Annotated in this window: 54 protein-coding genes, 1 other RNA gene, 1 pseudogene and 2 riboswitches (2 of these 58 running past the window's edge); of the genes and pseudogenes, 40 read left to right on the top strand and 16 right to left on the bottom strand. The window is 36.5% G+C overall.

All coding sequences use genetic code 11. The annotated features are described in order from the left end of the window. The 3 genes from IGL93_RS04100 to IGL93_RS04110 form a co-directional block, all read right to left on the bottom strand. Positions 1–51, bottom strand: partial view of a hypothetical protein gene (locus IGL93_RS04100; protein ID WP_002401593.1) — the start only. 210 nt of this gene lie to the left of the window's left edge; 51 of the gene's 261 nt are visible here — the first part of the coding sequence; the start codon lies at positions 49–51; its stop codon lies beyond the left edge, outside the window. 64 nt (positions 52–115) lie between these two features. Beyond that, a riboswitch (M-box (ykoK) riboswitch) is annotated at positions 116–283 on the bottom strand. 62 nt (positions 284–345) lie between these two features. Continuing rightward, positions 346–1,125: an ABC transporter ATP-binding protein gene (locus IGL93_RS04105; protein WP_002360638.1), complete on the bottom strand. Its 780-nt coding sequence runs from the start codon at positions 1,123–1,125 to the stop codon at positions 346–348. 88 nt (positions 1,126–1,213) lie between these two features. Next, positions 1,214–2,986 carry an ABC transporter permease subunit gene (locus IGL93_RS04110; protein ID WP_016617487.1) on the bottom strand — a complete coding sequence of 591 codons (1,773 nt, stop codon included), beginning with the start codon at positions 2,984–2,986 and terminating at the stop codon, positions 1,214–1,216. A 44-nt stretch (positions 2,987–3,030) separates the two neighbouring features. Next, positions 3,031–3,198: riboswitch (M-box (ykoK) riboswitch) on the bottom strand. Between the two features lie 314 nt (positions 3,199–3,512). Here IGL93_RS04110 and IGL93_RS04115 point away from each other — a divergent pair. From IGL93_RS04115 to IGL93_RS04125, 3 genes are all read left to right on the top strand, one after another. Beyond that, positions 3,513–4,028 (top strand): AAA family ATPase, encoded by a 516-nt coding sequence (locus IGL93_RS04115; protein WP_025192665.1) that lies wholly within the window; start codon positions 3,513–3,515, stop codon positions 4,026–4,028. 268 nt (positions 4,029–4,296) lie between these two features. Next, a complete protein-coding gene (locus tag IGL93_RS04120) occupies positions 4,297–5,895 on the top strand; it encodes an Nramp family divalent metal transporter (protein ID WP_002382010.1) in 1,599 nt (532 codons plus the stop codon). Next, positions 5,895–6,320: a universal stress protein gene (locus IGL93_RS04125; RefSeq protein ID WP_002358161.1), complete on the top strand. Its 426-nt coding sequence runs from the start codon at positions 5,895–5,897 to the stop codon at positions 6,318–6,320. The genes IGL93_RS04120 and IGL93_RS04125 overlap by 1 nt, the downstream gene beginning before the upstream one ends. Positions 6,321–6,374: 54 nt before the next feature. Here IGL93_RS04125 and IGL93_RS04130 read toward each other — a convergent pair whose 3' ends face one another. Continuing rightward, a complete protein-coding gene (locus tag IGL93_RS04130; protein WP_010775710.1) occupies positions 6,375–8,045 on the bottom strand; it encodes a PucR family transcriptional regulator in 1,671 nt (556 codons plus the stop codon). A gap of 380 nt (positions 8,046–8,425) precedes the next feature. On the opposite strand from IGL93_RS04130, the gene IGL93_RS04135 reads away from it, so the two are divergent. The 5 genes from IGL93_RS04135 (at position 8,426) to IGL93_RS04155 (ending at position 13,764) form a co-directional block, all read left to right on the top strand. Further along, positions 8,426–10,087, top strand: a complete 1,662-nt coding sequence (locus IGL93_RS04135) for a peptide ABC transporter substrate-binding protein (protein ID WP_010713552.1) — start codon at positions 8,426–8,428, stop codon at positions 10,085–10,087. Continuing rightward, complete coding sequence (locus IGL93_RS04140) at positions 10,088–11,338, top strand: amidohydrolase family protein (protein WP_016618214.1); 1,251 nt, start codon at positions 10,088–10,090, stop codon at positions 11,336–11,338. It begins immediately after the preceding gene. Further along, positions 11,335–12,552, top strand: coding sequence for an amidohydrolase (locus IGL93_RS04145; RefSeq protein WP_010775711.1), 1,218 nt, complete (start codon positions 11,335–11,337; stop codon positions 12,550–12,552). Before IGL93_RS04140 ends, IGL93_RS04145 begins: the two co-directional genes overlap by 4 nt. Positions 12,553–12,786: 234 nt before the next feature. Beyond that, positions 12,787–13,266: a GAF domain-containing protein gene (locus tag IGL93_RS04150; RefSeq protein WP_002365470.1), complete on the top strand. Its 480-nt coding sequence runs from the start codon at positions 12,787–12,789 to the stop codon at positions 13,264–13,266. A gap of 66 nt (positions 13,267–13,332) precedes the next feature. After that, positions 13,333–13,764 carry a VOC family protein gene (locus tag IGL93_RS04155; RefSeq protein ID WP_002382065.1) on the top strand — a complete coding sequence of 144 codons (432 nt, stop codon included), beginning with the start codon at positions 13,333–13,335 and terminating at the stop codon, positions 13,762–13,764. A gap of 45 nt (positions 13,765–13,809) precedes the next feature. Here IGL93_RS04155 and IGL93_RS04160 read toward each other — a convergent pair whose 3' ends face one another. The 3 genes from IGL93_RS04160 to galM form a co-directional block, all read right to left on the bottom strand. Continuing rightward, complete coding sequence (locus IGL93_RS04160; RefSeq protein WP_010775712.1) at positions 13,810–14,448, bottom strand: sugar O-acetyltransferase; 639 nt, start codon at positions 14,446–14,448, stop codon at positions 13,810–13,812. A 120-nt stretch (positions 14,449–14,568) separates the two neighbouring features. Continuing rightward, complete coding sequence (locus IGL93_RS04165; protein ID WP_002384758.1) at positions 14,569–14,715, bottom strand: hypothetical protein; 147 nt, start codon at positions 14,713–14,715, stop codon at positions 14,569–14,571. Between the two features lie 130 nt (positions 14,716–14,845). After that, positions 14,846–15,850 (bottom strand): galactose-1-epimerase, encoded by a 1,005-nt coding sequence (galM, locus tag IGL93_RS04170; RefSeq protein WP_025192666.1) that lies wholly within the window; start codon positions 15,848–15,850, stop codon positions 14,846–14,848. Between the two features lie 252 nt (positions 15,851–16,102). Here galM and IGL93_RS04175 point away from each other — a divergent pair, with 252 nt between their 5' ends. From IGL93_RS04175 to IGL93_RS04260, 18 genes are all read left to right on the top strand, one after another. Further along, positions 16,103–17,266: a galactokinase gene (locus IGL93_RS04175; protein ID WP_010775714.1), complete on the top strand. Its 1,164-nt coding sequence runs from the start codon at positions 16,103–16,105 to the stop codon at positions 17,264–17,266. Between the two features lie 15 nt (positions 17,267–17,281). Continuing rightward, the gene (galE, locus tag IGL93_RS04180; protein ID WP_002361578.1) at positions 17,282–18,271 is read left to right on the top strand and encodes a UDP-glucose 4-epimerase GalE; all 990 of its coding nucleotides are present in this window, start codon (positions 17,282–17,284) and stop codon (positions 18,269–18,271) included. A 14-nt stretch (positions 18,272–18,285) separates the two neighbouring features. Then, positions 18,286–19,776, top strand: a complete 1,491-nt coding sequence (galT, locus tag IGL93_RS04185) for a UDP-glucose--hexose-1-phosphate uridylyltransferase (protein ID WP_025192667.1) — start codon at positions 18,286–18,288, stop codon at positions 19,774–19,776. A gap of 6 nt (positions 19,777–19,782) precedes the next feature. Continuing rightward, the gene (locus tag IGL93_RS04190; RefSeq protein WP_010713545.1) at positions 19,783–20,787 is read left to right on the top strand and encodes a LacI family DNA-binding transcriptional regulator; all 1,005 of its coding nucleotides are present in this window, start codon (positions 19,783–19,785) and stop codon (positions 20,785–20,787) included. A 9-nt stretch (positions 20,788–20,796) separates the two neighbouring features. After that, positions 20,797–21,363 carry a kinase gene (locus IGL93_RS04195; protein WP_025192668.1) on the top strand — a complete coding sequence of 189 codons (567 nt, stop codon included), beginning with the start codon at positions 20,797–20,799 and terminating at the stop codon, positions 21,361–21,363. A 27-nt stretch (positions 21,364–21,390) separates the two neighbouring features. Continuing rightward, positions 21,391–21,690: a hypothetical protein gene (locus IGL93_RS04200; RefSeq protein WP_025186579.1), complete on the top strand. Its 300-nt coding sequence runs from the start codon at positions 21,391–21,393 to the stop codon at positions 21,688–21,690. Positions 21,691–21,756: 66 nt separating this feature from the next. Beyond that, positions 21,757–22,269 (top strand): GNAT family N-acetyltransferase, encoded by a 513-nt coding sequence (locus IGL93_RS04205; protein ID WP_002384748.1) that lies wholly within the window; start codon positions 21,757–21,759, stop codon positions 22,267–22,269. 48 nt (positions 22,270–22,317) lie between these two features. After that, complete coding sequence (locus IGL93_RS04210) at positions 22,318–22,758, top strand: GNAT family N-acetyltransferase (protein ID WP_002388826.1); 441 nt, start codon at positions 22,318–22,320, stop codon at positions 22,756–22,758. A gap of 192 nt (positions 22,759–22,950) precedes the next feature. Then, on the top strand, positions 22,951–24,105 hold the full coding sequence (emeA, locus tag IGL93_RS04215; protein ID WP_002358140.1) for a multidrug efflux MFS transporter EmeA: 1,155 nt from the start codon (positions 22,951–22,953) through the stop codon (positions 24,103–24,105). Between the two features lie 146 nt (positions 24,106–24,251). Continuing rightward, positions 24,252–25,574 carry a Y-family DNA polymerase gene (locus IGL93_RS04220; RefSeq protein WP_002386016.1) on the top strand — a complete coding sequence of 441 codons (1,323 nt, stop codon included), beginning with the start codon at positions 24,252–24,254 and terminating at the stop codon, positions 25,572–25,574. 4 nt (positions 25,575–25,578) lie between these two features. Further along, positions 25,579–25,968, top strand: coding sequence for a hypothetical protein (locus tag IGL93_RS04225; RefSeq protein ID WP_010775718.1), 390 nt, complete (start codon positions 25,579–25,581; stop codon positions 25,966–25,968). A gap of 71 nt (positions 25,969–26,039) precedes the next feature. Continuing rightward, complete coding sequence (locus IGL93_RS04230; protein WP_002375234.1) at positions 26,040–26,237, top strand: hypothetical protein; 198 nt, start codon at positions 26,040–26,042, stop codon at positions 26,235–26,237. Between the two features lie 17 nt (positions 26,238–26,254). Beyond that, complete coding sequence (locus tag IGL93_RS04235; protein ID WP_002358136.1) at positions 26,255–26,560, top strand: hypothetical protein; 306 nt, start codon at positions 26,255–26,257, stop codon at positions 26,558–26,560. A 52-nt stretch (positions 26,561–26,612) separates the two neighbouring features. Next, the gene (locus IGL93_RS04240) at positions 26,613–27,044 is read left to right on the top strand and encodes a universal stress protein (RefSeq protein WP_002391595.1); all 432 of its coding nucleotides are present in this window, start codon (positions 26,613–26,615) and stop codon (positions 27,042–27,044) included. A gap of 69 nt (positions 27,045–27,113) precedes the next feature. After that, positions 27,114–27,356: a hypothetical protein gene (locus IGL93_RS04245; protein WP_002358134.1), complete on the top strand. Its 243-nt coding sequence runs from the start codon at positions 27,114–27,116 to the stop codon at positions 27,354–27,356. Positions 27,357–27,725: 369 nt separating this feature from the next. Beyond that, positions 27,726–28,172, top strand: coding sequence for a GNAT family N-acetyltransferase (locus tag IGL93_RS04250; protein ID WP_010713539.1), 447 nt, complete (start codon positions 27,726–27,728; stop codon positions 28,170–28,172). 139 nt (positions 28,173–28,311) lie between these two features. After that, positions 28,312–29,025: a DsbA family oxidoreductase gene (locus IGL93_RS04255; protein ID WP_002375225.1), complete on the top strand. Its 714-nt coding sequence runs from the start codon at positions 28,312–28,314 to the stop codon at positions 29,023–29,025. A gap of 70 nt (positions 29,026–29,095) precedes the next feature. After that, positions 29,096–29,491 (top strand): DUF805 domain-containing protein, encoded by a 396-nt coding sequence (locus IGL93_RS04260; RefSeq protein WP_002358131.1) that lies wholly within the window; start codon positions 29,096–29,098, stop codon positions 29,489–29,491. A 185-nt stretch (positions 29,492–29,676) separates the two neighbouring features. Here the strand turns inward: IGL93_RS04260 and IGL93_RS04265 are convergent, their stop codons facing one another. After that, entirely contained in the window at positions 29,677–31,098 is a 1,422-nt protein-coding gene (locus tag IGL93_RS04265) for a helix-turn-helix domain-containing protein (RefSeq protein WP_002382000.1), read from the bottom strand. 174 nt (positions 31,099–31,272) lie between these two features. Here IGL93_RS04265 and ebpA point away from each other — a divergent pair, with 174 nt between their 5' ends. The 4 genes from ebpA (at position 31,273) to srtC (ending at position 39,002) form a co-directional block, all read left to right on the top strand. Further along, positions 31,273–34,737: an endocarditis and biofilm-associated pilus tip protein EbpA gene (ebpA, locus tag IGL93_RS04270; RefSeq protein ID WP_148376489.1), complete on the top strand. Its 3,465-nt coding sequence runs from the start codon at positions 31,273–31,275 to the stop codon at positions 34,735–34,737. A 3-nt stretch (positions 34,738–34,740) separates the two neighbouring features. After that, a complete protein-coding gene (ebpB, locus tag IGL93_RS04275; RefSeq protein ID WP_010775720.1) occupies positions 34,741–36,171 on the top strand; it encodes an endocarditis and biofilm-associated pilus minor subunit EbpB in 1,431 nt (476 codons plus the stop codon). Then, positions 36,168–38,051 (top strand): endocarditis and biofilm-associated pilus major subunit EbpC, encoded by a 1,884-nt coding sequence (gene ebpC / locus IGL93_RS04280; RefSeq protein ID WP_010775721.1) that lies wholly within the window; start codon positions 36,168–36,170, stop codon positions 38,049–38,051. The genes ebpB and ebpC overlap by 4 nt, the downstream gene beginning before the upstream one ends. Positions 38,052–38,144: 93 nt before the next feature. Continuing rightward, positions 38,145–39,002, top strand: coding sequence for an Ebp pilus assembly class C sortase (gene srtC / locus IGL93_RS04285; RefSeq protein WP_002360607.1), 858 nt, complete (start codon positions 38,145–38,147; stop codon positions 39,000–39,002). Between the two features lie 312 nt (positions 39,003–39,314). On the opposite strand, the gene IGL93_RS04290 is transcribed toward srtC, so the two are convergent. Continuing rightward, positions 39,315–39,608: a hypothetical protein gene (locus IGL93_RS04290; protein WP_002358125.1), complete on the bottom strand. Its 294-nt coding sequence runs from the start codon at positions 39,606–39,608 to the stop codon at positions 39,315–39,317. Positions 39,609–39,802: 194 nt separating this feature from the next. Between IGL93_RS04290 and IGL93_RS04295 the strand changes: the two genes are divergently transcribed. Together IGL93_RS04295 and tnpA are read left to right on the top strand one after the other, a co-directional pair. Further along, a complete protein-coding gene (locus IGL93_RS04295) occupies positions 39,803–40,006 on the top strand; it encodes a DUF378 domain-containing protein (RefSeq protein WP_002381996.1) in 204 nt (67 codons plus the stop codon). A gap of 187 nt (positions 40,007–40,193) precedes the next feature. Then, positions 40,194–40,487: pseudogene (tnpA, locus tag IGL93_RS04300) on the top strand (IS200/IS605 family transposase). A 155-nt stretch (positions 40,488–40,642) separates the two neighbouring features. Here tnpA and IGL93_RS04305 read toward each other — a convergent pair. The 3 genes from IGL93_RS04305 to IGL93_RS04315 form a co-directional block, all read right to left on the bottom strand. After that, the gene (locus IGL93_RS04305) at positions 40,643–42,409 is read right to left on the bottom strand and encodes a collagen binding domain-containing protein (RefSeq protein WP_010713533.1); all 1,767 of its coding nucleotides are present in this window, start codon (positions 42,407–42,409) and stop codon (positions 40,643–40,645) included. Positions 42,410–43,113: 704 nt separating this feature from the next. Continuing rightward, positions 43,114–43,480: a transfer-messenger RNA gene (ssrA, locus tag IGL93_RS04310) on the bottom strand. Positions 43,481–43,618: 138 nt separating this feature from the next. Beyond that, entirely contained in the window at positions 43,619–43,924 is a 306-nt protein-coding gene (locus IGL93_RS04315; RefSeq protein WP_010713532.1) for a DUF898 family protein, read from the bottom strand. 334 nt (positions 43,925–44,258) lie between these two features. Here IGL93_RS04315 and ace point away from each other — a divergent pair, with 334 nt between their 5' ends. From ace to IGL93_RS04330, 3 genes are all read left to right on the top strand, one after another. Beyond that, positions 44,259–46,283: a collagen-binding MSCRAMM adhesin Ace gene (gene ace / locus IGL93_RS04320; RefSeq protein ID WP_024041720.1), complete on the top strand. Its 2,025-nt coding sequence runs from the start codon at positions 44,259–44,261 to the stop codon at positions 46,281–46,283. Between the two features lie 124 nt (positions 46,284–46,407). Next, complete coding sequence (locus tag IGL93_RS04325; protein ID WP_010775724.1) at positions 46,408–48,003, top strand: ATP-binding cassette domain-containing protein; 1,596 nt, start codon at positions 46,408–46,410, stop codon at positions 48,001–48,003. A 69-nt stretch (positions 48,004–48,072) separates the two neighbouring features. After that, positions 48,073–48,807 carry a class I SAM-dependent methyltransferase gene (locus tag IGL93_RS04330; RefSeq protein ID WP_002391601.1) on the top strand — a complete coding sequence of 245 codons (735 nt, stop codon included), beginning with the start codon at positions 48,073–48,075 and terminating at the stop codon, positions 48,805–48,807. Here the strand turns inward: IGL93_RS04330 and IGL93_RS04335 are convergent. The 4 genes from IGL93_RS04335 to IGL93_RS04350 form a co-directional block, all read right to left on the bottom strand. Then, positions 48,804–49,205 (bottom strand): YxeA family protein, encoded by a 402-nt coding sequence (locus IGL93_RS04335; RefSeq protein ID WP_430600023.1) that lies wholly within the window; start codon positions 49,203–49,205, stop codon positions 48,804–48,806. The genes IGL93_RS04330 and IGL93_RS04335 overlap by 4 nt on opposite strands. Before the next feature lie 109 nt (positions 49,206–49,314). Beyond that, positions 49,315–50,667, bottom strand: a complete 1,353-nt coding sequence (locus tag IGL93_RS04340; protein ID WP_010775725.1) for an amino acid permease — start codon at positions 50,665–50,667, stop codon at positions 49,315–49,317. A 170-nt stretch (positions 50,668–50,837) separates the two neighbouring features. Next, positions 50,838–51,023 carry a hypothetical protein gene (locus tag IGL93_RS04345; RefSeq protein ID WP_002358046.1) on the bottom strand — a complete coding sequence of 62 codons (186 nt, stop codon included), beginning with the start codon at positions 51,021–51,023 and terminating at the stop codon, positions 50,838–50,840. Positions 51,024–51,203: 180 nt separating this feature from the next. Further along, on the bottom strand, positions 51,204–51,491 hold the full coding sequence (locus tag IGL93_RS04350) for a hypothetical protein (RefSeq protein WP_002390077.1): 288 nt from the start codon (positions 51,489–51,491) through the stop codon (positions 51,204–51,206). Positions 51,492–51,860: 369 nt separating this feature from the next. On the opposite strand from IGL93_RS04350, the gene IGL93_RS04355 reads away from it, so the two are divergent. From IGL93_RS04355 to IGL93_RS04375, 5 genes are all read left to right on the top strand, one after another. Next, positions 51,861–52,622: a (Fe-S)-binding protein gene (locus IGL93_RS04355; RefSeq protein WP_002365495.1), complete on the top strand. Its 762-nt coding sequence runs from the start codon at positions 51,861–51,863 to the stop codon at positions 52,620–52,622. Positions 52,623–52,634: 12 nt separating this feature from the next. After that, entirely contained in the window at positions 52,635–54,107 is a 1,473-nt protein-coding gene (locus tag IGL93_RS04360) for a LutB/LldF family L-lactate oxidation iron-sulfur protein (RefSeq protein ID WP_002365496.1), read from the top strand. Beyond that, positions 54,100–54,819 carry a LutC/YkgG family protein gene (locus IGL93_RS04365; RefSeq protein WP_010775726.1) on the top strand — a complete coding sequence of 240 codons (720 nt, stop codon included), beginning with the start codon at positions 54,100–54,102 and terminating at the stop codon, positions 54,817–54,819. The genes IGL93_RS04360 and IGL93_RS04365 overlap by 8 nt, the downstream gene beginning before the upstream one ends. A gap of 220 nt (positions 54,820–55,039) precedes the next feature. Beyond that, entirely contained in the window at positions 55,040–55,588 is a 549-nt protein-coding gene (gene lepB / locus IGL93_RS04370) for a signal peptidase I (protein ID WP_002358039.1), read from the top strand. Between the two features lie 110 nt (positions 55,589–55,698). Then, positions 55,699–57,671, top strand: partial view of a PD-(D/E)XK nuclease family protein gene (locus IGL93_RS04375; protein WP_010775727.1) — the 5' portion only. It continues 1,618 nt past the right edge of the window; the window shows 1,973 of its 3,591 coding nt (coding positions 1–1,973); the start codon lies at positions 55,699–55,701; its stop codon lies beyond the right edge, outside the window.

Raw genomic sequence — 57,671 nt, forward strand, 5'->3', positions numbered from 1 at the left:
TTGAACTGTGATGATTGCAACAGTTCCAATGATTGCTAACATAGTAGTCATACTTTCACTCCTCTCTTAATTTTAAATAAAAGTACTTAACTGATTAACTAGAGACTAAAAAGATACATCAACATGAACGTTGAGCTTTAGCACTATACAACGTAAAGATCACTCTTAGCTATTTTGAGAAAAGCCTTCTCCTCGACCAGTCTTGTTCTACTCATTGGTGTCTCTCGACATTTCTGAGCAATAGCCTATGTTTGTATAGGAGCCTCACCTAACTTATTACAAAGAAATAATAGTCTTTTAAGTAACTCTTTGTCAAGACATAAGCAGAAGTCAAAACAGTTCTATTTACAAATGAATGCGACGAACCATTTCTTCTGTTATTTGTTCTACAATATCAATGGTTGTTTTTGGCGAACGTTGATTTCTGGGGATATCGATTGAGTAAATTTTGGCAATACGACCAGGATTTGCATCCATTAATACAACCCGATCAGAAAGTTGGACTGCTTGTTGAACGTCATGCGTGATCATTACAATTGATTTAGTCGCAATTTGATTGTTTAGCCAAATTTCTAATAAATCGTTAGATAATTGGCTGGCTGTAATGATATCTAAAGCTGAAAAAGGTTCGTCTAAGAGCAATAAGCTAGGTTCGATGGCTAAAGCACGAGCAAAGCCTACACGCTGTTTCATTCCACCAGATAACTCTCTGGGATATGCTTTTTCAAAACCAGTTAAACCAATCATTTCAATGAGATTACTGACTCTTTTATTTATTTGTTCACGGGAAATTTCTTTACGGTTTTCTAAGCCAAAGCTGATATTTTTTTCAACTGTCAACCAAGGAAAAAGGGCAAAATGTTGAAAAACCATGCCGATATTGGCATCAGGCTCATTAATGATTTTATCTTCAAAAGTAATTTCACCTCTAGTTGTACGAAGAAGTCCAGCGATACTTCTGAGCAACGTTGATTTTCCTGTTCCTGATTGTCCGATAATACTTAAAAATTCATTCGTTTTAACCGTTAAATCAATATTTTCAAGGACTTTTAAATGTTCTGAATGTCCTTCAATTTCAAATTCTTTATATACTGATTTTATGCTTAATAATTCTTTATTTTCCATCGTCTTATTAGATAGGCAAAGGGAAATCACCTATCGTTCTCCTCTCTAGTTTATCTTAAAAATTTAGTCGAGTTGAGTCGTCCAGCTATTAATAGTGAAATTTTTGTTTTGCTGCTCGATATAAAGGCTGCCAAACAAAGGCGATACATAAACCAACAACGAAACACATCGCTAAGGTTCCTAAGGCAGATTTATCTTTTACGCCATCGTTTGCCGCAATATATTGTCCTAGGCCAGTAACATCTATTGATTTTTTTCCCCATTGAATGCTTTCTGCTGCGATATCAGCGTTCCAAGCAGCACCAGCAGCGTTAATAATTGCTGTAATGAGGTAAGGTAAAATAGAAGGGATCAAAAATTTTGTCCACCATTGCCATTTAGATAATTTAAAAAGTTTGGTTACGTCACGAATATCATCAGGGATGGCTAAGTAGCCAGCAATTACATTAAAGAAAAAATACCATTGGCAACCAACCATGATGAGTGGTAGAATCCACCATTCTAATTTGTTGAAGCCCATACTAATAATCAACACAATGAATGGAGTATAAACATTTGACGGAATGGAGCCTAAAATTTGTCCAATCGGTTGAACGATACTTAAGCGCCGATTATCATTCGCAACCCAGATTGCTAAGGGAGTAAAGATAATGCCAGCAACGACCATGGCCAAGGTAACCCGTAGTGTAGTATAAAGGGTTAATCTAGGAATCATGCTGAAATCTTGATGGGGCAAGAAATGATAGAGCTTAATAGAACAATAAACCCCAATAATGGTTAAGCTGACATACCATAATGTTTTGAAGAAATGGCGTAATTTTGCTAGTAATCGATAGAGATAGTCTAGCTTGAAAAAGTACCAAACTTTTGGTAAATCGTAAATCCAAAAATGACTGAATTTCACAAAAGCTTTTGAAAAGTATTTCGTTAAAGTTGCTTTTTTTAATAAATGATAAATGATGGATTTAGGTGGCGTCGTACTTTCGACATCTGTTTCATATTTAAAATAATAAGTGGCTCGAACTAAAGGTTGAAAAACTAAAAAGTTTAAAATCACCACATTGATTAATAAGGCAAAAACAGCCCATAAACAGGATTTAAAGTCGGCTCGATTTAATGCTACTTGGATATAAGAACCAATTCCTGGTAAATAAAGGTTGGTTTCTTTAGGAAAGGCAACAGAAGCTTGCTCGCTGGCCACCAAGGCAAACCAAGCCGCAGTTTGAGAAATAATAACGTTCCAAAGTAAGCCAGGAATTGAGTAAACAAATTCAAGACGCCAAAATTTTTCCCAAGCATTGTACTTAAACTGATCGGTCACATTGACTAGATCTGAAGGAATAACTTCCATTATTTGATAAAGAGTCAACATGATGTTCCAAGCTTGACCTGTGAAGATGGCAAAAATAGCAACCGCTTCTGCGCCCATCACATTTCCTGGAAATAAACCAAGTAACCAAGCAGTTGTAAAGGTCAAAAAGCCTAGTAATGGAACGGATTCAAGGAAATTAACTAATGGTAAAATGACTCTTCGTGCCGTTTTATATTTTACGGCTAAAATACCAAAAACAAAGGAAAACAGGAAGGACCAAGCCATCCCCACAATCATTCGAAACATGGTTCGAATTGAAAAGTAAAAAAGATTTGATGGAGATAAGAAATCATCTGTTTTACTTGGTTTTGCGAGGAATTCTTCTGAGGGAAGGGTGTGAAGAGGGCGATTCATTTTTAGCCAAGAGAAGACGATGATAAAAATGAAAATGCCTAAAATGATGAGCAAGGTAAGATTCCCGATACTTTTAGCAAGTAGGGTATTTTTCTTAGATGATGCAGTGACAGCTTTCAATTTAAAAACCTCCAATTAATCATATTAAAGAGGTCGCCGAATAAAAGAAGAAGATTATAGGGTAATCACAATAATTGAGCTTTGGCTTTCTGAGACGTAAGAAAAAAATTCTAGTTATCTTAGGAAAGCCTTAATTCGACAATCCCTGCTTTACTCGTTACTGTCTCTCGACATTTCCGAGCGATAACCTGTGTTCTTCAGAGTAACCTCACCTAATATGATTCTATTTGATTTACATGCTTATCATACTCGTGACTAAAAATAAAACAATTTCTAGCTGGTTATACCTGAATTACTGTTTGTTGTTATTCTATTCAATGATTCTTAAAAAGATTGCCCACATTCTGTTTTTTTAGGGAGAAATTATCAGATGAGTATGTTATGTAACCCGAGGTTAATAGCGTAGGATGTTGTATTTTTAGTTTGTCTCGTTTACTGTTAAAGATGTAAGTAGTAACTATAAGTGAATGGCTAAAAAAATTAAAAGTAATCTAGCACCTAAATTAAACAACAAAGAAATTTGTTCAGAAGAAAGGAAATTATGATGATTATTTGGTTAAACGGTGCGTTTGGAGCCGGAAAAACGACCATTGCACATGAGTTACAACAAAAACTTCCCAATGCAATCATTTATGATCCAGAAATTATTGGTAGTGCATTGATGGAGCTAGTTCCCGAAGAAATGAAAGAAAATGATTTTCAAGAGTATCAGGAATGGCGTTGCTGGAATGCTCATTTATTAAAACGAATGTCCAAAGAGTCTGGACGGCCGATTATTGTTCCAATGACCCTTTATAAAAATGAATATGAAGAAGAGCTGATTGGATATCTGAGACGAGCAGGCATTGACGTTTATCATTTTTTGTTAGCGGTCGAGAAAGAAGAAATTTTACAGAGATTATTGAAAAGAAATGATGGAACTTTTGAATGGGGGAAAAATAAGTTGCCCGAAGTACTTGAAGGTTTTCGTCAGATTCAGTTTACCGAGATTTTTAGAAATCATTCAGCTGACACGACAGAAATTGTAGCAACCATTCTTAATATAATAACCGAATAAAAATAAAATAAGGGACCTAAGCCGAAATGACTTAGGTCTCTTATTTTCTACTTCTTAAGATAATCAACTACCAGCTACCCTGATTTCTTCAAACTTTAAGACCGCACATTTACGACAATCTATTTTTACACTGTCAAAATTTTCTTTCAAGTCTTGCATTTTGTTATTTTTAGCAGTATATTTTAGGTGTACCTAAAATATATTAGAGGTTAACCATCTAATGGGAAGGGCCTTTTAAAATTATTGCAAAACGAAAGAAGGAATTGAATTGAAAAATTCAGAAGAACATGAACCAAAGCAAAGACATCATTTGATTGAATATGCAAATGGTCCTTCGCTTGAAGAAATTAATGGCACCATCGACGTGCCTAAAAATATGAGTTTTTGGAAAACGTTATTTGCTTACTCAGGTCCAGGAGCATTGGTAGCAGTGGGGTATATGGATCCAGGAAACTGGTCTACTTCAATTACTGGGGGACAAAATTTTCAATATTTATTGATGTCGATTATTTTAATTTCCAGTTTGATTGCAATGTTGCTCCAATATATGGCTGCTAAATTAGGCATTGTTTCACAGATGGATTTAGCACAAGCGATTCGTGCTAGAACTAGTAAGACGTTAGGTATTGTATTATGGATTTTAACAGAGTTAGCAATTATGGCTACAGATATCGCTGAAGTTATCGGGGGCGCAATTGCCTTATATTTATTATTTCATATTCCTTTAGGTCTGGCTGTCTTCATTACGGTATTTGATGTTTTACTCTTGTTGTTATTGACAAAAATTGGTTTTAGAAAAATTGAAGCTATTGTTGTTGCTTTAATTGTTGTTATTTTTGTGATTTTTGCTTATCAAGTGGCATTGTCAAATCCAGTATGGGGAGATGTAATTAAAGGGCTGGTTCCTAGCGCAGAAGCTTTTTCTACATCACATGCGGTGAATGGGCAAACGCCACTGACAGGTGCATTGGGGATTATTGGTGCAACAGTGATGCCTCATAATTTGTATTTACATTCTTCTGTTGTACAAAGTCGTAAAATTGATCGTAAAGATAAAACCGATATTCAACGCGCTTTACGCTTTTCAACTTGGGATTCTAATATTCAATTAACGATGGCATTTTTTGTTAACTCTTTGTTATTGATTATGGGTGTGGCCGTTTTTAAATCCGGCAGTGTCAAAGATCCTTCATTCTTTGGTTTGTTTGATGCTTTATCAAATCCAGCGGTTATGAGTAATTCTATTTTAGCGCATATTGCAGGTTCTGGAATTTTATCAATTTTATTTGCGGTAGCCTTATTGGCATCAGGACAAAATTCAACAATTACAGGAACCTTAACTGGTCAAATTATTATGGAAGGGTTTATTCATATGCGCGTACCAATTTGGTTACGTCGGATGGTCACACGTTTGTTATCTGTTATTCCTGTCTTAATCTGTGTTTTAATGACCAGCGGGAAAAGTACAGTGGAAGAGCATATCGCGATTAATAATTTAATGAACAATTCACAAGTTTTTCTAGCATTTGCTTTGCCATTTTCGATGTTGCCTTTACTGATGTTTACAGATAGCCGTGTTGAAATGGGTGAACATTTTAAAAACTCGTGGTTAATTAAATTGTTAGGCTGGGTTTCTGTCATTGGCTTAATTTACCTCAATATGAAAGGCTTACCTGATCAAATTGAAGGATTTTTCGGTGATAATCCGACAGCGAGTCAAATTACGTTAGCCGATAATATTGCCTATGTCATCATAGCACTCGTCATCCTCTTGTTAGTTTGGACGGTTGTGGAATTATATAAAGGCGATAAACGATACGCACAGCAGCTTGCAGCTATGGAGCAACAAGTAGAGGAGGTTAAATAATGAAATTTTCAAAAATTATGGTTGGTGTTGAAGAGTCGCCAGATGCGTTAAAAGCATTTCATTATGCTATCCAAAAAGCAAAAGAAGAACAAGCTGAATTGGTTATTGTTTCGATTTTAGAAGAGAAAGAGATTAATGTTTACCAATCGTTAGATAAAAATTATTGGCAAGAACAGTTGGCGAAATTAGAGAAACAAACGGAAAAATATCAACAAGAAGCGTTAGCGAATGGCATCGATAAAGTAAGTGTAATTGTCAATGAAGGAAATCCAGGGGAATTAATTATTAATAAGCTTATTCCTTTGAATAAACCAGATTTGTTAATTATTGGCTCCAAGTCAACTAGCAAATTAAAAAGCTTTTTTGGTAGCCAAGCAGCTTATATGGCTCGATATGCCCCAATTTCTGTAATGATTATTCGCTAACAAAATTGAAACAGTTAAAAAAGCCGCCACGATTTACTATTCGTGGTGGCCTTTTTATAGTAATTTTTGTTTATATAAATAAACAGCCAAACTTAGTTGTAGCGAACTATCAGGAAATTCTAAAGTTAAGTGAAGAATCTCTTCTATTTTTTTTAAGCGGTAAATAATTGTATTACGATGTACATACATATTTGTGGCAGTCAACGAAATATTTTTATTCGATTGAAAGTAGGTGTTGATGGTTTCTAGTAGGGAACTTTCATGTTTTTGATCTTCTTTTTCTAATGGTTCAATCAATCGTTGATATATTTTTTGTTTGGCTTGTTTGGTCAGGGTTTCGATCATTAAACGATAAAAAAAGAGGTCGTCATAATTCAAAATAGTTCGTTGTTGTAATTCTTGACTTGCTTGTGCTAAGTGGAATGTTTCTTGTGCTAATTTATAAGAATCACACAGATTGGTGATTTTCTTGACAGTTGGACCAATCGCTAATTTAAATGATAATTTTGGATTCAGTTTCATTAGTTGCTCTAGTAAATTCTTGGCAAGATGAGTGGTTTGTGCAAGGTAGGTGGCCTCCTCTTGTGCTGGATTTTCTAGTAATAAAATAAAGCCAGTTTGTGTAGGAAAGGCAGTAATTTTTTGTCGATATCCTTCTAAAATATGATTCAATTGATGGCCAATGCTATTCATTTGAATAGTCGGATTAAACAGTTGTTCCAATTGTTCAATGGCTACAAGCAAGAGACTAAATGTGTCTTTATCATTTAATTGCAGATAATTACTAAATTCTTGCCAAGCTTGAGGATTGGTATTTTTTTCTTGGATAAGGTCTTGAAACAGCGCCCCAATCTTTTGCCTCGTTGTTAAATTTTCCGAAGATTCTAATTGAAGTTGTGGTAAAAGGTAGTGAGCACAGACCTCTACAGATAATAAATCAATCGTCTGTAATTTTTTGGTAGTTTGCCAAATCACTAAGTAAGATAAGCTGAGATTTTTCTTTTTGATGGGTAAAATTCGCAAAGATAACTGATGGTTCGCTAAGGAAAATTCAACAGTCAATGGTTCTTTATAAAATAATAGGAGCTCATTGTTCTGGGCTTTTAAAGCTGTCTCAAACTGTTTTTTGAGAGTCGCGTTGTTTAAAATACTTGTGATTCTTGTTGGCGCATCAGGTAAATCAAAATGATTCATAATCTGAAAACGCTCGTCTAAAAGCATTACAGGCGCTTGAATCGCGGCACTTAATACTTCTAGTAATTGGGTACTTTTTCCGCCAGCTTTGATAATTGTATAAAATTTATTATGCATATGAACAGAATGTTGGCTAATCGTTTCGTCAGGTTGATTGACTCGGCGATTGACCAATGAAATAATTTGAGAAAAGTTGTAATTATAAGGGATTGAGAGAATTGGTAATCCGACGTCATTCGCTAATTGGATCATCTCTTGTGGAACTTCATTGAAATAGCGTTGGACTTTAAAGCCTAGAGCAGCGCAGTTCATATTTGCTAGTTCTTGAATAAGACGTTTTTGCAAGCAAGGCTGATCTTTGAAAATATAGCCGGTAGTTAATAAAATTTCTCCTGGCGTTAACCAGTCAAAAGCATCAGGATTTTCTAAAATATTTGCTTGTAGAATTGGCGCATCTAAATTGGTCTCGTGCGTCAATAAGGTTAAACCAGGTAGTTCTTCTGCATGGAGTAGATCATTGACCGTCATCATTAGCAAGGCCTCCTTTTGTATGAATTATCTAAAAATTAAGTGTATTTATTGTAAGATGTTACAAAACTATTTTAGGGAAAATAAGGTATCCTTATACTAATAGAAAAAAGTTCCAAGTCATCACGTGATTGGTAGTCACAAGTGACCAAATAAGAACAATCAGCGCTTACAACCTATAGAAACGCATTGTTTAAAGATATAGCAATAGTATACTTAATTTTTAATGCTTTTACTATTGTTTCAGCTACTTTAAATTTCTCAAGTATTTCTATAATCTGTAAGTTTTTTGAGACTCTTATCAGATATGCTTCTTTTTCTATATTTTATCAGAAAATTCTGGTAACTTTGAAGGTTATAGTTTGTAAAATGGAGGGATCGGTATGAAGAAATTAAAAATGTTAGGATGCGTCGGTTTGCTTTTAGCTTTAACTGCTTGTCAGACGGGAACGGGAAACTCGGCTGATAGTAACAAAGCAGCGGAACAAAAAATTGCAATTAGTTCTGAAGCGGCTATTTCGACAATGGAACCACACACAGCGGGGGATACGACCTCGACTTTAGTCATGAATCAAGTTTATGAAGGACTCTATGTTTTAGGTAAAGAAGATGAATTAGAGTTGGGGGTCGCTGCCGAAGAACCAGCGATTTCTGAAGATGAAACCGTTTATACATTTAAGATTAGAGAAGATGCCAAATGGTCGAATGATGATCCAGTAACAGCAAATGACTTTGTTTATGCATGGCAACAAGTTGCTTCCCCTAAATCAGGATCGATTCATCAAGCTTTATTTTTTGATGTCATTAAAAATGCTAAGGAAATTGCTTTAGAAGGCGCAGATGTGAATACTCTTGGGGTTAAGGCGCTAGATGATAAAACGTTAGAAATAACTTTAGAACGGCCCACCCCTTATTTGAAATCTTTGCTTTCGTTTCCTGTTTTGTTTCCACAAAATGAAAAATATATCAAAGAACAAGGGGATAAATATGCCACTGATGCAGAACATTTGATTTATAATGGTCCTTTTAAATTGAAAGAATGGGATAATGCCTCTTCCGATGACTGGACCTACGAAAAAAATGATACGTATTGGGATGCTGAAAAAGTTAAATTAACAGAAGCGAAAGTTTCAGTAATTAAGAGCCCAACGACAGCGGTGAATTTGTTTGACTCGAATGAATTGGATGTAGTGAATAAGCTAAGTGGTGAATTTATTCCTGGTTATGTTGATAATCCAGCCTTTCTTTCAATTCCTCAATTCGTCACATACTTTTTAAAAATGAACAGCGTTCGTGATGGAAAAGAAAATCCGGCTTTAGCGAACAACAATATTCGTAAAGCGTTGGCACAAGCTTTTGATAAAGAAAGTTTTGTAAAAGAAGTCTTGCAAGATCAATCAACGGCTACAGATCAAGTAATTCCTCCGGGACAAACGATTGCGCCAGATGGAACAGATTTCACAAAACTAGCTGCTAAGAAAAATAACTACTTAACCTACGATACAGCGAAAGCAAAAGAATTCTGGGAAAAAGGGAAAAAAGAAATTGGGCTGGATAAAATCAAATTAGAATTTTTAACAGATGATACAGACAGCGCCAAAAAAGCTGCTGAGTTTTTCCAATTTCAATTGGAAGAAAATCTAGATGGATTAGAAGTGAATGTTACTCAAGTTCCTTTTACTATTCGTGTTGATCGTGATCAAACGAGAGACTATGATTTAGAATTATCTGGTTGGGGAACCGATTATCGTGATCCATTAACAGTTATGCGCATCTTTACTTCGGATAGTACCTTGGGCGGCGTAACGTTCAAGAGTGATACGTATGATCAATTAATTCAAGAAACTAGAACAACACATGCGGCTGATCAAGAGGCTCGTTTAAATGACTTTGCTCAAGCACAAGATATTTTGGTGAATCAGGAAACGGTTTTAGCACCAATCTACAATCGAAGCATTTCTGTATTAGCTAATCAAAAAATCAAGGATCTGTATTGGCATTCATTTGGACCTACGTACAGTTTAAAATGGGCTTATGTTAACTAATTGAATGAAGGTAGGAAGGGGTTTGTCATGCTTTTAAAAAACTGTAAATTAGAAACAGGATTTTCTACTGTGAATCAGCGAATTGTTGCGACAGAAACAGCTAGCTATGATATTCGAATTGAAAACGAGGTCTGTACTGCGGTCGCACCGCAGTTAAGGCCTTTAGAGAGCGAAACAGTTATCGATGTGAATCAGCAACTCGTTTTACCTGCTCTAAGAGAAATGCATATTCATATTGATAAAACGTATTTTGGGGGACCTTGGAAGGCCTGTCGTCCACTAACGAAAGGAATTTTAACACGTATTGAAGAAGAAACTTGGCTGTTACCTGAACAATTACCAACTAGTTTAGAACGTGCTTGCCAAGTTATTGAGCAGTATATTCAACAAGGCCATTATCATATTCGCAGTCATTGTAATGTAGATCCATCTATTGGAACGAAACATATTGAAATCACTAAAGAAGCATTTAGTCGATATGAACAATACATTACTCATGAAATTGTGGCTTTTCCTCAACACGGATTACTCCGCTCACAAGTCGAACCTTTGATGCGCGAAGCCTTACGCATGGGGGCAACTCATGTCGGCGGCGTTGATCCAGCCCTTGTGGATCGTCATGTGGATCATTCAATCGCAAAAATATTTGAACTAGCTACCACATTTAATAAAAAAATTGATGTTCATTTACACGCCCGTGATACTTTGGGACTTTATGAATTTAATAAATTTGTTGATTATACAGAACAAGCAAAGATGTTTGGCAAAGTTACTTTAAGTCATGCTTTAGCTTTGGGGAGCTTAGAAGAAGCAGCAATTAGAGACATTGCGCAAAAATTCATCGAAACAGGGATTGATTTGACTTCGACTGTACCGATTGGAATGCCTACCATGCCGATTCCAACCTTGGTTGAACAAGGTGTTAAGATCTCCGTGGCTCATGACAGTTTGACGGATCATTGGTCGCCTTTTGGCAGTGGCAATACAATAGAAAAATTAAATACAGCCGCTCAAAGATTTAAAATTAGCGATGAGTATCGCTTGAATCGTTTATGGGGCTTAGCGAGTAATTTTGTAACGCCTCTTGATCCTAACGGGCAGCGAGTTTGGCCTAACGTCGGCGATTCTGCAGATTTCCTACTATTTAATGCTGAGAGCACTGCTCACGTGATTGCACGCCAACAGCCAATCCAACAACTGATACTAAAAGGACAACTGGTTGAAGCCGTTCAAAAGGGGGAAAGAGAATGACAGCATCCATTGTTTATTTGAATAATGTTCGTTTAGAAACTGGTTTTGCTAAAGACCACCACGAATTAACGTATACTAAAACCGCACGCTATACTTTAGCGATTCAAGAAGGCAAAATCCAAGCGATTATTCCGCAAAATCAAGTCACTGAAAAGCAACAAGGCACTGATTTAAACGGACAACTGGCTATTCCCGCTTTTCAAGAGAGCCATAATCACTTAGATAAAACCTACCTTTCATTAGGCTGGCGTGCTAGCCAACCTGTTAAGAATTTAAAAGAGCGTTTAGCAGACGAAGCCAGTGAACTTAAATTGTTAGCGCCGTCAACAGAACAACGAGCGACGGCCATGATTGAAAAATTGATTGGGTATGGAACCTCTTATATTCGGACACATGTCAACATTGATCCTTATGTAGAACTAGAAAACTTCTGGGGCGTCAAAAGAGCCTTAGAAAAATATGCGCATGTGATTGATTATGATATTGTTGTCTTTCCACAGCATGGATTATTAAAAAATCCCCAAACGGTTTTACTCATGAGAGAAGCCCTAAAAAATGGTGGAACAATGGTTGGTGGTTTAGATCCTGCAGGCATTGATTATGCAATTGAAGAATCTTTAGAAACTATTTTCGATCTGGCAGAAGAATTTCAAGTAGGAATCGATATCCACTTGCATGATACGGGGGAAGTTGGCGTTTATACAATTGATAAATTTTTAGACATTTTGGAAGAACGAAAATTTACTCAGCGAACCGCTATCAGTCACGCCTTTGCGCTGCTAGATGTACGACCAGCAGAAAAAGAAAAACTATACCAACGCTTGGCAACGCATCAAACGGCGATTATGTCTACAATTCCCTATGATCCTCGTTATTTATTGCCACCAATTGATGTGTTACGCCAAGCTGGTGTATCGGTTCATTTAGGTAGTGATGGCTTTTTTGACTCTTGGAGTTCTAATGTTTCAGGTGATTTATTTGAAAAATTACGTAATTTTTGTGAAATGACAGGAAAGATTACAGAAGAGCAACTTACTCAAGCTTACGTCCATGGCTGTGGCAAAGAAGCACCTTTTTCATTTGAAGAAGAACGTCTTTGGTTTACAGAAGGCGACGAAGCAAACTTTATCTTTACAGAAGCAGCTTCTACAGCAGAAGTGATTGCTAGAAAACCACAGAAACGCCAGATTATGTTGAAAGGACAATGGGTTTAACTTGCTTTAAAATTAGGTAGAAATAGAATGCTAAAAAGCCAAACAGAGGAAACAGGGTTCAGCTCTGAGCAACGCATAGTGTCAGTCCTGCGGTTACTCGTCACAGTTTAATGCGTATAAAGTGCTTCTGCTCACAACGTGGATCAGCGTTTCAAGTTTGTTTGACTCACTTTAACATAGCACTTTTGCGTATCTTCCTTTATAATAAGACAAAATGAAGGAGATGAACCAAGCATGACTGAACAAACGAGAGAAAACAAAAAAGCAGCCTACGAATTGTGCTTACAACAATTGAGCGGTTTGTTAGAAATAGAAACGGATGCTATTGCAAATTTAGCAAACTCGTCCGCGTTACTTGCACAAACGTTACCAGACACCGTTTTTGCTGGGTATTATTTATATAAAAATGAAGAATTAGTTTTGGGGCCTTTTCAAGGGAAAGTCTCTTGTACCAGAATTAAAATGGGCAAAGGTGTTTGTGGTGAGTCCGCGGAAAAACAAGCTACATTGATTGTTGATAACGTGAAGACACACGCCAATTATATTTCTTGTGACTCAGCTGCGATGTCTGAAATCGTTGTACCGATGGTAAAAAATCATCAATTGGTCGGTGTTTTAGATATTGATAGTGGTGTAACAAATAGCTATGATGCGGTTGACCAACTGTATTTGGAAAAATTTGTTACCTTGTTACTAGAAAAATCAGATTTTTAAGCAGACTATTTTTGCTTTCTGACAAATCATGAGAAAATAAAGTATAAAATTTGATCATGAAAGAAGGTGAGTCATTTGTTAGAGCTGTATATAAATTTTAAAGGTGAAGCAAAAGAAGCAATTGCGTTCTATGAAGATGTTTTTGATACAAAATGTCAAAATTTAATGACTTTTGGCGAAGCACCTGAAGATCCTGAGCATCCTATAAACGACGAGATAAAGGATTTAGTGATGAACGCAAGTATCATTATTGAAGGAACCTATGTAATGATTTCAGATGTTCCTGATATGTTTGGTTTTGAAGTTACGGAAGGAAATAACCTTTCGCTCGTGGTTAGCACAGATGATGATGAAAAAATTGATCGCTTATTTAAACGATTATCTGAAGGTGGCACTGTTACAATGCCATTATCTGAAACTTTTTGGTCCAAAAAGTATGGTTCCCTAAAAGATCAGTTTGGCATCCATTGGATGTTTAATTATTATGAAGAAGATTAAAATAAAAAATCCCCAATCCGTTATTTTCATTGGATTGGGGATTTTTTATTCATGAAAGAATTGCTTCTTAGCGATTTGATACTGCCGTTGCTTTTCTGTCCAAAATTGCTGATCGTTTTCATCAATTTTGCGAATGACTTTTGCTGGATTACCCCCAACAATCGTGTTGGCAGGAACGTCTTTTGTAACCACAGCACCAGCAGCGACAATAGCATTTTTTCCAATTGTAACGCCAGGTAAAATGGTGGCACTTCCGCCAATCCACACGTTATCTTCAACAATAATTGGCGTCCCGAATTCTAATTCTGTAGTTCGAATCGTTGGATCAATTGGATGGCCGGCAGTATAAAAACTAGCACGAGGGCCAACCATGACATTATCACCGAAGATGATTTTGTTTACATCTAAAAAAATGCAATCCATATTTGCATAAAAATTTTCTCCTACCTCAATATGGCGACCGTAATCTACATAGAGGGGTGGGGTGATATATAACTCATTGCCAGTTTTTCCTAATAATTCTTTTTCTAGGGCCACAATTTCTTTCACGTTATCGATAGGAAGTTGATTGATTTTTTGAGCTAACACCTTGCCTTTTGTTGATTTATTTTCGGGTAAAATGGTGGGGGCGTAATATAATTCACCTTTTAACATTTGCATATAATCAAAGTCATTTTGTTTCATGTAAGCGCTCCTTTAGGCTTTTTCTCTATTGTATCAAATCAACACAATAAGTCGAGGAATATGTAAAATAAAAAAGGATAGATAGCAAAATAGCCTTGCTTATCTATCCTTTACCTAAGGTTATCCAATTTTTTTAACTCTCCCGCCAATTTTATCTGCTAATTTTTGTGCTTCTTTTTCAGAGTGGTAAACTAAACAACCTGATTTATCTCGCGTACGTTTACCATCTGCAGTTAAATAGCCATGAAAAAATTTGATTGCATACATAGACATCACCGCCTTTCTAATTGAAAATAGTGTAAATGGAGCGATTAAAAATGTCAAATAATAGAAGTGCTCTTAACCATTCTTATCTTTTTTAGTTCGAAGATAAGCTTGGTTAAGAGCACCATTTCACTTAATAAATTAGTTTGAAACGGGTCGTTGAGTGAAATTCCTGTTCAGGTGAGAGGGTGATAGAACCGAACAACGGAAATCTTTCAGCACCAGGACAGACTTGGGTTTCAAATGTGAGCGCTCCGTGATTGACTAATTTTTGCCCTTGAATATCGGGACCGTTATCAGCAAAATTTGCTGAAAAAATAACAACTGAAGGTTGATCAGTGAACATCTCTAAGGTGATATCTTTAGTAGGACTTTTTAAGATAACATCTGGGTTAATTAAATCATGATTGGTTAAGATGAAAGGGTGATCGAAGCCGTTCATCTTTTGAATTTGTTCATCGGTACTTGAAAAAACCTCAGCTAATTTTTTAGGTTTTTGTAAATCAAAAGCTGTCTGGTCGACGGAAGCTAATTCTCCAAGCGGTAAAACTCTTTCATCAAGCGGGACAAACTTTTGGGCATTTATTTGTAACTCATGCGCATCAATGGGGATTGCAGGATTTCCAGTTAAATTAAAGTAGACATGATTGGTTGGATTAAAAAGTGTTTGTTCATCTGTAGTTGCCTGATACTCAATTTGCCATTCATTTTCTTCAGTCAATGTATACGTGACTGAAACAGTGAGATTTCCAGGAAAACCATTTTCACCAGCAGGACTCTCTAGCCAAAATTTCACAGAAGGATTCGCTTGTGCCTCTTGGATTTCGCTGTGCCATTTTTTACTTTCAAACCCAGGTGTGCCACCGTGAAGTGTTGTTTGAGTAGGAGTATTAATCATCGTTTGATACGTTTTACCCGCTAGTTCAAAGGAGCCATCGGCAATTCGGCCAGCTGTTCGACCAATTGTTGCACCAAAATATAAGTCTTTAGACAAATATTCATCTGCTGAGGGAAAGCCTAGCACGAGTGATCGGGATTCATTTTTTGTAAGAGGAACGTCGAGCGCAACAATTCGCGCACCAAAATCTGTTGCTTTTAAAGTCACACCATTTTTATTCGTCAGTGTGTAAAGAAGCATTCCTTGTCCAAATGATTCAGTTGAAATAGTCAAAATAATCAATCCTTCCTTTAAGTAAATATTTAGTAAATTTAACTTTGTTGTTTAGATTATTTAAATAGTCAAAAAGAAACGCTAAGAAAATAAATCTTTATTTAATTGTATTGTACACGTTTTCAATCAAAATGACAATCAAGAAAATGTTAAGTAAATATTTGCAAAAGTTTAGTAAATATTATACAATTTGTTTACTAGTGAAAGGAGCGATTAGTGATGGAAGAACTGTTAATGAATCGATTTGTAGAAATATTTGGTGAGAAAGGGACAGCCTGTTATTTTGCCCCTGGAAGAATTAATTTGATTGGTGAACATACAGATTACAATGGCGGTCATGTTTTCCCAGCGGCTATTACTTTAGGGACATTTGGTGTGGCAAGAAAAAGAGACGACCAAAAAATTCGAATGTTTTCTGATAATTTTAAAGAGGTTGGTCTCATCGAATTTTCATTAGAAGATTTAACCTATTCAGATTCAGATGATTGGGCAAATTATCCGAAAGGCGTTTTAAATTACTTGATTGAAAGCGGACACAATATTGATTCTGGCTTAGATGTGCTCTTCTACGGTACGATTCCTAATGGTGCTGGCTTGTCTTCTTCTGCTTCTATTGAACTTTTAATGGGGACGATCTGTAATGATTTATATGCTTTACACTGTCCAATGCTTGAGTTGGTGCAAATCGGTAAAAAAGTGGAGAATGAATTTATTGGCGTTAATTCGGGAATTATGGACCAATTTGCCGTAGGAATGGGAGAAAAAGATCAAGCTATTCTACTAGATACCAATAATATGCACTATGAAATGGTTCCCGCCAAATTAGGTGAGTATACGATTGTCATTATGAATACTAACAAACGCCGTGAATTAGCAGATTCAAAATATAATGAACGTCGTGCAGAATGCGAAGAAGCCGTTCGTTTGCTTCAAAAAGAGTTATCTATTGAATTTTTAGGTGAATTAGACAGCGAGACATTTGACCAATATCAAGCATTGATTGGAGATCCAACGTTGATTAAACGAGCGCGTCATGCCGTCACAGAAAATGAACGAACTTTATTGGCAAAACAAGCGCTAACTGAAGGGGATTTGGAAGAATTTGGCTTATTATTAAATGCCTCACATCGTTCGCTAAAAGAAGATTACGAAGTAACTGGCATTGAGTTGGATACCTTAGTGGCTTGTGCGCAAGAACAACCAGGCGTTTTGGGCGCACGGATGACTGGTGCAGGGTTTGGCGGTTGTAGTATTGCTTTGGTACCAAAGCAAAATATAGATGCATTTATTGAAGCTGTTGGCCAGAGTTATCAAGATAAAATTGGCTATGCTGCTGATTTTTATCCTGCATCAATTGATGACGGTGCCAGAAAGTTATTTTAGAAAGGAAGGCTTTAAATGTCTATTTTAGTATTAGGTGGCGCAGGCTACATCGGCTCACATGCCGTCGATCAATTAATTTCAAAAGGATATGCCGTTGTGGTTGTTGATAATTTATTAACGGGGCATCGTTCAGCAGTTCATGAACAAGCGACTTTCTATGAAGGCGATATTCGTGATAAAGCTTTTTTACGTAGTGTCTTTGAAAAGGAATCAATTGAAGGGGTGTTGCACTTTGCGGCCAATTCTTTAGTAGGAGAATCCGTGGAGAAACCGTTAATGTATTTCAATAACAATGTTCACGGCACTCAAATTGCCTTGGAAGTCATGCAAGAATTCGGAGTGAAACACATTGTTTTTTCTTCCACAGCGGCCACTTATGGCGAACCAAAAGCAATGCCTATTACAGAAGAAACCCCAACGAATCCTAAAAATCCGTATGGGGAAAGTAAATTAATGATGGAAAAAATCATGAAATGGTGCGACAACGCTTATGGAATGAAATATGTTGCTTTGCGTTATTTTAATGTTGCAGGAGCAAAAAAAGATGCCTCAATTGGTGAGGATCACACGCCAGAAACGCATATTGTGCCAATTATTTTACAAGTGGCATTGGGCCAACGAGCAGAGCTAAGTATTTTTGGGGATGATTATGATACACCAGATGGCACGTGCATTCGAGATTATGTTTATATTGAAGACTTGATTGCAGCACATATTTTGGCTTTAGAATATTTGAAAAATGGCGGCGAAAGTGACGTCTTTAACTTGGGAAGCAACAACGGCTATTCTGTTAAAGAAATGTTAGATGCTGCTCGCGAAGTGACAGGTCAAGAAATTCCTGCGACAATCGCGCCACGCCGAGCAGGGGATCCTAGTACGTTAATTGCTTCTAGTGAAAAAGCCAAACGAGTTTTAGGCTGGCAACCAGAAGTAACTGAGGTCAAGGACATTATCGCCACCGCTTGGCAATGGCATGTGAAACATCCTCAAGGCTATAATGAATAGGAGAACATCAGATGATGAAAGAAAGTAGTAAATGGATTGCTGCATTTGTAGAGATAATCATAGAAAATGGCGATTGGACGGAAACAGACCGCTATTATTTGACGAATCGGATTGCCAAACTAGTTGGCTGTGATTTTTTTGAACAACCAGAAGCGGTTGCTTGTGAGCAAGAACCGTTGCGTGTGGTGGAACATCTTTTAAACATTGCACAAGCCAATCACCGAATCGATGACTCAATCACGGAAGCAGAACAACTAGAAGCGGAGTTAATGGATTTTATTACGCCGACCCCAACCATCATTAATCGGAAGTTTATGGATTATTATCAAGAGTCTCCACGAAAAGCAACGGATTATTTTTATCAGTTATGTAAAACGAATAACTACATTAAAACGAAAGCAATCGCCAAAAATATTATTTTCCCAATGGACTCACCCTATGGTAAACTAGAAATTACCATTAACTTATCGAAGCCAGAAAAGGATGCTCGAAAAATTTTGGCTGAAAAGAAAATGAGTCAAAAAAAATATCCAGCGTGTATGTTATGTATGGAGAATGAAGGCTATTATGGCCGTGTGAATTATCCAGCACGGACAAACCATCGGATTATCCGACTAAATTTAGAGGACGAAGCTTGGGGCTTTCAATATTCGCCATATGCTTACTATAATGAGCATGCGATTTTCTTGGACCAACAACATCGAGAAATGAAAATCGAGAAAAAAACGTTCCAGCGGCTCCTTAAAATTACGGAGTTATTCCCTGAATATTTTGTGGGCTCTAATGCAGATTTGCCAATTGTTGGTGGTTCTATTTTATCTCATGATCATTACCAAGCAGGACGTCATACATTTCCAATGGATTTAGCACCAATGGAAAAAAGATTTTCTTTGAAAAAATATCCTGAGATAACTGCGGGTATTTTAAAATGGCCGATGTCTGTGATTCGTCTTCAAAGTGATCGTCAAGAGGAACTAGTTGAGGCGGCCGAATTAATTTTGACCAAATGGCGCAATTATTCTGATGAACGAGTCTCAGTTCGGGCCTATTCAGAAGATGGTACACCGCATCATACGATTACGCCAATTGCTCGACGCAAAGGGTCATTATTTGAATTGGATTTAGTTTTACGAGATAATAATGTTTCGGAGGAATTTCCAGATGGCATTTTTCATCCACATCCAGAAGTACAACATATTAAGAAAGAAAATATTGGCTTAATTGAAGTAATGGGACTAGCTATTTTGCCACCAAGGCTGGCACAAGAATTAAAAGAAGTCGAAAAGTATTTATTAAAGCAACCCAATCAAATTGCTGAAAGTCATCGAGCTTGGGCGGATGAACTCAGTCAGCAAACCATCACTGAAGCCAATGTCAAAGAAGTGATCCAACAAGGAATTGGGACAATTTTTGTTCAAATTTTAACAGATGCCGGCGTCTTTAAACGTGATGAAGAAGGCCGTCGTGCTTTTGAACGATTTATTCAATGTATAGAAAATGATTAGTTTGAGGTGAGGAACATCGTAACCATTAAAGATATAGCAGAGCAAGTCGGTGTTTCTTCAGCGACAGTTTCGAGAGTTTTGAACTATGATGAAACATTATCAGTTAGTGATGAAACGAAGAAGAAAATATTTGAAACAGCAGAAACGTTAAATTATAAAAAGCGAGCCAGAAAAAAACAAGCAGGCAAAAAGAAAATTCGGTTTGTCCAATGGTTCAGTGATCCAGAAGAACTGGATGATATTTACTATTTATCGATTCGTTTAGGTGTTGAAAAGCGGGCAGAGGAATTGGGTTTTCTTTTAGTCAAAGAATCTCTGACAAACCTGTCTCAAAAAAGATTTGATGGGACAATTGCCCTAGGAAAATTTGATGAAAAGCAAGTGGCGGCCTTAGCCGCCTTAGGCGCACCTCTTCTATTTGTAGACTTTGATGCAATGGTTTTTGGCCAAAACTCCATTGTTGTTGATTTTACTGGAAGTGTTAAAACAATTGTGCAAGAATTTTTGGCGCAAGGGCATCAGAAAATTGGTATGCTTTCTGGGCAAGAATATACGAAAGAGTCCCACGTGGCATTGGTTGATCCACGTTTTGTCGCTTTTAAAGAAACCTTAAAAGATCTGGACCTTTATCATCAAGAATGGGTTGTCGAAGCAGCTTTTTCTGTTGAAGAAGGCTATCAAGCGATGAAAGACTTTATTGAAGAAGCGGACACTCGTCCAACCGCTTTTTTCGCTGCAAGTGATACATTGGCGATTGGTGCAATGCGGGCGTTACAAGAAGCAGCCATTCGTGTGCCAGAAGATATTTCTATCATTGGTTTTAATGATATTAGTGTCGCAAAATATGTTTCACCAACATTAACAACAGTTAAAGTTCATACTGAATGGATGGGTGAGCTAGCCGTTGAGACAATGAAAGAGTTATGCTTGAATACCCCACCAGTTCCTAGAAAAATTATTGTCGGAACGGAATTCATTCAGCGAGATTCAACGAAACATTCATCAAAATAACAGCAAAACTTGGAGAGTTTTTTCCAAGTTTTTTGCTCTTTTCTGCTGGTTTTCAACAATCAAGAAAATGGAGGGAAACAGATGCAACCGAAATTAATTATTTTACGTGGTAATTCTGGTAGTGGTAAAACAACGATAGCTAAAGCGCTTCATCAGTGTCTTAAAGAACAATCGTTATTGATTTCTCAAGATGTGGTGCGCAGAGAAATGCTTCGTGTTAAAGATGAAACAGGTAATCTAAGTATTGCTTTGTTAAAACAGTTGGTAGCTTTTGGTTATCAAGAATGCCAGTATGTGATTGTTGAAGGGATTTTTCAAAAAGCCATTTATCATTCCTTTTTCCAGGAAATAATCCATCTCTTTGAAGGAAATGTTCAGGTTTATTATTTTGATCTTTCTTTTGAAGAAACGGTGAAAAGACATAGCCAGAGAAACAAGAATCAAGAATTTGGTGTCGTGGAAATGAAACGTTGGTGGCTACCAGAAGATTATTTAGGGCTTGCGGGAGAACAGCGGTTATCTGAACAACTGTCTGAAAAGCAGATTATCAGGCAAATTTTAGCAGATATTCAGTAGTAAGTGCTGCGCTTTTTAGAGAAATGGATGTTGTGGTATGATAAAAAAGAAGGAGTGGTTTCAATGGATTACCAAGAACGATTAAAAAATTTACCACCTGAAGTCATGACAGCTTTTTCAGAATCATTTATTTTTTTAATCAGTAACGATAAAGTTCAACATTTTCCTGCACGAGACTTAACGCAAGCTGAAATGATTCAACGAGTGAAAGAGAAATTAGGTGAAACGGTGACGTGGTCCTTATGGCAAGGGTTCGTTATTGCTGTTAATTCAGAAGAAACATGTGTTGCTGTTTTGCCCAAATATCATCAACTCGATGGTTTTTGAAAATGAATAAGGGAGCGAAGAATTATTCGCTTCGTTTTATAAAATGAAAACGCTTTTCGGGAGGAAATGCTAATGTCTGAGCTAGTAGTTATTAGAGAAATGCAAGAGAAAGATATCTTAGCGCTGGATACTCAATTTGTCCAACAAGGTTGGCCAAGTCGCCAAGAGATTTTAATGAACTATTTAGAAGAACAATTAGTCAAGCAACGAACGGTTTTTGTAGCGGAGAAAAAGGCAACGCTGTTAGGGTATGTGACGTTACTGCCATTAGCTAAGGAAGGACCTTTTAAAAATTTATATCCTGAAATAGCTGATTTCAATGTATTCTTGCCATTTCAAAAACAAGGAGTGGGGCGGTTATTATTAAATCGTGCAGAAAATGTTGCCAAAAGTTATGCAGATACTGTTTCTTTGGGAGTAGGCCTGCATCCTGGTTATGGTGCAGCGCAAAGATTATATATCAAACAAGGATATGTGCCAGATGGTTCAGGAGTCTGGTTTCAAAATAAGCAGCTGAAACCAAACGAACGGTGTGTTAATGATGATGAGTTAGTTCTTTATTTATCGAAAAAACTATAGAGTAGCTAAAGTAATACTCTATAAATATCATTTAGGAGGTTGTTACCCTTGATTAGAAAAATGAAGCCAACAGATGCAGCGGCGTTAACTATCATTAATAAAGAACAATTGGGCTATGAAGTTCCCGTTGACGTGACCTGTAAACAGATTGAGAAATTACTACTAGCCAGTGACAGAGAGTTTTTATATGTTTATGAAGAAACGAAGACAGGCAAGATTTTAGGCTATGTGCATGCGCAACTGTATGAAACAATTTATTCCCAAACGTTATTGAACGTTCTGGGATTAGCAGTGGCAAAAGAAGCAGAAGGCCGTGGAATTGGCAAACAATTAATGATGAAACTAGAAACGGAAGCTAAAAAGTATAACTTGTCTGCGATTCGCTTAAATTCAGGGGAACAGCGTACAGCAGCACATCAATTTTATGAACACATTGGCTATGTTTCTGATAAAAAACAAAAGCGATTCATTAAATACTTGGATACTTAAGTTATGTCTTTAAAAAATAACAATTTCCTTTAAAAAAATAAGTAAAAACTAGTGAAATTTTCAGCGAATTAGTGTAAAATGTATCTCAATGACTCAACGAGTGTTTCAGCCGAAACACTGTCAAAGAAAGTACATACAAAGAAACAGAAATAGCCATTTTTGATGGCTGTTTTTTTATGGAGGAGGCAAATTATGACGAAAAAAAATAGTATGATGTACTTAGCAATTTCTAACTTATTTCTTGTTTTTCTAGGCGTAGGCCTAGTCATTCCCGTAATTCCCCAATTAAAAGAAGAAATGCATTTTTCTGGTACCACAATGGGAATGATGATTTCTATTTTTGCGATTGCCCAATTAATCACATCGCCAATCGCAGGTGTCCTTTCGGATAAAATTGGTCGGAAAAAAATGATTGCAACGGGCATGTTGGTGTTTTCAATTTCTGAGTTATTATTTGGTTTAGCCCAAGCGAAAAGCGGTTTTTATATTTCTCGTGGTTTAGGTGGGATTGCCGCCGCTTTATTAATGCCGTCAGTGACAGCCTTTGTGGCAGATATGACCACGATTTCTGAACGTCCGAAAGCGATGGGACTTGTGTCAGCTGCAATTAGTGGTGGTTTTATTATCGGACCAGGAGTTGGTGGTTTTATTGCTTATTTAGGTATTCGCGCCCCGTTTTTTGCGGCCGCATTTTTAGCGTTTATTGGTTTTATTTTGACATTAACTGTTTTGAAGGAGCCAGAGAAACGAATTTTAGCCGCTGTTGAAGCGAAAAAAGGTTCATTTATGGATATTTTAAGAAATCCAATGTTTACCTCATTATTTGTGATTATCTTAATTTCCTCTTTTGGCCTGCAAGCGTTCGAATCTATTTATAGTATTATGGCGACCATTAATTTTGGCTTTACCACAAGTGAAATAGCAATCGTGATTACGGTTAGTGGTATTTTAGCGTTGATTTGTCAGTTGTTTTTCTTTGATGCAATCGTCCAAAAAATAGGTGAAATGGGTTTAATCCAATTAACCTTTTTTGCAAGTGCCATTTTTATTGCCGTGATTGCCTTTACAAAAAATAATTTAGTTGTTGTATTTTCAACGTTTATTGTCTTTTTAGCGTTTGACTTGTTTAGACCAGCAGTAACTACTTATTTATCCAAACATGCTGGAGATCAACAAGGAACCATCAACGGACTAAATTCGACATTTACAAGTTTTGGTAATATTTTAGGACCAATGGCAGCAGGAGCTTTATTTGATATCAATCACTTTTTCCCTTATTATGTTTCAGCAGTAATTCTGTTAGGAACGGGCTTTTTATCGTTATTTTTAAATCGAAATAAGATGTAAAAGAAAAAATAAGTATTTGGAATATAAAAATTCCGAATACTTATTTTTTTTGATCACCGACCGTTCTTGAAAAAAACAAAAAAAATAAACAGTGTTCGCTTGATTAATCGAACGTTTGTTCGTATAATGATTTTGCAAGTGAGGTGATGTTTGTGAAATTTGATTATGAAAAAGAACCTAGTCGCGATATTCTTTGTATTGATTGCAAAAGTTTTTACGCTAGTGTAGAATGCGCAGAACGTGGGTTAGATCCGTTGAAAACGATGTTAGTAGTGATGAGTAATGCCGAAAATGCGGGGGGATTAGTTTTATCAGCATCGCCAATGGCAAAAAAAGTTTTAGGTGTTTCAAATGTTACGCGTAAAAATCAAGTGCCCGCTCATCCTGATTTATATGTGGTTCCGCCACGAATGAATTTGTACATGAAAAAAAATCAAGAAATCAATAATTTATATAAAAAGTTTGTCGCAGATGAAGATCACTCTGTGTTTAGTGTAGATGAATCATTTCTTGATGTAACTGCTTCTTTAAGTTATTTTCATTGTGAAACCGCCTATAAGATGGCTCGGATTATCCAAAGAGTCGTTTATAATCATGTGGGTATTTATGTGACCGTTGGGATAGGGGACAATCCGTTACTGGCTAAATTGGCGTTGGACAATGGCGCCAAACATTCGCCAGATTTTATTGCAGAATGGCGGTATGATCGTGTACCAGATACTGTCTGGCAGTTGCCTTCTTTGACAGATTTTTGTGGGATTGGTCGCAGAATGGCTAAACGACTGAATCGTTTAGGAATTGATTCTGTATATGAGTTAGCGCAAGCGAATCCGCATCTTTTACAAGAAACATTTGGCGTGATGGGGCTTCAATTGTATGCTCATTCATGGGGGATTGATCGTACCTTTTTAGGAAAAAAAGCACCACATAAAGCTGAAAAATCATTTGGGAATAGTCAGATTTTACCGAGAGATTATGCGCGAAGAGATCAGATTGAACTAGTCTTAAAGGAACTGACAGAACAAGTGGCTGCTCGTTTAAGAAAAGCGCATTGTCAAACGGAATGTATCACAGTCTACGTTGGTTATTCCAAAGGACAAATTGACCGTGAAGGACGAACTGGTTGGCGAAAACAACAAACGATTCCTGCAACAAACAATACAAAAGTTTTGATTACCTATGTATTAGCCCTTTTTAGAGAACATTATCTAGCGGGAACCGATGTCCGGCAATTAGGGCTTTCTTATGGAAAATTAGTTTGGAATGAATCTTTACAATTAGATTTATTTTCGGAACCAGAAGAGCAAATTAGTGAAATGGAGTTAAACTATCTGATTGATAAAATCCGACAAAAATTTGGCTTTCAAGCTTTAATCCACGCCTCTTCTTTGTTGGAAGGCGCGACGGCAATTCATCGTTCAGGATTAGTCGGTGGACATGCTGGAGGAAATGTCGGTTTAGGAGGATAACATCATGAAACGAACAAAAAAAGAATTTACACCTTATAATGAGTACCATGATCGGCCCTTTGAACTGAAATGGGCGACCGCTTTTGCATTGGGGGAGTTACAAGAAGGAATCGAAGCTTCTGACGAATATTCTAAGAGAGCGTTTGAACGCTTACCGCAACAGACAACAGAAGAAATTGAAGAATACTTAGAGCAGTCTTTAAAAAATAACCAGGTTTTAGAAATCCAATTGAATACTTTGGATGATTTTGGCCGTGTTCAACCGCCAATTGTTGGTGTTTTTGAAGGGATGAGTTCAATGGAGTATGCAAAAGTTGGAAATACACATATTTTATTTGAAGATATTCGTCATATTAAAAGTCATGAGTTTACAAAGTGGTCGAGCCTTGATTAAAAAACTATTGTTATACGTGCGTTTTGTGAAAACATATGAGATAATGTTCATAGGTAATAGAAATAAAAATTATGGAGGTGGCTAGGATGGGACATCATTTAAAAGGACACCATGGCAAAAAAACAAACGCAAGTGGCGGCTTTTTAACAAAGTTATTGGCTGGTGGTGCCTTAGTGGGCGTAGGAAAAAAGTTATACGACAATCGTGAAAAAATTAAAGAGCTGTTAAGTGACGACAAAGAAAAAAGCAACGATACTGAAAACAAATAAAGGACTGGATTGACGGAATGGTAAAAGATGCAGCGTATATTATTGAAGAGATTACCACGATTTTAGAAGGAACCTATTTTGTGATAACCAAGAAAGCGAATAAGCGCCGCATGTGTTTACATGTTTCAGATACCGCGAAAGAATTTTTACGTTGTCGACTGGAGTATGAAACATTCTTAGAGCAACAGTTTGATTATGCCACAATGTTTTTAGAAACATGTACGGAAGATGTTTCTGTTGAAATTCAAACAGGACTACTTGAAGAAACAAATTATCAAGCATTAACCGTGGAAAAATTACAACAGATAGCCACTAAAATGTAACACAGCTGTTGTGTTAGTTTTGATTCTTAATTTGGTTAAGGAGGCGGATAAAATGTCAGTATATCAACATATTTTGGTTGCTCTTGATGGCTCAGATCAATCTGAAAAAGCTTTTCATGAAGCTGTCAGGATTGCCAAAGAGGAACAAGCTACTCTTTATTTAGCTACAATTATTAATGATGCTGAATTTACGACGAGTCCATTTTCTTTTGAAGAATTGTATGATTTAGAAAAACACAAGTCAGAAGAGATGCTCACTGAAAAGGCAAAACAAGCGAGTGAAATTGGTGTAAAAACAGTCAAAAAAATTGTTGAGCTTGGGAGCCCAAAACGTTATCTTGCCAACACGATTTCTGAAAATTATGCCATAGATTTAATTGTGCTAGGTGCCACGGGAAGAGGTGCTATTCAACGAACCTTGATTGGTTCTACTACAGATTATGTGGTTAACCATGCTTTGTGCAATGTCTTAGTCGTTCGCTAATTGTGAGTAATTAATCAAGGAAACAATGTTTTATCGGGACGTTTTTTAAATTAAACGAGAGGTGAGTTTATGAAAACAAAAATCGGAAAAACAGTTATCTTGTCAGCGTTTTTATTCACAAGTTTCCTTTTACTGAGTGGTTGTACCTCGGCTGGCGAAGAGATGGAAAAAACAATTGATCGACAGAAAGAAAAAGTCGATAAAACGGTCGATAAGCAGAAACATAAAAATGAAAATTCCATGGAAAGTTACGACGAAAAAGTTGACCGTTCTTTAGATAGTCAAGAAGACAAAATCGATACTACTGAGTAACGGGAAAGCTTTCAACTATCGGCTAGTAAATAAATAATATACAAAAGGGAGCATCCACTGCAGTTATTTCTCACAGCGGATCCTCTCTTTTGTGGTTAAAAAGAAAAAGTTAACTGCTCCCCAACAGTTAACTTTTAATCATGTTGCACATAGTTAAAACACTCTATATATCATTTATATCATTTGAAACGGGCAGTGTAAAAAGAAATCTCTTGAAAAGAGTCTCCATTTATAGGGAAGATTTCCCATAAAAAAGAGAAACGTATAATCACAGAGAGTTAGAGAAAGCAAAGGGAAATAAGTATGTTAAAATAAGAAGCAAGAAAGAAGACAAGTATGCAGAAAATAACAACTAATTAGGTGAAAACAATGGAAATACATTTTGAAAAAGTAACAAACGATAATCGTAAAGCAGTGGAAAACCTACAAGTTTTCGCTGAACAACAAACCTTCATTGAATCAATGGCAGAAAATCTAAAAGAATCGGACCAATTTCCAGAATGGGAATCGGCAGGTATTTATGACGGCAATCAATTAATCGGCTATGCCATGTATGGACGTTGGCAAGATGGGCGCGTTTGGTTAGACCGCTTTTTAATTGATCAACGGTTCCAAGGACAAGGTTATGGGAAAGCAGCCTGTCGACTTTTAATGTTAATGCTAATAGAAAAATACCAAACAAACAAGCTATACTTGAGTGTTTATGATACGAACAGCTCAGCAATTCGGTTGTATCAACAACTTGGTTTTGTATTTAATGGTGAATTAGATACGAATGGTGAGCGGGTAATGGAATGGACACATCAGAATAAGTAGATAGAACAGGTGAGACAAAAGCCATAGCGCATTTTGTTTCATCTTTTTCTTTTAATTGGCTTCATTTGTTTACTTTTAGTAAGTAAAATGGTAAATTTAGTTCAATCTGTTTTGAAAAAAGAGTTACTGGAGGGTAAGGATGAAAATAGAATTTTTCCATGATGTTATTTGTAGTTTTTGTTTTCCAATGTCTGACCGCATGCATGAGATTCAACAAGAATTTCCTGAAATTGAATTGATTCATCGGTCGTTTGCGTTGGGGTGGTCCGCAAACGATTTTGAAACAATGTTTGGCTCACGAGCAGCAGTAAAAGAAGAAGTTTTGACGCATTGGGTGCATGCCAATCAAAACGATTCAAAGCATCGTTTTAATATTGAAGGGATGAGGAAGCAACGATTTGATTTTCCAACATCAAAGAATGCATTATTAGCAGCAAAAGCAGCTGGATACATTGGCAACCAAGACACTTATTGGGTACTGTTTGATAAGTTACAAGAAGGTTTATTTATGAGAAGTTTAAATATTGAAGAGCCAGAAGTAATTGAGGAGCTAGTAAAAGAGACAACGATTGATTTTGCTTTATGGAAAGAAGCTGTTGCTTCCGAGGCTGTTTGGACGGCGGTTCAAGAAGATTTTGCGCTAGCTTCTGCTTATGGTTTACAAGGAGTTCCCGCACTAATCATTAATCAAAAATATTTAATTAATGGTGCAGTACCGAAACAACAAATCAGCCAAACTATTCAAAAAATTCTCGCAGAAGAAAAACAACAGCAACCGTTAGTTTCATTAACTCCTTCTTCTGAAAAGTCAGCTTCGTGTGAGTTTAAGGAAGGCACATGGACGTGTCATTAAGCGGCATAAAATAACGTTATTCTTTGACAAAACGAAAGACTTCTGTAATAGTTAATGCGGGGGTGATAATATGTTTAACGCGTATAGAGAATACTGGAATAATATTACAACAATGAATGCGTCAGCAACACGAGCACAATATTGGTGGCCACAATTAATTAATTATTTGGTGTTAGGGATTTATTCAGCAATTACGGGCGTTTACAGATATATTGAAGTAACACCCAATGATGGAACAATCATTAAAGAATGGAATACCGTGACCATTATCTTTTTCTTGCTGACTGCTTTAATTTGGTTGGCAAACTTTACTGTTCGAGCAAGAAGATTGCATGATCGCGACCACAGTAACTGGTGGATTTTATTCTATTTACTTCCTTTTATCGGTACTTTAGTGATCTTCATTACATTAATTTTGCCAAGTAAAAGTCACACAAGATGGCCAGTGAATCAATCAGAAATTTAATTTGCTGGTTTCGTTTAGCTGATTATCTTAAGAGTGAAAATAGGACATAAGTCGAAATGACTTATGTCCTATTTTCTTTTTTATTTCAGAAAAATAAAAATATCTTCTGTATGATGGCACCTCACATTACGCGGTTCTTGATAAAAGGGCTATCTTTTTGGTAGATAGGGAAAACCATTAAGACGTTAAAAGTTTAATAAATCGAGCAATTCTCTTTTGTTAGAAAATAAGATAGCATCATTAATTAAAATACTTGGAACACTGGTTTCAATAATTGGTTGATTGGTAATAATCAAGTCAAATTCTTCGAGTCGATGGTCACCTAATTGTTCTTCCGTAATTGCTAACGTATTTGAACGAATCCGATGCAAAGCTAAAATATCGTGGACATAGTTTCCAATATATTGACTATGATTCAGGCCCATGTCGCTAATAATCAAAATCTTTTTTGAGTCGAAACTCTGGTTAATTTCTGGAAAAGTATTAAGCAACCAAAAAATATAAGAAGATGAATAGTTTAATAGATTTGTTTCTAAAAGAGCGGAAAAGAAATGCAATTCTGCTTTTAATCGTGCATATAAGTGAAGCTGAGTAAAATGAATTTGTCGAGTGAAAAAGGTGGCCCTTTGTGTCAATTCGGAGGTGTCAAAAGGCACTAATTGAGAAAACAAATAAAGACAGGTTAACAAGTGAACAGCGAAGTCGACGACTTCTTCTGTTAATTGTTCAATCTGTGAAAAAGCATTAAATTTTAAATTTTCACGTATTCTTTGACTGATGACTTCTTGGTCTTCGGAGTAGTATTGCTGAAAAGCGCCTCTTTGAAAATACCGGAGAACTTCCCGATAGGTTTCACGGCTGAGCCCAGTAAAATGACGACTGAGTAAAAGATAATCTTCCATTTTGATTGGACTCTTTTTATCTGTTTTTTTCTGGAAACGTTGCTGAAAGCCTTGATGCTCTCTTAATAAATCAACAATAAAATACATAATAAAGAAATCGTGTTCATAACTGTTATCCATACTAATAATATTTAATTGGCATTGATTACGACGCATTAATTGTTTGATTTCTTGCTTATCTAATTGATAAGGCAATTCATAATGACCATAATACATTAAAAAGAAAAAGGTTGTAAAAATACGTAAAGGCAATTCTTCTGTTTGGCTAGTTAATTGATAGCCTTGATCAACGATAACGCGAAGAGAGTAAGTTTCCAAGACCTGATTACATTGCTTCAATTTTCGAGCAAAAGAAGAGCGACTAATATTGATGGTATCGCAATAATATTCGATGGTTTTGCCAGGATTTTGGATAAATTCATGGAGCAATTGGGTGGTCGTTGACGTTTTTGCCATATCCGTCAGCACGTTTAAATATAAGGACACATTAAAGTTTTCTAAACGATAGCCTAATTTATGCGATGTTTTAATGGTTAAACTTTCGCCCCAACGCTGTTTAATCTCCTCAATATAACGAATAAAAGTAGACTCAGAACTACCAATATATTTTGCAAGTTCTTTTTTAGTCATCCATTTATCAGAAATGGATAAGACACGAATGATTTCTTCCATTTTCCGATAATTTTTTTCTAAAAACCTAATCATATTGTTTCCTCCCAAGTCCTTTACTTTAATGAAACAATCATCGAAACAATAACGCAATTTCAGAAATGAAACCGCTTGGTATGAAAGCTGGTGTGATTTAATGAGCTCCTTCTCTGTATAATAATTATCAGATTAGAATAATGAAATTTTACGTGCTAGGCAATTCTAATTTAACTGTTAATTCATAAAAGAAAGGAGAGAACAGACATTAAATTACTAAAGAAATTTGGGGTTTTCGGCGTAGTCTTTTTACTTGTCTCATCCTATTTCATACCGCTCATTGGCTATGCAGAAACAGCCAAAGAAGTTGAAATTACATCCGCTCAAATGATAACAGATGAGAATGATAAAACGAATATTAATATCGAGTTAAATCTTCTCAACCAAACAGAGCAGCCATTACAACGAGAAATTCAATTGAAAAATGCACAGTTCATGGATACTGCTGTAATTGAAAAAGACGGATATTCTTACCAAGTGACTAATGGTACGCTTTATCTGACTTTGGACGCACAAGTAAAAAAGCCGGTACAGCTTTCGTTAGCTGTTGAGCAAAGTTCGCTTCAAACAGCTCAGCCACCTAAGTTATTGTATGAAAACAACGAATATGATGTTTCAGTTACTTCTGAAAAAATAACAGTAGAGGATTCTGCTAAAGAATCAACTGAACCAGAAAAAATAACTGTACCAGAAAATACGAAAGAAACTAACAAAAATGATTCGGCTCCAGAAAAAACAGAACAGCCGACCGCAACAGAAGAGGTAACCAATCCATTTGCAGAAGCAAGAATAGCGCCAGCCACTTTGAGAGCGAATCTGGCACTACCTTTAATTGCACCACAATACACGACGGATAATTCTGGTACTTATCCGACAGCTAATTGGCAGCCCACAGGCAATCAAAATGTGTTAAACCATCAAGGGAATAAAGACGGTGGTACACAATGGGATGGTCAAACGAGTTGGAATGGGGACCCTACTAATCGCACAAATTCTTATATTGAGTATGGCGGTACAGGAGACCAAGCCGATTATGCCATCCGAAAATATGCTAGAGAAACAACAACACCAGGGCTTTTTGATGTATATCTTAATGTGCGTGGGAATGTTCAGAAAGAAATCACGCCATTGGATTTGGTCTTAGTCGTTGACTGGTCCGGTAGTATGAATGAAAACAATCGGATTGGTGAAGTACAAAAAGGAGTGAACCGTTTTGTTGATACATTGGCAGATAGCGGTATTACCAATAACATCAACATGGGCTATGTTGGCTACTCAAGTGACGGTTATAATAACAACGCCATTCAAATGGGACCGTTTGATACAGTCAAAAATCCAATTAAAAATATTACGCCAAGTAGCACTAGAGGAGGAACTTTCACTCAAAAAGCATTAAGAGATGCTGGTGATATGTTAGCAACGCCAAATGGACATAAGAAAGTTATTGTACTTTTAACGGATGGCGTCCCAACCTTCTCTTATAAAGTGAGTCGAGTTCAAACAGAGGCGGATGGTCGCTTTTACGGGACACAATTTACGAATCGACAAGACCAACCAGGTAGCACTTCTTATATCTCTGGTAGCTATAATGCGCCAGATCAAAACAATATCAATAAACGAATTAACAGTACGTTTATCGCCACGATAGGTGAGGCAATGGCCTTAAAACAACGTGGGATTGAAATACATGGATTGGGCATTCAATTGCAAAGCGATCCACGAGCTAATTTATCTAAACAACAAGTTGAAGATAAAATGCGCGAGATGGTGTCAGCCGATGAAAATGGAGACCTTTATTATGAATCCGCGGATTATGCACCAGACATTTCTGATTATTTAGCGAAAAAAGCCGTTCAGATTTCAGGAACGGTTGTAAACGGAAAAGTAGTTGATCCAATTGCTGAACCTTTTAAATACGAGCCAAATACATTATCAATGAAAAGTGTGGGTCCTGTTCAGGTTCAAACATTACCAGAAGTGTCGCTAACAGGCGCTACAATTAATAGTAATGAGATTTATTTGGGTAAAGGGCAAGAAATTCAAATTCATTATCAAGTACGTATTCAAACAGAGTCAGAAAACTTCAAACCTGATTTTTGGTATCAAATGAATGGTCGGACAACGTTTCAGCCATTAGCCACGGCCCCTGAAAAAGTTGATTTTGGGGTTCCTTCTGGAAAAGCACCCGGCGTGAAGTTAAACGTGAAAAAAATCTGGGAAGAGTATGATCAAGACCCAACAAGTCGGCCAGATAATGTGATTTATGAAATTAGTAGAAAGCAAGTAACTGACACAGCCAACTGGCAAACTGGGTATATTAAATTATCAAAACCAGAAAATGATACCAGCAATAGTTGGGATCGCAAAAATGTAACCCAACTTTCCAAAACCGCGGATGAAAGCTATCAAGAAGTTCTTGGGCTTCCCCAATACAATAATCAAGGACAAGCTTTCAATTATCAAACAACCCGTGAATTAGCAGTTCCTGGTTACAGTCAAGAAAAAATCGACGATACTACTTGGAAAAACACGAAGCAATTCAAGCCATTAGATTTAAAAGTAATCAAAAATTCTTCCTCAGGTGAGAAAAACTTAGTGGGAGCCGTCTTTGAATTGAGTGGTAAAAATGTTCAGACAACATTAGTGGACAATAAAGATGGTAGCTATTCCTTGCCAAAAGATGTGCGCCTACAAAAAGGGGAACGCTATACATTAACTGAAGTAAAAGCACCTGTAGGACATGAGTTAGGCAAGAAAACGACTTGGCAAATTGAGGTGAATGAGCAAGGCAAAGTAAGCATCGATGGACAAGAAGTGACCACCACAAATCAAGTTATTCCATTGGAAATTGAAAATAAATTTTCTTCTTTGCCAATCAGAATTAGAAAATACACCATGCAAAATGGCAAACAAGTGAACTTAGCAGAGGCGACTTTTGCGTTGCAAAGAAAAAATGCTCAAGGAAGTTACCAAACTGTGGCAACTCAAAAAACAGATACTGCAGGATTGAGCTATTTTAAAATTAGTGAACCTGGTGAGTATCGAATGGTGGAACAATCAGGACCATTAGGCTACGACACTCTTGCTGGAAATTATGAATTTATTGTTGATAAATATGGGAAAATTCACTATGCAGGCAAAAATATTGAAGAAAATGCGCCAGAATGGACACTGACACATCAAAATCATTTGAAACCTTTTGACTTAACGGTTCATAAAAAAGCCGATAATCAGACGCCACTTAAAGGAGCGAAATTCCGTTTAACAGGACCAGATACGGATATTGAATTACCAAAAGATGGCAAAGAAACGGATACTTTTGTTTTTGAAAACTTAAAACCAGGGAAATATGTCCTAACAGAAACCTTTACGCCAGAAGGATATCAGGGGTTAAAAGAACCAATCGAATTAATAATTCGCGAAGATGGTTCAGTCACGATAGATGGGGAAAAAGTAGCAGATGTTTTAATTTCTGGAGAGAAGAATAATCAAATTACTTTAGATGTTACTAACCAAGCAAAGGTTCCTTTACCTGAAACTGGTGGCATAGGACGCTTGTGGTTTTACTTGATAGCGATTAGTACATTCGTGATAGCGGGTGTTTATCTCTTTATTAGACGACCAGAAGGGAGTGTGTAATCAATGAAAAACGCACGTTGGTTAAGTATTTGCGTCATGCTACTCGCTCTTTTCGGGTTTTCACAGCAAGCATTAGCAGAAGCATCGCAAGCAAGCGTTCAAGTTACGTTGCACAAATTATTGTTCCCTGATGGTCAATTACCAGAACAGCAGCAAAACACAGGGGAAGAGGGAACGCTACTTCAAAATTATCGGGGCTTAAATGACGTCACTTATCAAGTCTATGATGTGACGGATCCGTTTTATCAGCTTCGTTCTGAAGGAAAAACGGTCCAAGAGGCACAGCGTCAATTAGCAGAAACCGGTGCAATGAATACAAAACCGATCGCAGAAGATAAAACACAGACAATAAATGGAGAAGATGGAGTGGTTTCTTTTTCATTAGCTAGCAAAGATTCGCAGCAACGAGATAAAGCCTATTTATTTGTTGAAGCGGAAGCACCGGAAGTGGTAAAGGAAAAAGCTAGCAACCTAGTAGTGATTTTGCCTGTTCAAGATCCACAAGGGCAATCGTTAACGCATATTCATTTATATCCAAAAAATGAAGAAAATGCCTATGACTTACCACCACTTGAAAAAACGGTACTCGATAAGCAACAAGGCTTTAATCAAGGAGAGCACATTAACTATCAGTTAACGACTCAGATTCCAGCGAATATTTTAGGATATCAGGAATTCCGTTTGTCAGATAAGGCGGATACAACGTTGACACTTTTACCAGAATCAATTGAGGTAAAAGTGGCTGGAAAAACAGTTACTACAGGTTACACATTGACGACGCAAAAGCATGGATTTACGCTTGATTTTTCAATTAAAGACTTACAAAACTTTGCAAATCAAACAATGACTGTGTCGTATCAAATGCGTTTAGAAAAGACCGCTGAGCCTGACACTACGATTAACAACGAAGGACAATTAGTCACGGACAAGCATACCTTGACTAAAAGAGCCACAGTTCGTACAGGCGGCAAGTCTTTTGTCAAAGTTGATAGTGAAAATGCGAAAATCACCTTGCCAGAGGCTGTTTTTATCGTCAAAAATCAAGCGGGGGAATACCTCAATGAAACAGCAAACGGGTATCGTTGGCAAAAAGAAAAAGCATTAGCTAAAAAAATCACGTCTAATCAAGCCGGTGAATTTTCAGTTAAAGGTTTAAAAGATGGCCAGTACTTCTTGGAAGAAATCTCTGCACCAAAAGGTTATCTTCTGAATCAAACAGAAATTCCTTTTACGGTGGAAAAAAATTCTTATGCAACGAACGGACAACGAACAGCACCGTTACATGTAATCAATAAAAAAGTAAAAGAGTCAGGCTTCTTACCAAAAACAAATGAAGAACGTTCTATTTGGTTGACGATTGCAGGCCTGCTAATCATTGGGCTGGTAGTCATTTGGCTATTTTATCAAAAACAAAAAAGAGGAGAGAGAAAATGAAGCAATTAAAAAAAGTTTGGTACACCGTTAGTACCTTGTTACTAATTTTGCCACTTTTCACGAGTGTATTAGGGACAACAACTGCATTTGCAGAAGAAAATGGGGAGAGCGCACAGCTCGTGATTCACAAAAAGAAAATGACGGATTTACCAGATCCGCTTATTCAAAATAGCGGGAAAGAAATGAGCGAGTTTGATAAATATCAAGGACTGGCAGATGTGACGTTTAGTATTTATAACGTGACGAACGAATTTTACGAGCAACGAGCGGCAGGCGCAAGCGTTGATGCAGCTAAACAAGCTGTCCAAAGTTTAACTCCTGGGAAACCTGTTGCTCAAGGAACCACCGATGCAAATGGGAATGTCACTGTTCAGTTACCTAAAAAACAAAATGGTAAAGATGCAGTGTATACCATTAAAGAAGAACCAAAAGAGGGTGTAGTTGCTGCTACGAATATGGTGGTGGCGTTCCCAGTTTACGAAATGATCAAGCAAACAGATGGTTCCTATAAATATGGAACAGAAGAATTAGCGGTTGTTCATATTTATCCTAAAAATGTGGTAGCTAATGATGGTAGTTTACATGTGAAAAAAGTAGGAACTGCTGAAAATGAAGGATTAAATGGTGCAGAATTTGTTATTTCCAAAAGCGAAGGCTCACCAGGCACAGTAAAATATATCCAAGGAGTCAAAGATGGATTATATACATGGACAACGGATAAAGAACAAGCAAAACGCTTTATTACTGGGAAAAGTTATGAAATTGGCGAAAATGATTTCACAGAAGCAGAGAATGGAACGGGAGAATTAACAGTTAAAAATCTTGAGGTTGGTTCGTATATTTTAGAAGAAGTAAAAGCGCCAAATAATGCAGAATTAATTGAAAATCAAACAAAAACACCATTTACAATTGAAGCAAACAATCAAACACCTGTTGAAAAAACAGTCAAAAATGATACCTCTAAAGTTGATAAAACAACACCAAACTTAGATGGTAAAGATGTGGCAATTGGCGAAAAAATTAAATATCAAATTTCTGTAAATATTCCATTGGGGATTGCAGACAAAGAAGGCGACGCTAATAAATACGTCAAATTCAATTTAATTGATAAACATGATGCAGCCTTAACTTTTGATAACGTGACTTCTGGAGAGTATGCCTATGCGTTATATGATGGGGATACAGTGATTGCTCCTGAAAATTATCAAGTGACTGAACAAGCAAATGGCTTCACTGTCGCCGTTAATCCAGCGTATATTCCTACGCTAACGCCAGGCGGCACACTAAAATTCGTTTACTTTATGCATTTAAATGAAAAAGCAGATCCTACGAAAGGCTTTAAAAATGAGGCGAATGTTGATAACGGTCATACCGACGACCAAACACCACCAACTGTTGAAGTGGTGACAGGTGGGAAACGTTTCATTAAAGTCGATGGCGATGTGACAGCGACACAAGCCTTGGCGGGAGCTTCCTTTGTCGTCCGTGATCAAAACAGCGACACAGCAAATTATTTGAAAATCGATGAAACCACGAAAGCAGCAACTTGGGTGAAAACAAAAGCCGAAGCAACTACTTTTACAACAACGGCTGATGGATTAGTTGATATCACAGGGCTTAAATACGGTACCTATTATTTAGAAGAAACTGTAGCTCCTGATGATTATGTCTTGTTAACAAATCGGATTGAATTTGTGGTCAATGAACAATCATATGGCACAACAGAAAACCTAGTTTCACCAGAAAAAGTACCAAACAAACACAAAGGTACCTTACCTTCAACAGGTGGCAAAGGAATCTACGTTTACTTAGGAAGTGGCGCAGTCTTGCTACTTATTGCAGGAGTCTACTTTGCTAGACGTAGAAAAGAAAATGCTTAATTTCTAGCATCACCGAAGAAATTTTTAGAAAAACAAAGAGCCTGGGCCAATCACTGTCCCAGGCTCTCATGCTTTATTTTTAAGGAGGAAGCAATGAAGTCAAAAAAGAAACGTCGTATCATTGATGGTTTTATGATTCTTTTACTGATTATTGGAATAGGTGCATTTGCGTATCCTTTTGTTAGCGATGCATTAAATAACTATCTGGATCAACAAATTATCGCTCATTATCAAGCAAAAGCAAGCCAAGAAAACACCAAAGAAATGGCTGAACTTCAAGAAAAAATGGAAAAGAAAAACCAAGAATTAGCCAAAAAAGGCAGCAATCCTGGATTAGATCCTTTTTCTGAAACGCAAAAAACAACGAAAAAACCAGACAAATCCTATTTTGAAAGTCATACGATTGGTGTTTTAACCATTCCAAAAATAAATGTCCGTTTACCAATTTTTGATAAAACGAATGCATTGCTATTGGAAAAAGGAAGCTCCTTGTTAGAAGGAACCTCCTATCCTACAGGTGGTGCGAATACACATGCGGTCATTTCAGGCCATCGTGGTCTCCCTCAAGCCAAATTATTTACAGATTTGCCAGAATTAAAAAAAGGCGATGAATTTTATATCGAAGTTAATGGGAAGACGCTTGCTTATCAAGTAGATCAAATAAAAACCGTTGAACCAACTGATACAAAAGATTTACACATTGAGTCTGGCCAAGATCTCGTCACTTTATTAACTTGCACACCGTATATGATAAACAGTCATCGGTTATTAGTTCGAGGACATCGTATCCCATATCAACCAGAAAAAGCAGCAGCGGGGATGAAAAAAGTGGCACAACAACAAAATTTACTATTATGGACATTACTTTTAATTGCCTGTGCGTTAATTATTAGCGGCTTCATTATCTGGTACAAGCGGCGGAAAAAGACGACCAGAAAGCATGGAAATTAACGATTCGTATAATAAAAGTGACTATGTTTTTATTTTTTTAAACCCTTTACGTAGTAAATCAATGACCAAACCTAAGCAAAAATAAGTACAAAAATGAAGCCCAGAAGAAATCAACATTCTGGTTGTTAAAGGCTGCTGGGAATAATAAGTATCCAGCACAGGCGTTTGGTGAATAATAGAAAAACCTAGAAAATCTGTAAGGGCCAATAGAAATCCCTTACTATCATATCCAGAAAACCAAAGTAGTATGACGAAAAGGCTAAACATACTAAAAAAAAGAGTAAAAAATAGCTTTTCAATTTTTAATCCTCCTTATCGTGCATAATTGAACCAGAGAAACAGAAGTATTAACGAAATAACTAAAAGAGCAAGCCCTGAATAAAAAGCGACAAAGGGCCAATCAATCGACTGTTTAAATTCCTGCCAAGTTTGGATTTTTCTGTTTTTTTTCGCGCTATCCTCAAGCGTGAGTAAATAATTCAATAGTAAGAGGAGCAGCAACACCGTGAAATCATTTGTGGTAAAAAGCACATGTAAAAATAGAATGACAAAGACAACACGGGATAACACTCGATTCCGCAAAATTAAAAATAACTTAGCACGCATAATAAACCACCATTTCTTATCAGAGATAATGAATCTGTTTTTGTCTACTCTTTAGTTATATCATAAAATTCTTAATAATGAAAAAATGATTCGAGAAAATAATTGAAAAAAATTTTTTTCCTGAATCATTATTTTCGTAAATAAAGAACAAACGTGTTACTCTTGGCTTATCAAATTTGGAAGGAGTGTTAAAAATGAAATATCTGGATATTATTGCTTTAATTTTATTGATTGTCGGAGGTTTAAACTGGTTATTAGTTGGCGCATTTAATTTTGATTTAGTTGCAACAATTAGTGGCGGTGCAACCACACCATTAGCAAAAATTATCTATATTATTGTCGGAATTTGTGCGATTTATTCTATTAAGTTTTTAGCTCCTTTGTTCCGCGAACCATAGGATTGATTTAAAAGATTTAGATAACGTGAAGTTATTTTGACTTAGCAATTGAGAGTTTCCTTGAGAAAGGGGACTCTTTTTTTTTATGCATTGAAAACCATCCACTATGCAAATGGTTTCTCGACCATCATATCAAAAGTTTTGAGGTAACCCTTATGAAAAAGGGCATAAAAAGTTTATACACAAGATGGAATGTAAGTATCATATTGTTTTTGCGCCAAAATATCGCTAGAAAGTTGTATACGAAACATATTCATATGCTAGTATGCATTCCTCCAAAATTAAGTGTCTACCAATTCATTCTGCATTTAAAAGGAAAAAGTAGCTCAATGATATTCGATAGACATACAGAACTAAAATATCGTTAGGAACATAAAAAATTTTGGTGTGGCGGTTACTATATGGGTACAGTAAAAAAAATAAAAAGCAGATAGAAGAATACATTCGTAATTAACTTTGTGAAGATTATGTAGCAGATTAACTAACAATGTTTGAAGATGTAGGTCCGTTCACAGGACAAAAAATACAAAAAATAAAATAGCTCCTTTCAGGAGCAGTGAGTAAATGTGGCGCGGCAGGTAATAGAGGTCACAGCCACAAAACAAACCACCCGTGTGAGCGGGTGGTTTTGATTATTTAATTTACTTTTTTATATTTAGAATAAACAGTAATTGAAGTGAAAAGAATGATTAGCAGACCCAGTAGGGTTAAAAACATATTGTTTGTTGTTCCTGCTTTAGGAAGTATTTTTTTCTCTTTCTCATTTACTGATGATAAAGATGAAACGGTTGTCATACTTGTGTCACTTGTTGTTTTTTGATTCGCTTGAGGGCTGTTTTTTTTCACAGCAGTTTTGTTTGTATCAACAGTGTTGCTTGTTTCTTTTTTGATTTTTTTAGAAGAAAGAGGTTTTTCTGTTGATGGAGTGTCTTTTAAATCTTTAATTTTATCGGATTCATCTTCAACAAGGTCTTCTTTTTCACCAATACGGCTTTCAGGTTGGTTTTTATCAACAGAGTTGTTCGTTTCATTCTCAACTTCTTTAGGAGGAAGAGGCGTTTCTGTTGATGGGGTGTCTTCTAAATCTTTGGTTTTATCAGACTCATCTTCAACAACTTCCTCTTTTTCACCGATATGGATTTCAGGTTGATTTTTATCAACAGAGTTGTTCGTTTCATTCTCAATATCTTTAGGAGAAAGAGGTTTTTCTGTTGATGGGGTATCTTCTAAATCTTTGATTTTATCGGATTCATCTTCAACAAAGTCTTCTTTTTCACCAATATGAATTTCAGGCTGACTTTTATCTGGTCCTTTTTCTGAAGGATTTTCTGAATCTTCAACTAATGGTTTTTCAGGAGTGGGGGTGTTATCTGGTAATGGTTCAACTGATTCGTTAGGAGTTTCAATCTCATGCTCATTAGGATCCTGTTTGTCTAAATCGCCATCTGCTTCTCCTTCAGCAAATAGATTTTTGACGCTAGTTGAATTTTTTTCTGTCATTCGCTCTTTGTTAAAAATTTGATAGTTTACGTCATAACTATTTTCAAAGAGCTCTTGTTTACGACCTTCAGTTGTAATGGTCGTAGTGTACATTATAGTAAATGAGGCTAAACGTGCATGGTCTTTCTTCAATCGAATAATAAAATTATTATCTGTTGAAAGTTCGATGGTGCCGAATCCTTTTTCCATGAAAGCGTTGAGAGTATAGGTAGTTGAACCTAAATAATTATTTACCGTAATATTGAAACTATCTTTGTTTAATAATTGACCAGATCCGTGAGTGTCAGAGATGACGATATCATCTGAAAGTTCTTCTTTGTTTAAATTTACATTTAAAAACCAACGGACCTTATCAGAGTCGCCTAGTAAATCCCCTGATTTGTAGAAAAATGGTTGAGTACTCGTTCCTGGATTTTGAGAAATGCCTCGGACAGTTACGGATTTTTTTTCTAAAGTTGTTCCAAAATTTGTTTCAATAGTGGCATCGGTTGTACTGTTAGTAACAGTTGATTTAATACCAAAACTAAAACTACCATGTACATGTTCTAGAAATTTTACACGATCATTGGCAGTTGCAACAATTCTGTCTTTGTATATAAGTGCTTCGCCTAAGTCGCTTAACAAAATTTTTCTTGGTGAACCGTCATTTTCAGTCATGCCCTCTAGCCCCGCTGGCATTGGAAAGGTCAATGTATCGCCAGGTTTGATATGATCTTTATATTTTTCACTAAATGTTATTTTGACAGAAGTTGTTTGTCCTTGAGATAAGTTAGTATCACTAAATTCAAATAGATCAACTATACCAGTTCCGACTAGCTCCTCTGCAGAAACAACTTGGTGGCTGTAAAAACTTCCAATAATAATAATTAGTAGAGAAAATGTATACTTTAAAAACTTGTTCAAAATGATCTTCCTTTTCTTTCTTTTTTTGTTATTTCTTTTCCTTTTTGGATATTACTTTGTTTTCCACTAAAAATATATAACAACTTATTTTTTTTAGTTAATAATTTATCATTTTTAACTCATATTCTAATGTAAACGATTTCTTCGTCTAGACCAATTGGTTGTTTTCACTAATTTAAAATAAGTTAATTAATATAACGAGTGTTTTTTAAAGTTTTTTTGTTAAAAGAAATTTTTATTGTGAAATTAAAGATTAAAAAATAAGGAGTGGATTATGGGTGCTTTTTTCTCGGTTCCTTTTAAAATAGTTTTTAGTTATAGAAAAAATTGTAAAAAATAAAAAAACTAGTCTGGGATTTCGTTATTATATTGTTATTTAATATGCTGAAAAGATATGTAGAGAATTTTTTAATTTAAAATATGGATATACAAATTTTTTTTAGTTTCAATGCTATTCATTGTAGATTCTGAAGTTTACTATTCTTTGATAATAGTTGATTTAACGTTTTGTTCCTGGCTAATTTGAAGTGTATCATTGGATTACTCCAACCGTAAGAGTTGTTAAGTCGCAAGTTTTTCAGAGAATGAGTGCAAAATATTTTGCATTTCTCTTCTTTTGTATCCTTTTCTTATAGAAATAAAAAGAGCTAAAACCTTTATTTTATAAGGTTTTAGCACTTTTTTGTTTTTCTCTACTTTTCTAAAAATGGAGACGGCGGGAGTCGAACCCGCGTCCAAACATATTGCCACTTAAATCTCTACGTTCATAGACACTCATTTAAAGGTTCGCTTTACAGCGTGCCGAGTGACAGGCATTCTGTATTGCTAGTCTGGTAAGCTCTTCTAAATTTTACAGACGGAAAAATTTAGCGTATCCCACTTCGATTAGGACCCTGACCCGAGCACATGGGCGATGCCGGGAGGATCTTCGCTAGCTGGTTTTTAGGCAGCTAAAGCGAAAGAATTGTTTTCGTTTTTAGCAGTTATATTTAACTGTAACGTTTTAACGTAGCCGTAACCTACGAAACGCAATTCAAGCTCAACTATGCCTGTCGAATCCGTAACGCCCCCGAAATAACATAAGTATCCCTTGATACTTATCAAAGTATAGCATAAATTCCTTGTTTTTTCAAAGAGTAGGATAACACTCTGTTAGATATTCATAAAAAGAGGAAGGATGGACCGGAACTCAGTTCATCCTTCCTCTTTTTATGAAAGCGTGTGGGTATGTTTTGTAATCCATTGTTGCAAACGGATATTCAACCAAAAACCATAAATTCCTAAAGTAATTATAGTTAATAAAAGCCATTTAATCCAATGACCGAATAATTGCATAGCTGTACCGTCAAAATAAAGGCGTTTACCATCAATAACGGTATGCTTGATTTTCCAGTTGTACATCATACAAATTCCCCAAGGTGTGCAAATGCCTAATGTAAAGACAGTAATCAAGGTTGCTAAAATTGAAGTCCCGATATACGTGGCTAAACCACCGTCAAAATATGAATTTTTCATTCTTTTCCTCCTTATCTCATAAACTTTATTATAACAAGAATAAATGGCCTGGGAAACAAAATGAGGATGAAATAAGTATTTTTATTCATTATTGATGTGAAATATGTTATTTATGCAACTCAAACTTGGCAGCATTAGATATTTTGTAACAAACGTTATCTAATGTAACTACCATAATAAAACGTTTTCCTTAGGAAGTGAATTAGAAATTTAAAAAAAAGGCTACTTAAATGAGCATTAATATTGTGCGAGACATATCTTTTTGCTATTGTCAACTTCTGAAAAAGACCACTAAGTGGAAAAAATAAGAGAAAAGAAGGGTGAATAATTTTTTATGACAAAAAGTGTAAAATTTTTAGTGTTACTGTTGGTAATGATTCTACCAATTGCGGGGGCGTTATTGATAGGTCCAATTTCGTTTGGCGCCGAATTGAGCAAAAGTCCAATCGTTGACAAAGTAGAATTAGATCACACTACTTTATATCAAGGAGAGATGACCTCCATTAAAGTATCTTTTAGTGACAAAGAAAATCAGAAAATAAAACCTGGCGATACTATTACTTTAACTTTACCAAATGCATTAGTTGGAATGACCGAGAACGATGGCTCACCACGAAAAATCAATTTAAATGGTTTAGGGGAAGTTTTTATCTATAAAGATCATGTTGTAGCAACATTTAATGAAAAAGTTGAATCTTTACATAATGTGAATGGGCATTTTTCTTTCGGGATTAAAACGCTTATCACCAATAGTTCGCAACCGAATGTGATAGAAACGGATTTCGGAACAGCAACGGCGACTCAACGTTTGACGATTGAAGGAGTGACTAACACAGAGACTGGCCAAATTGAGCGAGACTATCCGTTTTTTTATAAAGTAGGCGATTTGGCTGGAGAGTCAAATCAAGTACGTTGGTTTTTAAATGTGAACCTCAATAAATCCGATGTCACAGAAGATATTTCAATTGCGGATCGACAAGGAAGTGGTCAACAATTAAATAAAGAGAGTTTTACATTTGATATTGTGAATGACAAAGAAACTAAATATATTTCACTTGCCGAGTTTGAGCAACAAGGTTATGGCCAAATTGACTTCGTAACAGATAATGACTTTAATTTACGCTTTTATCGGGATAAAGCACGCTTTACTTCCTTTATCGTCCGTTACACTTCGACAATCACAGAAGCAGGCCAACATCAAGCAACATTTGAAAATAGTTATGACATCAATTATCAACTAAACAATCAAGACCCAATGAATGAAAAAAATACATCACAGGTTAAAAATGTTTTTGTAGAAGGCGAGGCAAGCGGCAATCAAAATGTGGAAATGCCAACAGAAGAAAGTCTAGACATTCCTTTAGAGACAATAGAAGAATGGGAACCAAAGACACCTACTTCGGAACAGGCAACAGAAACAAGTGAAAAGACAGACACAACAGAAACCGTAGAAAGCAGCCAACCAGAAGTTCATGTCTCGCCAACAGAAGAAGAAAATCCAGATGAAGGTGAAACACTAGGCACGATTGAGCCAATCATACCTGAAAAACCAAGTGTGACAACTGAAGAGAATGGCACAACGGAAACGGCAGAAAGCAGCCAACCAGAAGTTCATGTCTCACCAACAGAAGAAGAAAATCCAGATGAAAGTGAAACACTAGGCACGATTGAGCCAATCATACCTGAAAAACCAAGTGTGACAACTGAAGAGAACGGCACAACAGAAACCGCAGAAAGCAGTCAACCAGAAGTTCATGTCTCATCAACGGAAGAAGAAAATCCAGATGAAAGTGAAACGTTAGGTACAATTGCACCAATCATACCTGAAAAACCAAGCGTAACAACTGAAGAGAATGGCACAACAGAAACCGCAGAAAGCAGTCAACCAGAAGTCCATGTGTCGCCAACAGAAGAAGAAAATCCAGATGAAAGTGAAACACTAGGTACAATTGCACCAATCATACCTGAAAAACCAAGCGTAACAACTGAAGAGAACGGCACAACAGAAACCGCAGAAAGCAGTCAACCAGAAGTCCATGTCTCACCAACAAAAGAAATTACTACAACTGAGAAAAAACAGCCATCCACAGAAACAACTGTGGAGACAAATAAAAATGTTACATCAAAAAATCAACCACAAATACTAAACGCTCCATTAAATACATTGAAAAATGAAGGAAGCCCACAATTGGTTCCCCAACTGCTTAGTGAACCAATTCAAAAATTAAATGAAGCAAACGGGCAACGAGAACTTCCCAAAACAGGCACAACAAAAACACCGTTTATGTTAATAGCAGGAATACTGGCAAGTACATTTGCCGTTTTAGGTGTAAGTTATCTACAAATCAGAAAGAATTAACAATAGAAAAGCCATCCAGCTTTCGCTGGGGGGCTTTTCTATTATCTGGAGATAAATTGTTGATAGGCGCCAATCAAAAACTATGCTACAGTAAGGTATATAATGCTCGAAAAGGAGGGAGTAAATGACTAAAAAAATATGGTCGCACTTTCGGAAAAGCTTCACTTGGTACATTTTGATTGGCGTGATTGTTTCATTATGTAGTGCTTTAGCAATTTATTTTTTTCAACAGTTGTTAGATCATTATCAAAAAAGTTTCCAACTAGGGTTGTTAGTAGCGTATGGAACAACAATTATTTTAATTCCGCTATTGTCTTACTGTGAACAGAAACCGAAAGCTTACTTAACTAATGGCATCTATTTCTATTTGAAGAAATTAAGTTTAATAAAAATGAGCAAGATTTCCTATGAAGAATATCTAAAACTGGGAGCGGGAACTTTACTACAAAAACTAGAAGTTGGTGCAGCAGCTGGGAGAAATATCCACTTGAATTTTTATGGGCGCTTATTTCGAGAGTTAATTCCAGAGACGTTATTTAATTTATTTTTCATAGCATTGATTGATAAAAAATTATTACCAGCAATTCTAATTGGTTATGTGATTGTATTTATTTTAACTAAAATACTTTTGAAAACGCTACAAAAAATGAAAGAAAAAACACTTATTTCTGAAGAAGCAATGAATGCTACTTTGATACGAGGGATGACAGAACTAGTAACTTTTAGAATTAATCGAAAATATAAAAAAGAGATTGAAAATTACGCGTTAATGGCAGAGGAAAATAGTCAAAATATAACAAAAATGACTATAATCCATGAATTTTTCTTTGGCTTTTTTGCCTTGTTAGTCGCACTTATCAAAGTAAGTATTGTCGCACTTAGTTTTACTAACGTCGTGACGTTAAGTTTAGGTGGACTTGTAGCGATAGTGATGTATATCGATCGAATTTATACGCCGATAGCCATATTTAATGTTTTATTTGTTCAATATAATTTGGATAAAGTAGCCTATCAGCGCTTGGAAGATTTTTATAAAAAAGAAGATAATCCTGATTTAGCGGTTCCAGGCAAAGCGTTACCTGAAATTCAAACAATTTCATTAAAAGATGTGTGTTTTAGCGTAGATAGTCAAACGATTATGTCCCAACAAAATCGACAATTTTCAATGAACAAAACCTATGGCTTGATTGGAAAAAGTGGGACAGGCAAATCTACCCTGATTAAATTGATTTTAGGATTATTGAAACCGACAGAGGGGACAGTTTATGTGAATCAATTTCCTCTAACACAATTCAATTTGGAAGATTATTATGAAAAAGTTTTTTATTTATCGCAAGATGTGCCAATATTTCAAGGAACGTTAAAAGAAAATATTGTATTGAATCAAGAAATTTCTGATGAACAAGTAATTGAAGCTATGTATCGTTTTCAGTTGGGGGAACTTTATGAACGGTTGCCGGAAGGTTTAAACACTATTGTGAGTGAAAAAGGAATGAATTTTTCTGGTGGCGAGAAACAACGGATTGCTTTCACGCGCTTAGCATTTACACAAGCAGAGATCCTTATTTTAGATGAGGCGACTTCCGCATTGGACGAAAAGACCGAAGAAAAAGTGTTACAAGAAGTACAAAAATTTACCCACAATAAGTTGACTATTTTGGTTACTCATCGACCTAAAACCCTGCGATTTGTGGATGAAATTATTGATTTAAATGAGTGAACTTGTTAGCTCTTTGGCGCTTCTTTTGCTACACTTTTTATAAGAATTGAGAGAAAGGGGCAATTGTTGATGAATAATAATGAGCAAGAATTGGCGGAATTTTGGGATGAATTTGCAGAAGAATATGAAGAAATTCAACAAGAATCGCCATTTCCAATTGCTCGAGAATTACGTGATTTCTTGGTCCAAGAAGGTCTTTTTCCGTGTCAGACATTTCTGGATATCGCAGGTGGGACAGGACGATACTTACCTTTTTTTCAAGAGCAAGTCACGGAGTACACGCTAGCCGATATTTCTCAGAGAATGTTGGAGATTGCGGAAGCAAAAGCACAAAGCAACGTTGTTTTTCTTCACCAAAGCCAAGAAAGACTGATTGAGACTGGGAAAAAATTTCAAGTCGTTTTTTCAGCGATGAACCCTGCTTTGGATACGCCGGAAAAAGTTAATGCATTGTGCCAATTAAGTGAGGAATGGTGTCTTATATTTCGGCTAGTGGAAGAGCAAGATTCGTTGTTTTCTCCTTTTGAGCAAGAGAGCAACCCGCAGTTAAATTGGATGGCACAATACAAAGCATTTCTAAAAAAAGAACAGCGACCTTTTTTCACAAAAAAATTTTTCTTTGAAGCATCAGAAGCTATTTCAAAAGACTTTTTCCGCAGCTATTTTGAAGAACAATGGTCAGTTCCAATTTTAGAACAACGCGTACAAGAAATTTTTGGTTCTCATGAAATTAAGCAAAATCAGCGTACCATTATTTATGAATTAATTGTTATTCCATGTAAAAAAACAACCAGCGATGACTAATTATCGCTGGTTGTTTTTCGGTTATTTAATTGTGCGAAAGCTTTTTCTGGAATCTCTTTTTTATCAATTTTGACAGGAGATTGGATGATTCTTTTTTTACTAATGGTTGCTTCTATGTAAGCATTCGGTTCCAAAGGTTGAGGATTTTTGTCTGTCCGTTCGTAATCCATGACTTGCGTTTTTCCATTACTTTTAACAAAAGTTAACGCGTATTTTAATGAATATAGACCAGAGACTGGTTGTTTTTGATTGTTTAATGCTTGTTTTCTTTCAGGAATTTCTAGAGGAACTTGTGCATAGGCTTTTTCACCCTTATATGTATCTACATAAAAACGATAGCTTATATAACCACCAACAATCAATACGCCAATCAATAAAATAGCGCCAATTTTTTTCATTTTTTCTCCTCCTAACAATTTACGAAAATAGTATAGCAAAAGAAGACGGCTTTTGAACATCGAAAAAACGAACAGTTATCTTACAAAACTGTTCGTTTTTTCGGTCTATTTAGCTTTCATCAGAGAGTAGAAAGGAATCATTTTTCTTACGATAACTAAAGAAAATAACAAAGTACAATAGGCCTGTTAAAAGAGTAACGCCTGACGAATTTGTAAATAAGATGCCAATAAAGATGAGGCCTAAAATGATTAAAGCAAGAAGATTAATACTTTTTTCAAAGAGAGACCCTCGTTTTAAAGACAGAACAAACGCCGCAGCGCTAATTAAAATCCAAATTAGCAAGACAGTGTAAGAGAGAGAACCGGCTAAGTAACCAAATAATTCATCGCCAACAAAATAAGAAAGAATAACGCCCAGATATAAAACACTAGCGCAGAAGAAAACTGAACGTTGAGGTACTTGGTGCTTGTTTAAAACCGCTAGTTTACTTAGGGGCCCTTTTTTGTCTTTTAAACGAAAATATAAAAGGCGAGAAGAGGCGTATACTCCAGAATTAATAGAAGAAAACAAGGCTAAAATAATCACAAAATTTACGATGTCAGCAGCAAAAGGAATATTCATTTTTTCAAAAACCATAACAAATGGACTCACCGTTGTGCCTGCTAATGTATTCCAAGGGAAAATAATCAAAAGTAAGAATAATGGAATGATATAGAAGGAAATAATCCGTCCCATCACACCACGAATCGCTTTAGGAATGGCTTTTTTAGGATCATCTGCTTCACTGACAGTAATCGCGATTAATTCTGAACCGCCATAAGAATAAATAACTACTAATAAAGAATTAACAATACCTTTCATGCCATGTGGGGCAAAGCCACCATGATCGGTGATGCTTTGTAAAGTAGGGAAGACACCACTGCCTAGCATTTGCTGTCCCACTAGATAAACACCAAAAATAATTAACAAAATGATGACACTAATTTTAGCAAACGCCAACCAATATTCTGTTTCTGCAAATAAACGAACCGAGTAAAGATTGATGAGCGTCGTTAAAATAGCTAAAATGAAAACAAAAAACCAAGCAGGAATATTAGGAAACCAAAGTTGTAAAAAGGAAGCTGCGGCAACCGCTTCTGCGATAATATTAATTGTCCACATGGAATAATAAACCCAATCAATAAAATCAGCAGAATGTGCACCTAAAAATGGTCGAACTAAGCCAGACAAACCATGATGTGTGTCTCCGCCATCTAAAACAAGTTTTCCTAAACCACTCATGACGATGAAGAGAACAGCACCGCCAATTAGAAAGGCGATTAAAACAGAAGGACCAGCAATACCAATTGCTTCGCCACTTCCTTTAAAAAGACCTGCGCCAATCGCTCCCCCTAAGGCTAACATCGTAATATGGCGCGAGCTTAATTGTTTTTTTAAGGTTGTTTGTTGTGTTTCACTCATAGGATTCTCCTTTAATTGAAAAAAATAATATGAAAATAACTTTCTTTATTATATACAATTTTCTGACAATTACAACTATTCTGTCAATGAAAATGAAAAAATAAGTGAAAAATATTATGAAAATAAAAAAATTGAGCAATTTAAGTGATTAAAATCGCTCAATTTTTTTATTAATTTTTATTTTTTAATAGAGTCATAATTGTTAATGGAACAGTAATGACTACATAGCCGATGATACTAGCCACTACTAAATAAGCTATAGGACTCGAGAAATTAAATAAGTCCGTTAAAAGTATTGCGACAATCATTGAAATAGCATAACAAATGAATAATTGAATAAACCGCTTTGCAGACAAAAAATCACCTCTTCCTAATTAGTAAAAGTCTCTTTTCAATCATTTAGTATACACCTGAAAAGAAGAATAAACTATCATTAATTAAAAGAAAAAGTGAAACAACTAGCGGATTTTTTGTTCAGCTAATTATCTTAAGAATTAGAAAATGGGACATAAGTCATCTCGACTTATGTCCCATTTTCATTTATGACGTTGGCTTCGTGTAAATTGAGAAGTCTCGTCCTCTCTAGTGGTTGGTTTCTGTGTTCGTTGTACGGCTTGCTTTTCTGGCTCGCTCTTTTTTGCAACATCAGTCACAACATTTGGCTTCTGAGAAGGGGGAACGGTTGTTTTTTTGTTTAAAGTTGGCGTAGTTCTTTTTGTTTCTTTCTTTTGTTTCTTTTTATTATTTTTATCATTTCCAGTGACTGTCAAATAGATAATCAGAAAAATCATTAGGATCGTTGCAACAATTAATAGAATAAACATGTTAAATGAAATGAACATGCATGGCCCTCATTTCTCGTTTTTTCTTAGTTTACCAAAATTTCAAAATTTCGTCACTCTTTTCTTCAGAAAAAACGAATTTCAAAGGGGTTAAAAGAAACTTTTATAAAAAAGCTTCCTTTTTTGTGTGAAAATGCACAAAATTTCTGGAATCGTTTGCTGTTAAAACCAGATACTGGTAAAATAATTATTGTATAAGAATCATTTTAAAAAACGATTTTTGTTACAAATAACGTATTTGTTGAAAAGGCACTGTGAAGTAGTTAGAGACGACAGCCAAGTGACTTTTAATGACAGCCGCCCGATTGATTTCATGGAGCCTTTTCGTAGAAAACGAGGAGGTTATTTTGCGTGAAAGTGAGTATATTTTCGACATGCGTGGTGGATTTACTTTTTCCAAATGTAGGGCAAGCAATGGTAGAGGTTTTGGAACGGTATGGCTGTGAAACGGTTTTACCAACAAGCCAAACGTGTTGTGGTCAGCCAACGTACAATAGTGGCTATGTGACAGAGAGCACGACAACGCTTAAGAATCAAATTGATAGTTTTGACGGTGCCGATTATGTGGTGGGACCTGCGGGGTCTTGTGTCGGCATGATGAAAGAATACCACAAATTTTTAGCAGATGATCCTATTTATGGGCCAAAAGCACAACGTTTAGCTGAGCGAACTTACGAGTTTAGTCAGTTTCTTTATCGTGTCTTAGGAGTCAAAGATGTTGGCGCAACGTTACATGGGAAAGCCACTTATCATCGTTCTTGTCATATGACGCGAATTTTAAATGAACGAGAATCGCCTTTTGTTTTGTTGGATCATGTGAAAGGATTAGAAATGATTCCTTTAGGACATCTTGAAAATTGTTGCGGATTTGGCGGAACGTTTTCAGTGAAAATGCCAGCTATTTCTGAACAAATGGTGACGGAAAAAATGAACGATGTGATTGATACAGGCGCAGAAATTTTAATTAGTGCGGACATGGGTTGCCTGATGAATATCGGGGGTAAATTCAATCGTGATGGGAAAAAGATTAAGATTATGCATATTGCAGAAGTCCTTAATCACGAAGTGGATGAAGCACGCATGGACCAACCGCAAATCATATCGGTAGGGTAAGGGGGAAGAAATGTGGGATTATCAACGAGCAATAAGCCGTTAAGTGAACGAATTGAAGAAAGTAAAAAAGATGTGTTTATGCAAAAGGCTGTCGCCAAAGCACAAGATGCCCAATGGGAGAAACGAGAAGGTGCGCGGGAAGCTTTAGGCAATTGGCCACAATGGCGTGAACTGGGAGAACAAATTCGCCAACATACAATTCAATATCTGCCTGACTATTTAGAAGAGTTCAGTGATAACGTCGCCAAACGAGGTGGCAAAGTCTTTTTTGCTCAAACCGCCGAAGAGGCCAATGAATATGTGAAACAAGTGGTTCTAGAAAAAAAGGCGAAAAAAATTGTGAAATCTAAATCAATGGTGACGACCGAAGTCGATATTGATCCAATGTTATTGGGATTAGACGATGTCAGTGTGATGGAAACAGACTTGGCGGAATTCATTTTACAAATGGATGACTGGGATGAGCCGTCACATATTGTTTTCCCAAGTATTCATAAAAATCGCGAACAGATTCGTCAGGTTTTTGCGAAAAAATTAGGGTATCAAGGGGATAATGACCCGGTAAATTTGGCACGCTGTGCACGAGAAGTGATGCGCAAATTCTTTTTGGAAGCGGAGATTGGCATTACAGGTTGTAATTTCGCTATTGCGGATAGCGGCTTAATTAACTTAAATACAAATGAAGGAAATGCTGATTTGACCATCAGTATTCCTAAGACACAAATCGTGTTAATGGGGATGGAAAGAATCGTACCAACAATGCGTGAAGCAGAGGTTTTAGATAACCTTTTAGCCAGAAGTGCCGTTGGTCAAAATTTAACAACGTATGTGACGTTTGCTGGGCAAAAAAATGCGGATGAATCCGATGGTCCGGAAGAATTTCACGTAGTCATTTTGGATAACGGGCGTTCAAAAGCGTTAGGAACAGCCTTTCAGCCAGTCTTACAGTGTATTCGTTGTGGGTCTTGTCTGAATGTTTGTCCGGTCTATCGCCATATTGGAGGACACGGTTATGGCTCTATTTATCCAGGACCAATTGGTGCTGTGCTTTCTCCAATTTTAGGTGGATATAAACAGTTTGGGGAATTGCCTTATGCGTCTAGTCTCTGTGGGGCATGTACGGAAACATGTCCTGTGAAAATTCCATTGCACGAATTATTAATTGAACATCGTAAAGTGATGACCGATGATCTGAAAATGAAACATGGATTTGAAGATTTCCAAATGCGTATGGTAGGTAAAGCCACTGGTTCACCAGCAATGTTTAAAGCAGCCATGAAAGTCGATCATGCTGCAGCGGGCATTTTAAGTAAACAAAAAGACATTACTGTTGAAAACATGTACAATCATGGGGGCTACCTTGATAAAGGACCAGGGTTAGTAAAAGGTTGGACCGATGTTCGTGATTTGCCAAGACCACCAAAATCTTCAGAAAACTTCAGAAGTTGGTTCAAAAAACATCAAGAAGGTGAAAAAAATGACTAATGAAGCGATTCAAAATCGAGAACCTTTTTTACAAAATCTACGAGAAAAATTAGGCGTAGAAAAACAGCCTGTTTCGGCTCATCCATTTGAGCCAGTTAATCATTTACCAGAAGAACAGTTGGCAGATAAAACACCAGCAGAGCTATTAACGATTGTGAAAGAACGTGTGGAAACGATTCACACGAACTTAGTGGAAACTACACAAGAAAATTTACTGACGACGATTCAGCAAATTGTTGCTGAGTTCGGTGGAGGCAATCTTTTATTGCCAACAGATGCACGTTTTGAAGCTTATGGATTAGCTGATTTAGCTAAGTCATTAGAGGCTGTTTCTGTTAAGCAATGGCAACCTGGAAGTGAGCAACGAGAAGCGAATATTCAAACAGCTGCTCAGGCAAATATCGCGATTGCCTTTGCTGAGTTTTTACTAGCTGAATCAGGAACGATTGTGGTGGAGTCCAATGTGGGGCAAGGCAGAGCTTTACACTTTTTACCGAAGCATTACATTTCAATTATACCGTTTAGCAAACTCGTTCCACGTTCGACTCAGCCAGCAGCTTTTTATACAGAAAAAATAGAAAAAGGCGAAAAAATCGGCTCAGCGATTCACTTTATTTCAGGGCCTTCTAATTCAGGAGATATTGAAATGCAACTGGTTGTCGGGTTGCATGGTCCTTTAGAAGTTTGTTACGTGGTTGTGATGGATCGCTAAAACGCTAGAAGCATAATCAATTCAGCCCTTTTTAGAATTGATTATGTTTTTTTTATGAGCAGGATCAAAAAAGTAAGAATCAAATTTGAAAGAAATACGTTTTTTTTCTGACCATTTTGTAAAAAAAGCGTACATAAAAATTAATTGGGTGTTAAGCACTATAGGATTGATTTACTTTGTGGTAGAATATGAGACATAAGATAATAAGGTTTTTGGAGGAATGAGTTTGAAATCAAAAGAATTAATTAAAACAGTCGTCTTTTTTGCCTGTTTAGCTTTGGGTCTGTTTTTACTGAGACAATTTGTATTTACGCCTGTCGTAGTGAGAGGTCATTCAATGGATCCAACGTTAGCAGATGGTGAACGGGTAATTACGTTAAAAAACACAGAAATTAATCGTTTCGATATTATTACTTTCCCAGCGCCAGATGAACCAGATAAAAATTATATTAAACGTGTGATTGGTTTACCTGGAGATACAATTGCGTACAAGGATGATACGTTGTACATCAATGGAAAAGAAGTTGACGAACCCTATTTAGATGAATTTAAAAAAGCCTTAACAGATGGTCAACCTTTGACAGGCGATTTTTCATTAAAAGAAAAAGTACCAGCAGATAGCTACTTTGTTTTAGGTGATAATCGACGGAATTCAAAAGACGGTCGTGTCATTGGTTTTATTCATAAAAAAGATATTTTGGGTGAAGTGAAATTCGTTATGTGGCCATTCTCACGGTTTGGTCCAATACCAGAAGTGTCAAAACAATAAAAGAGACAATGAGTAAAAGAGAAGGACGGAAATGTGTAAAAACAAACACATGTTTCCGTCCTTCTTTTGTGGTAAAATAAAGGCAGTGCAAAGGAAAAGGATGTGAAACCATGAGTGTGCAGTTTATTAGAGGAACCGCTGTGGCAGATTTAGAAGCGCCACTTATACAGGCGACAAAACAATGGCTAGAGGAAGACGCACAGCATGAAGTATTCTATTTAGTCCCGAACCATATTAAGTTTGAGCAAGAAATTCAAGTCTTGCAAAAGTTACGTCAATTACAGACAACTACGTCTGATTCAATAACCAGTACCCGTCTGCAGGTTTTTAGTTTTTACCGTTTGGCTTGGTACTATTTACAACATACACCTTTTTACTCGGCAGATGTTTTATCTGATGCAGGCGCTGCGATGATTTTCCGCAAAATTTTAGTAGAAGCAGAAGAAGAGTTACAAATTTTTAGAGGTGAAATTAACAAGCCTGGCTTTATTCAGCAACTATTTCAGCTTTATCAAGAAATGCGCGAAGGCAATATTGAAATTGCGGAGCTTTATCCATTTTTAGAAAAACAAACGGAGAACCCTAAAGGACAAGATTTACAACTTAAGTTTCAAGATTTAACGTTAATTTTTACGCGATTCCAATTACAAATGAGTCAGTATGGCTATGAATCAGCGGAGATTATTCAACATTTAAGCGAGTATTTACAAACGGTTGATTTGTCGAATGTCCAATTCGTTATTTCAGGCTATCAGCAGTTTACTGCCAGAGAATTAAAGTTGATTGAAGTACTAATGGCGCAAGCAGGTTCTGTGAAAGTAGCCCTTTTATTGGACAAACAATATCCGCATGACTTACCTGATCCGCGGTCGTTATTTTATGAAGCGGGACAAACCTATCATCAGCTTTATCAACTAGCAAGACAGAAGCAAATCCCGATTCTTTCAGATTATGTGGAAAAGAAAGAGGTATTAATTACAAACCCAGACTTGCAAGGATTAAATGATTATTGGATTCAATCGCAAGAACACCTGCCTCCATTAAGCACAACTGACCGGAGAGGCGATGGCTTATTTCTGTGGCGTGCTGAAAACGTTAAAGAAGAATTAACACATGTTGCAACCGAAATTCGCCGTTTAGTAGTGGAAGAAGGGTATCGGTACAAAGAAATTCAGGTGTTGACTCGTGATTTAGATTGTTATGAAAATTTATTAGAACCGATTTTTGCGGAACACGAGATTCCTGTTTATGTCGACCGAGATATGGCTATGGATCGGCATCCTTTAGTCGAATGGATTGAATCTTTATTTGCTATTCATTCGTACAATTATCGTTATCGCGATGTGCTCCGTTTTTTGAGAACGGAATTATTTATGCCAATGAATCAACTCGCTATTTCTGAAGAAAGCTTGACTGATTGGTTAAACCAACGGAATGCTTGGCGTAGAAAAGTTGATATTACCGAAAATGTGGTCCTGGCATACGGCTATGAAGGTTATTATTGGTCGCAAGAAAAAGATTGGGAATTTATTCGGTATGATTTTGAAGCGGAAGAGCAAGAAGATGTCGCTACGATGGAAGAAGAGTCAAATGCGATTCGTCAATCGCTTCAACAGCTGTTACCTAGTTACTTTCAAGCAATGATAAGTGCCAAAACTGGTTTGGAAGCAGCGACCGTCTTCTATAACTTTTTACTGCAAAGTGGTGTGGCAACACAATTAAAAATGTGGCGCTTACAAGCTATCGAAGCCGGTCAACTAGAAACAGCTCGTAACCATGAACAGACTTGGGATGCATTGATGTCATTACTAGATGAATACGTCACTGTTTACGGAGAAAGTTCGTTTGATTTTACAACGTTTCAAGAAATATTTGTTAGTGGCTTGGAAGGTTTGCACTATAGTAAAGTGCCGACAGCGATTGACCAAGTACAAGTTCGCGCAATGGATTTAACTCGACCTGGCGCTGCCAAGGTTACTTTTGCTATTGGGATGACGGAAGAAATTTTTCCACAAAAGATTGAAAATAAAACACTATTGTCTGATGAAGAACGTCAGACAATCAATGATACGTTAACGGAAAA

This window comes from Enterococcus sp. DIV1328a (genome assembly GCF_050536905.1).
Lineage (GTDB): Bacteria > Bacillota > Bacilli > Lactobacillales > Enterococcaceae > Enterococcus > Enterococcus faecalis.

What these genes read in the sequence shown, in the direction of transcription:
- IGL93_RS04105 (WP_002360638.1), bottom strand. Translation starts at nt 1,125, where the DNA reads ATGGAAAATAAAGAATTATTAAGCATAAAATCAGTATATAAAGAATTT.
- IGL93_RS04115 (WP_025192665.1), top strand. Translation starts at nt 3,513, where the DNA reads ATGATGATTATTTGGTTAAACGGTGCGTTTGGAGCCGGAAAAACGACC.
- IGL93_RS04125 (WP_002358161.1), top strand. Translation starts at nt 5,895, where the DNA reads ATGAAATTTTCAAAAATTATGGTTGGTGTTGAAGAGTCGCCAGATGCG.
- IGL93_RS04130 (WP_010775710.1), bottom strand. Translation starts at nt 8,045, where the DNA reads ATGATGACGGTCAATGATCTACTCCATGCAGAAGAACTACCTGGTTTA.
- IGL93_RS04135 (WP_010713552.1), top strand. Translation starts at nt 8,426, where the DNA reads ATGAAGAAATTAAAAATGTTAGGATGCGTCGGTTTGCTTTTAGCTTTA.
- IGL93_RS04145 (WP_010775711.1), top strand. Translation starts at nt 11,335, where the DNA reads ATGACAGCATCCATTGTTTATTTGAATAATGTTCGTTTAGAAACTGGT.
- IGL93_RS04150 (WP_002365470.1), top strand. Translation starts at nt 12,787, where the DNA reads ATGACTGAACAAACGAGAGAAAACAAAAAAGCAGCCTACGAATTGTGC.
- IGL93_RS04160 (WP_010775712.1), bottom strand. Translation starts at nt 14,448, where the DNA reads ATGAAACAAAATGACTTTGATTATATGCAAATGTTAAAAGGTGAATTA.
- IGL93_RS04165 (WP_002384758.1), bottom strand. Translation starts at nt 14,715, where the DNA reads ATGTATGCAATCAAATTTTTTCATGGCTATTTAACTGCAGATGGTAAA.
- galM (WP_025192666.1), bottom strand. Translation starts at nt 15,850, where the DNA reads ATGCTTCTTTACACACTGACGAATAAAAATGGTGTGACTTTAAAAGCA.
- IGL93_RS04175 (WP_010775714.1), top strand. Translation starts at nt 16,103, where the DNA reads ATGGAAGAACTGTTAATGAATCGATTTGTAGAAATATTTGGTGAGAAA.
- galE (WP_002361578.1), top strand. Translation starts at nt 17,282, where the DNA reads ATGTCTATTTTAGTATTAGGTGGCGCAGGCTACATCGGCTCACATGCC.
- galT (WP_025192667.1), top strand. Translation starts at nt 18,286, where the DNA reads ATGAAAGAAAGTAGTAAATGGATTGCTGCATTTGTAGAGATAATCATA.
- IGL93_RS04200 (WP_025186579.1), top strand. Translation starts at nt 21,391, where the DNA reads ATGTTGTGGTATGATAAAAAAGAAGGAGTGGTTTCAATGGATTACCAA.
- IGL93_RS04205 (WP_002384748.1), top strand. Translation starts at nt 21,757, where the DNA reads ATGCTAATGTCTGAGCTAGTAGTTATTAGAGAAATGCAAGAGAAAGAT.
- emeA (WP_002358140.1), top strand. Translation starts at nt 22,951, where the DNA reads ATGACGAAAAAAAATAGTATGATGTACTTAGCAATTTCTAACTTATTT.
- IGL93_RS04220 (WP_002386016.1), top strand. Translation starts at nt 24,252, where the DNA reads ATGTTTGTGAAATTTGATTATGAAAAAGAACCTAGTCGCGATATTCTT.
- IGL93_RS04225 (WP_010775718.1), top strand. Translation starts at nt 25,579, where the DNA reads ATGAAACGAACAAAAAAAGAATTTACACCTTATAATGAGTACCATGAT.
- IGL93_RS04230 (WP_002375234.1), top strand. Translation starts at nt 26,040, where the DNA reads ATGGAGGTGGCTAGGATGGGACATCATTTAAAAGGACACCATGGCAAA.
- IGL93_RS04235 (WP_002358136.1), top strand. Translation starts at nt 26,255, where the DNA reads ATGGTAAAAGATGCAGCGTATATTATTGAAGAGATTACCACGATTTTA.
- IGL93_RS04240 (WP_002391595.1), top strand. Translation starts at nt 26,613, where the DNA reads ATGTCAGTATATCAACATATTTTGGTTGCTCTTGATGGCTCAGATCAA.
- IGL93_RS04245 (WP_002358134.1), top strand. Translation starts at nt 27,114, where the DNA reads ATGAAAACAAAAATCGGAAAAACAGTTATCTTGTCAGCGTTTTTATTC.
- IGL93_RS04250 (WP_010713539.1), top strand. Translation starts at nt 27,726, where the DNA reads ATGGAAATACATTTTGAAAAAGTAACAAACGATAATCGTAAAGCAGTG.
- IGL93_RS04255 (WP_002375225.1), top strand. Translation starts at nt 28,312, where the DNA reads ATGAAAATAGAATTTTTCCATGATGTTATTTGTAGTTTTTGTTTTCCA.
- IGL93_RS04260 (WP_002358131.1), top strand. Translation starts at nt 29,096, where the DNA reads ATGTTTAACGCGTATAGAGAATACTGGAATAATATTACAACAATGAAT.
- IGL93_RS04265 (WP_002382000.1), bottom strand. Translation starts at nt 31,098, where the DNA reads ATGATTAGGTTTTTAGAAAAAAATTATCGGAAAATGGAAGAAATCATT.
- ebpB (WP_010775720.1), top strand. Translation starts at nt 34,741, where the DNA reads ATGAAAAACGCACGTTGGTTAAGTATTTGCGTCATGCTACTCGCTCTT.
- ebpC (WP_010775721.1), top strand. Translation starts at nt 36,168, where the DNA reads ATGAAGCAATTAAAAAAAGTTTGGTACACCGTTAGTACCTTGTTACTA.
- srtC (WP_002360607.1), top strand. Translation starts at nt 38,145, where the DNA reads ATGAAGTCAAAAAAGAAACGTCGTATCATTGATGGTTTTATGATTCTT.
- IGL93_RS04290 (WP_002358125.1), bottom strand. Translation starts at nt 39,608, where the DNA reads ATGCGTGCTAAGTTATTTTTAATTTTGCGGAATCGAGTGTTATCCCGT.
- IGL93_RS04295 (WP_002381996.1), top strand. Translation starts at nt 39,803, where the DNA reads ATGAAATATCTGGATATTATTGCTTTAATTTTATTGATTGTCGGAGGT.
- IGL93_RS04315 (WP_010713532.1), bottom strand. Translation starts at nt 43,924, where the DNA reads ATGAAAAATTCATATTTTGACGGTGGTTTAGCCACGTATATCGGGACT.
- ace (WP_024041720.1), top strand. Translation starts at nt 44,259, where the DNA reads ATGACAAAAAGTGTAAAATTTTTAGTGTTACTGTTGGTAATGATTCTA.
- IGL93_RS04325 (WP_010775724.1), top strand. Translation starts at nt 46,408, where the DNA reads ATGACTAAAAAAATATGGTCGCACTTTCGGAAAAGCTTCACTTGGTAC.
- IGL93_RS04330 (WP_002391601.1), top strand. Translation starts at nt 48,073, where the DNA reads ATGAATAATAATGAGCAAGAATTGGCGGAATTTTGGGATGAATTTGCA.
- IGL93_RS04335 (WP_430600023.1), bottom strand. Translation starts at nt 49,205, where the DNA reads ATGAAAAAAATTGGCGCTATTTTATTGATTGGCGTATTGATTGTTGGT.
- IGL93_RS04340 (WP_010775725.1), bottom strand. Translation starts at nt 50,667, where the DNA reads ATGAGTGAAACACAACAAACAACCTTAAAAAAACAATTAAGCTCGCGC.
- IGL93_RS04350 (WP_002390077.1), bottom strand. Translation starts at nt 51,491, where the DNA reads ATGTTTATTCTATTAATTGTTGCAACGATCCTAATGATTTTTCTGATT.
- IGL93_RS04365 (WP_010775726.1), top strand. Translation starts at nt 54,100, where the DNA reads ATGACTAATGAAGCGATTCAAAATCGAGAACCTTTTTTACAAAATCTA.
- lepB (WP_002358039.1), top strand. Translation starts at nt 55,040, where the DNA reads ATGAGTTTGAAATCAAAAGAATTAATTAAAACAGTCGTCTTTTTTGCC.